The 57,149-nt window shown below is 74.1% G+C and carries 47 protein-coding genes and 2 riboswitches (2 of these 49 running past the window's edge); of the genes, 23 read left to right on the top strand and 24 right to left on the bottom strand.

Annotation, left to right across the window (positions count from 1 at the left end):
* From ACFVVA_RS11730 to ACFVVA_RS11720, 3 genes are all read left to right on the top strand, one after another.
* Positions 1–140, top strand: the end of a protein-coding gene (locus ACFVVA_RS11730) for a MerR family transcriptional regulator (RefSeq protein WP_359915012.1). The gene continues 505 nt to the left of window position 1, outside the view; the window shows 140 of its 645 coding nt (coding positions 506–645); the start codon falls outside the window, past its left edge; its stop codon occupies positions 138–140.
* A 94-nt stretch (positions 141–234) separates the two neighbouring features.
* Complete coding sequence (locus ACFVVA_RS11725; RefSeq protein ID WP_387688279.1) at positions 235–957, top strand: vancomycin high temperature exclusion protein; 723 nt, start codon at positions 235–237, stop codon at positions 955–957.
* A gap of 66 nt (positions 958–1,023) precedes the next feature.
* The gene (locus tag ACFVVA_RS11720; RefSeq protein ID WP_387688277.1) at positions 1,024–2,439 is read left to right on the top strand and encodes a DNA polymerase IV; all 1,416 of its coding nucleotides are present in this window, start codon (positions 1,024–1,026) and stop codon (positions 2,437–2,439) included.
* A 142-nt stretch (positions 2,440–2,581) separates the two neighbouring features.
* Here ACFVVA_RS11720 and ACFVVA_RS11715 read toward each other — a convergent pair whose 3' ends face one another.
* Both ACFVVA_RS11715 and ACFVVA_RS11710 read right to left on the bottom strand, forming a co-directional pair.
* A complete protein-coding gene (locus ACFVVA_RS11715; protein ID WP_387688275.1) occupies positions 2,582–4,078 on the bottom strand; it encodes an MFS transporter in 1,497 nt (498 codons plus the stop codon).
* 190 nt (positions 4,079–4,268) lie between these two features.
* Positions 4,269–5,528: a PRC and DUF2382 domain-containing protein gene (locus ACFVVA_RS11710; RefSeq protein ID WP_387688273.1), complete on the bottom strand. Its 1,260-nt coding sequence runs from the start codon at positions 5,526–5,528 to the stop codon at positions 4,269–4,271.
* Between the two features lie 226 nt (positions 5,529–5,754).
* Positions 5,755–5,858, top strand: a riboswitch (glycine riboswitch).
* Between the two features lie 237 nt (positions 5,859–6,095).
* On the opposite strand from ACFVVA_RS11710, the gene gcvP reads away from it, so the two are divergent.
* Positions 6,096–8,996 carry an aminomethyl-transferring glycine dehydrogenase gene (gene gcvP / locus ACFVVA_RS11705; RefSeq protein ID WP_387688271.1) on the top strand — a complete coding sequence of 967 codons (2,901 nt, stop codon included), beginning with the start codon at positions 6,096–6,098 and terminating at the stop codon, positions 8,994–8,996.
* Positions 8,997–9,116: 120 nt separating this feature from the next.
* Here the strand turns inward: gcvP and ACFVVA_RS11700 are convergent, their stop codons facing one another.
* Together ACFVVA_RS11700 and ACFVVA_RS11695 are read right to left on the bottom strand one after the other, a co-directional pair.
* On the bottom strand, positions 9,117–9,308 hold the full coding sequence (locus tag ACFVVA_RS11700) for a DUF5999 family protein (protein WP_188300053.1): 192 nt from the start codon (positions 9,306–9,308) through the stop codon (positions 9,117–9,119).
* A 456-nt stretch (positions 9,309–9,764) separates the two neighbouring features.
* Positions 9,765–10,337, bottom strand: a complete 573-nt coding sequence (locus tag ACFVVA_RS11695; protein ID WP_387688269.1) for a hypothetical protein — start codon at positions 10,335–10,337, stop codon at positions 9,765–9,767.
* A gap of 379 nt (positions 10,338–10,716) precedes the next feature.
* Between ACFVVA_RS11695 and ACFVVA_RS11690 the strand changes: the two genes are divergently transcribed.
* On the top strand, positions 10,717–12,222 hold the full coding sequence (locus ACFVVA_RS11690) for a glutamate--cysteine ligase (protein WP_359907854.1): 1,506 nt from the start codon (positions 10,717–10,719) through the stop codon (positions 12,220–12,222).
* A gap of 107 nt (positions 12,223–12,329) precedes the next feature.
* The gene (locus tag ACFVVA_RS11685; RefSeq protein ID WP_387688267.1) at positions 12,330–13,118 is read left to right on the top strand and encodes a CPBP family intramembrane glutamic endopeptidase; all 789 of its coding nucleotides are present in this window, start codon (positions 12,330–12,332) and stop codon (positions 13,116–13,118) included.
* Here the strand turns inward: ACFVVA_RS11685 and ACFVVA_RS11680 are convergent.
* The 6 genes from ACFVVA_RS11680 to ACFVVA_RS11655 all read right to left on the bottom strand — a co-directional run bounded on the left by ACFVVA_RS11680 (position 13,096) and on the right by ACFVVA_RS11655 (position 18,856).
* Positions 13,096–13,623 (bottom strand): HAD domain-containing protein, encoded by a 528-nt coding sequence (locus ACFVVA_RS11680; RefSeq protein ID WP_387688265.1) that lies wholly within the window; start codon positions 13,621–13,623, stop codon positions 13,096–13,098. The two genes, ACFVVA_RS11685 and ACFVVA_RS11680, sit on opposite strands and share 23 nt — an antisense overlap.
* Before the next feature lie 100 nt (positions 13,624–13,723).
* Complete coding sequence (locus ACFVVA_RS11675; RefSeq protein ID WP_387688263.1) at positions 13,724–14,992, bottom strand: MFS transporter; 1,269 nt, start codon at positions 14,990–14,992, stop codon at positions 13,724–13,726.
* A gap of 139 nt (positions 14,993–15,131) precedes the next feature.
* Positions 15,132–15,833, bottom strand: coding sequence for a dienelactone hydrolase family protein (locus ACFVVA_RS11670; RefSeq protein WP_387688261.1), 702 nt, complete (start codon positions 15,831–15,833; stop codon positions 15,132–15,134).
* A gap of 57 nt (positions 15,834–15,890) precedes the next feature.
* Positions 15,891–17,303: a sugar porter family MFS transporter gene (locus tag ACFVVA_RS11665; protein ID WP_387688259.1), complete on the bottom strand. Its 1,413-nt coding sequence runs from the start codon at positions 17,301–17,303 to the stop codon at positions 15,891–15,893.
* Between the two features lie 117 nt (positions 17,304–17,420).
* Positions 17,421–18,170 (bottom strand): FMN-binding negative transcriptional regulator, encoded by a 750-nt coding sequence (locus ACFVVA_RS11660; RefSeq protein ID WP_387688257.1) that lies wholly within the window; start codon positions 18,168–18,170, stop codon positions 17,421–17,423.
* 14 nt (positions 18,171–18,184) lie between these two features.
* Positions 18,185–18,856 (bottom strand): pyridoxamine 5'-phosphate oxidase family protein, encoded by a 672-nt coding sequence (locus ACFVVA_RS11655; RefSeq protein ID WP_387688255.1) that lies wholly within the window; start codon positions 18,854–18,856, stop codon positions 18,185–18,187.
* 34 nt (positions 18,857–18,890) lie between these two features.
* On the opposite strand from ACFVVA_RS11655, the gene ACFVVA_RS11650 reads away from it, so the two are divergent.
* Together ACFVVA_RS11650 and ACFVVA_RS11645 are read left to right on the top strand one after the other, a co-directional pair.
* Positions 18,891–20,228 (top strand): aminotransferase class I/II-fold pyridoxal phosphate-dependent enzyme, encoded by a 1,338-nt coding sequence (locus ACFVVA_RS11650; RefSeq protein ID WP_387688253.1) that lies wholly within the window; start codon positions 18,891–18,893, stop codon positions 20,226–20,228.
* A 303-nt stretch (positions 20,229–20,531) separates the two neighbouring features.
* Positions 20,532–21,722: a GDSL-type esterase/lipase family protein gene (locus ACFVVA_RS11645; protein ID WP_387688251.1), complete on the top strand. Its 1,191-nt coding sequence runs from the start codon at positions 20,532–20,534 to the stop codon at positions 21,720–21,722.
* Positions 21,723–21,801: 79 nt separating this feature from the next.
* Here ACFVVA_RS11645 and ACFVVA_RS11640 read toward each other — a convergent pair whose 3' ends face one another.
* The gene (locus ACFVVA_RS11640; protein WP_387688249.1) at positions 21,802–23,160 is read right to left on the bottom strand and encodes an NAD(P)/FAD-dependent oxidoreductase; all 1,359 of its coding nucleotides are present in this window, start codon (positions 23,158–23,160) and stop codon (positions 21,802–21,804) included.
* 179 nt (positions 23,161–23,339) lie between these two features.
* On the opposite strand from ACFVVA_RS11640, the gene ACFVVA_RS11635 reads away from it, so the two are divergent.
* The 3 genes from ACFVVA_RS11635 to ACFVVA_RS11625 all read left to right on the top strand — a co-directional run bounded on the left by ACFVVA_RS11635 (position 23,340) and on the right by ACFVVA_RS11625 (position 25,045).
* Positions 23,340–24,095: a HipA family kinase gene (locus tag ACFVVA_RS11635; protein WP_387688247.1), complete on the top strand. Its 756-nt coding sequence runs from the start codon at positions 23,340–23,342 to the stop codon at positions 24,093–24,095.
* Positions 24,092–24,508 carry a DUF3037 domain-containing protein gene (locus tag ACFVVA_RS11630; RefSeq protein ID WP_359907821.1) on the top strand — a complete coding sequence of 139 codons (417 nt, stop codon included), beginning with the start codon at positions 24,092–24,094 and terminating at the stop codon, positions 24,506–24,508. Before ACFVVA_RS11635 ends, ACFVVA_RS11630 begins: the two co-directional genes overlap by 4 nt.
* 81 nt (positions 24,509–24,589) lie before the next feature.
* On the top strand, positions 24,590–25,045 hold the full coding sequence (locus ACFVVA_RS11625) for a MarR family transcriptional regulator (protein ID WP_359907818.1): 456 nt from the start codon (positions 24,590–24,592) through the stop codon (positions 25,043–25,045).
* Positions 25,046–25,085: 40 nt separating this feature from the next.
* On the opposite strand, the gene ACFVVA_RS11620 is transcribed toward ACFVVA_RS11625, so the two are convergent.
* Positions 25,086–27,227 (bottom strand): HelD family protein, encoded by a 2,142-nt coding sequence (locus tag ACFVVA_RS11620; RefSeq protein ID WP_387688244.1) that lies wholly within the window; start codon positions 27,225–27,227, stop codon positions 25,086–25,088.
* Between the two features lie 109 nt (positions 27,228–27,336).
* Between ACFVVA_RS11620 and purB the strand changes: the two genes are divergently transcribed.
* Complete coding sequence (gene purB / locus ACFVVA_RS11615) at positions 27,337–28,776, top strand: adenylosuccinate lyase (protein ID WP_359907812.1); 1,440 nt, start codon at positions 27,337–27,339, stop codon at positions 28,774–28,776.
* A 7-nt stretch (positions 28,777–28,783) separates the two neighbouring features.
* Here purB and ACFVVA_RS11610 read toward each other — a convergent pair whose 3' ends face one another.
* The gene (locus ACFVVA_RS11610; RefSeq protein ID WP_387688242.1) at positions 28,784–30,325 is read right to left on the bottom strand and encodes an MFS transporter; all 1,542 of its coding nucleotides are present in this window, start codon (positions 30,323–30,325) and stop codon (positions 28,784–28,786) included.
* A gap of 290 nt (positions 30,326–30,615) precedes the next feature.
* A riboswitch (cyclic di-AMP (ydaO/yuaA leader) is annotated at positions 30,616–30,816 on the top strand.
* Positions 30,817–30,818: 2 nt separating this feature from the next.
* Between ACFVVA_RS11610 and ACFVVA_RS11605 the strand changes: the two genes are divergently transcribed.
* On the top strand, positions 30,819–31,811 hold the full coding sequence (locus tag ACFVVA_RS11605; protein WP_387688240.1) for a peptidoglycan DD-metalloendopeptidase family protein: 993 nt from the start codon (positions 30,819–30,821) through the stop codon (positions 31,809–31,811).
* Between the two features lie 394 nt (positions 31,812–32,205).
* Positions 32,206–33,756 carry an APC family permease gene (locus ACFVVA_RS11600; protein WP_387688238.1) on the top strand — a complete coding sequence of 517 codons (1,551 nt, stop codon included), beginning with the start codon at positions 32,206–32,208 and terminating at the stop codon, positions 33,754–33,756.
* A gap of 64 nt (positions 33,757–33,820) precedes the next feature.
* Here the strand turns inward: ACFVVA_RS11600 and ACFVVA_RS11595 are convergent, their stop codons facing one another.
* The 4 genes from ACFVVA_RS11595 to ACFVVA_RS11580 all read right to left on the bottom strand — a co-directional run bounded on the left by ACFVVA_RS11595 (position 33,821) and on the right by ACFVVA_RS11580 (position 37,060).
* Positions 33,821–34,540, bottom strand: a complete 720-nt coding sequence (locus ACFVVA_RS11595) for a DUF2470 domain-containing protein (RefSeq protein ID WP_387688236.1) — start codon at positions 34,538–34,540, stop codon at positions 33,821–33,823.
* Positions 34,541–34,676: 136 nt separating this feature from the next.
* Positions 34,677–35,105 (bottom strand): RidA family protein, encoded by a 429-nt coding sequence (locus tag ACFVVA_RS11590; RefSeq protein WP_387688234.1) that lies wholly within the window; start codon positions 35,103–35,105, stop codon positions 34,677–34,679.
* Between the two features lie 34 nt (positions 35,106–35,139).
* A complete protein-coding gene (locus ACFVVA_RS11585; protein ID WP_359907796.1) occupies positions 35,140–35,889 on the bottom strand; it encodes an IclR family transcriptional regulator in 750 nt (249 codons plus the stop codon).
* 31 nt (positions 35,890–35,920) lie between these two features.
* Positions 35,921–37,060, bottom strand: coding sequence for a sugar kinase (locus ACFVVA_RS11580; protein WP_387688232.1), 1,140 nt, complete (start codon positions 37,058–37,060; stop codon positions 35,921–35,923).
* Positions 37,061–37,290: 230 nt separating this feature from the next.
* Here ACFVVA_RS11580 and ACFVVA_RS11575 point away from each other — a divergent pair, with 230 nt between their 5' ends.
* From ACFVVA_RS11575 to ACFVVA_RS11555, 5 genes are all read left to right on the top strand, one after another.
* Complete coding sequence (locus tag ACFVVA_RS11575; protein ID WP_387688230.1) at positions 37,291–38,592, top strand: amino acid deaminase; 1,302 nt, start codon at positions 37,291–37,293, stop codon at positions 38,590–38,592.
* The gene (locus ACFVVA_RS11570) at positions 38,592–40,238 is read left to right on the top strand and encodes an amidohydrolase family protein (protein WP_387688228.1); all 1,647 of its coding nucleotides are present in this window, start codon (positions 38,592–38,594) and stop codon (positions 40,236–40,238) included. Before ACFVVA_RS11575 ends, ACFVVA_RS11570 begins: the two co-directional genes overlap by 1 nt.
* The gene (locus tag ACFVVA_RS11565) at positions 40,235–41,008 is read left to right on the top strand and encodes a bifunctional 4-hydroxy-2-oxoglutarate aldolase/2-dehydro-3-deoxy-phosphogluconate aldolase (protein ID WP_387688226.1); all 774 of its coding nucleotides are present in this window, start codon (positions 40,235–40,237) and stop codon (positions 41,006–41,008) included. Before ACFVVA_RS11570 ends, ACFVVA_RS11565 begins: the two co-directional genes overlap by 4 nt.
* A 235-nt stretch (positions 41,009–41,243) precedes the next feature.
* Positions 41,244–42,848: an alpha-amylase family glycosyl hydrolase gene (locus ACFVVA_RS11560; RefSeq protein WP_387688224.1), complete on the top strand. Its 1,605-nt coding sequence runs from the start codon at positions 41,244–41,246 to the stop codon at positions 42,846–42,848.
* A 213-nt stretch (positions 42,849–43,061) separates the two neighbouring features.
* The gene (locus ACFVVA_RS11555) at positions 43,062–44,123 is read left to right on the top strand and encodes a hypothetical protein (RefSeq protein ID WP_387688222.1); all 1,062 of its coding nucleotides are present in this window, start codon (positions 43,062–43,064) and stop codon (positions 44,121–44,123) included.
* A 124-nt stretch (positions 44,124–44,247) separates the two neighbouring features.
* Here the strand turns inward: ACFVVA_RS11555 and ACFVVA_RS11550 are convergent, their stop codons facing one another.
* From ACFVVA_RS11550 to ACFVVA_RS11540, 3 genes are read right to left on the bottom strand one after another with little or no spacing between them, the layout of a single operon-like run.
* Positions 44,248–45,438: an acyl-CoA dehydrogenase family protein gene (locus tag ACFVVA_RS11550; RefSeq protein WP_387688220.1), complete on the bottom strand. Its 1,191-nt coding sequence runs from the start codon at positions 45,436–45,438 to the stop codon at positions 44,248–44,250.
* Positions 45,435–46,700, bottom strand: coding sequence for a CoA transferase (locus ACFVVA_RS11545; RefSeq protein WP_387688218.1), 1,266 nt, complete (start codon positions 46,698–46,700; stop codon positions 45,435–45,437). The genes ACFVVA_RS11550 and ACFVVA_RS11545 overlap by 4 nt, the downstream gene beginning before the upstream one ends.
* A complete protein-coding gene (locus ACFVVA_RS11540; protein WP_387688216.1) occupies positions 46,697–48,220 on the bottom strand; it encodes an APC family permease in 1,524 nt (507 codons plus the stop codon). The genes ACFVVA_RS11545 and ACFVVA_RS11540 overlap by 4 nt, the downstream gene beginning before the upstream one ends.
* A 243-nt stretch (positions 48,221–48,463) precedes the next feature.
* On the opposite strand from ACFVVA_RS11540, the gene ACFVVA_RS11535 reads away from it, so the two are divergent.
* The gene (locus ACFVVA_RS11535; RefSeq protein ID WP_359907770.1) at positions 48,464–49,216 is read left to right on the top strand and encodes an FCD domain-containing protein; all 753 of its coding nucleotides are present in this window, start codon (positions 48,464–48,466) and stop codon (positions 49,214–49,216) included.
* Positions 49,217–49,267: 51 nt separating this feature from the next.
* Positions 49,268–50,119 carry a hypothetical protein gene (locus ACFVVA_RS11530; protein WP_387688213.1) on the top strand — a complete coding sequence of 284 codons (852 nt, stop codon included), beginning with the start codon at positions 49,268–49,270 and terminating at the stop codon, positions 50,117–50,119.
* Positions 50,120–50,159: 40 nt separating this feature from the next.
* Here the strand turns inward: ACFVVA_RS11530 and ACFVVA_RS11525 are convergent, their stop codons facing one another.
* Positions 50,160–50,909 (bottom strand): (2Fe-2S)-binding protein, encoded by a 750-nt coding sequence (locus ACFVVA_RS11525; protein ID WP_387688211.1) that lies wholly within the window; start codon positions 50,907–50,909, stop codon positions 50,160–50,162.
* 186 nt (positions 50,910–51,095) lie between these two features.
* On the bottom strand, positions 51,096–51,677 hold the full coding sequence (locus ACFVVA_RS11520; protein WP_387688209.1) for a hypothetical protein: 582 nt from the start codon (positions 51,675–51,677) through the stop codon (positions 51,096–51,098).
* A 279-nt stretch (positions 51,678–51,956) separates the two neighbouring features.
* On the opposite strand from ACFVVA_RS11520, the gene ACFVVA_RS11515 reads away from it, so the two are divergent.
* A complete protein-coding gene (locus ACFVVA_RS11515) occupies positions 51,957–53,219 on the top strand; it encodes a sensor histidine kinase (protein ID WP_387688207.1) in 1,263 nt (420 codons plus the stop codon).
* A 223-nt stretch (positions 53,220–53,442) separates the two neighbouring features.
* Here the strand turns inward: ACFVVA_RS11515 and ACFVVA_RS11510 are convergent, their stop codons facing one another.
* Entirely contained in the window at positions 53,443–55,026 is a 1,584-nt protein-coding gene (locus ACFVVA_RS11510; RefSeq protein ID WP_387688205.1) for a purple acid phosphatase family protein, read from the bottom strand.
* 88 nt (positions 55,027–55,114) lie between these two features.
* Between ACFVVA_RS11510 and ACFVVA_RS11505 the strand changes: the two genes are divergently transcribed.
* Entirely contained in the window at positions 55,115–55,804 is a 690-nt protein-coding gene (locus ACFVVA_RS11505) for a response regulator (RefSeq protein ID WP_387688203.1), read from the top strand.
* Between the two features lie 365 nt (positions 55,805–56,169).
* On the opposite strand, the gene ACFVVA_RS11500 is transcribed toward ACFVVA_RS11505, so the two are convergent.
* Positions 56,170–57,149, bottom strand: partial view of a peptide-N4-asparagine amidase gene (locus ACFVVA_RS11500; RefSeq protein ID WP_387688201.1) — the 3' portion only. It continues 685 nt past the right edge of the window; 980 of the gene's 1,665 nt are visible here — the last part of the coding sequence; its start codon lies off the right edge, out of view; it ends in the stop codon at positions 56,170–56,172.

The following is a 57,149-nucleotide window of genomic DNA, read 5'->3' as shown; positions in this document are numbered from 1 at the left end:
GCATCGCGGTGGGAGCGGTCTGGCGGGAGCTGGAGCTCACCCTCGGCCGGCTGCACGCCGAGCGCACCGACACCGGCGAGACCCTGGTCGGGCACGACCCGGCCGACGAGCTGGCCCAGCGGCGCAACCGGGCGGTCTGAGCAGGCGTTCGACGGGGCCGCGGGCCCGGACGGGGAACCGTTCGGACCCGCGGCCTCGTCGTGTTGCCTGGTTGACGGGATCGAGGGAGGGCACGTGGAGGTCGGCATCGGGATATCGGGGCTGCTGCGGCGCAGGGCCGGGCTGCTGAGGACGCGGCTGCGGCAGCGGCGGACGCAGCGCAGGGTGTTCCAGGTCGGAACGGTGCTCTGCTCGCTCGCGCTGGCGCCGAGCGCCTGGGTGTGGTTCGCCGCCGGGGACCGGGTGGGCACGGTGGAGAGCGCACCTTCCGCGCCGGTCGCCGTGGTCTTCGGCGCCGGGCTGTACCAGGGCAAGCCCTCCGCGTACCTGGAGCACCGGCTGGTCGCGGCGGTGGACCTGTACCGGGAGGGGAAGGTGCAGGCGATCCTGGTGACCGGGGACAACGGGCGGATCGAGTACGACGAGCCCGACGCGATGTACACCTACCTGACCGAGCACGGGGTGCCCGAGGACCGGGTGGTCCGCGACTACGCGGGCTTCGACACCTGGGACTCCTGCACCCGGGCGCGCCGGATCTTCGGAGTGGACCACGCGGTGCTGGTCAGCCAGGACTTCCACGTCCGCCGCGCGCTGGCCCTGTGCGAGGCGGCGGGCATCCGCTCCTACGCCGTCGGCGTGCCGGAACTGCACGACGCGACCTGGCTGTACGGCGGGCTGCGGGAGGTGGCCGGGGCGGGCAAGGCCGCGGCCAACGCCTGGCTGCGGCCGGACCCGCTGTTCCTGGGGCCCCAGGAGGACGGCATCCCGAAGGCGCTGGCGGAGGCGGCGAAGCGGTAGCCCCCGGGCGCGGGCCGTCCGGCCGGGTTCGCACGCACTGTCGGACCCGTACGCGATGATCGGCGGGTGCGATCTCTGCCGAGCATCATCCACCTCGACATGGACGCCTTCTTCGCGGCGGTGGAGCAGGCGGCCAAGCCGAGCCTGCGCGGCAAGCCGGTGGTCGTCGGCGGGCTCGGCGGACGCGGGGTGGTCTCCACGGCCTCGTACGAGGCACGCAGGTTCGGGGTGCATTCGGCGATGCCGATGGCGCAGGCGCGCCGGCTCTGCCCCAACGCCGCCTTCCTGTCGGGGCGGTTCGAGGCCTACCGGCAGAACAGCGAGATCGTGATGGGGCTGCTGCGGCAGCTCTCCCCACTGGTGCAGCCACTCAGCCTGGACGAGGCCTTCGTGGACCTGGAGGCCGGTCCGTACGGACCGGCGCTGCTGGAGGCGGACCACGAGACCGGCGAGCGGCTGGTGCTGGCGCTGGCGGAGGACCTGCGGGCGGACATCCAGCGGCTGACCGGGCTGACCGGATCGGTCGGGGCGGCCGGGTCCAAGCTGATGGCCAAGATCGCCTCCGAGCAGGCCAAACCGGACGGGCTGGTGATGGTCGAGCCCGGGCAGGAGCGGGCCGTGCTCGGCCCGATGCCGGTGCGGGCGCTGCCCGGGATCGGGCCGGCCACCGAGCAGGTGCTGCGCCGGGCCGGGCTGAACACGGTGGCCGACCTCGCGGAGGCGGGGGAGGCGGAGCTGGTGCAGCTGGTCGGGCGGGCGCACGGCGCGGGGATCTTCCAGATGTCCACGGGGCTGGACGAACGGCCGGTGATCGCCGACCAGGACGCCAAGTCCGTGTCGGTGGAGGACACCTACGAGGTGGACCTGGCCGACCGGGAGCGGGTGCTGCGCGAGGTGGAGGCGCTGGCCGGGCGGTGCGTGCGGCGGCTGCGCGCGGCCGGGCGCTCCGGGCGGACGGTGGTGCTCAAGGTCCGGCGGTTCGACTTCTCGACGCTGACCCGCTCGGAGACGCTGGGCGGGCCCACCGACGACGAGACGGTGATCACCGCGACCGCGCGCCGGCTGGCCGAGCAGGTCGACATCACCGGCGGGGTCCGGCTGCTCGGCGTGGGCGTCGCCCAACTCGCCGACTACACCCAGGAGGACCTGTTCGCCCAGGCGCTGCGGGAGGAGGCCGCGGAGCACGCGGAGGCGGCGGCCGAGACCGAGGAGGCCGCGGAGGAGCCGGAGGCCGTCGTGGTGCGGCGCTGGATGCCCGGGCAGGACGTCCGGCACGCGGAGTACGGACCGGGCTGGGTGCAGGGCAGCGGCGTCGGGAGGGTCACCGTACGGTTCGAGACGCCGTGGAGCGAGCGCGGGCGGGTGCGGACCTTCGCGGTGGACGACCCGGCGCTCGAGCCCTCCCGGCCGCTGCCGCTGCGCCGGGACGAGGGGGCGGACGGGGTGCCGGACGAGGGCGGCGGTCCGGCGGAGGGCGCCTGAAACGCGAAGCGGCCCCACCCGGTGGGGGAGTACCGGGTGGGGCCGATCACCGTGCCGGACCCCGTACGTTCGTGATGCCCTCGCGACGTACGGAGGCCGGGGCCCCGCGCCCTGTCCCTGAGCGCGGGGGCCGGACGCCCTGTCAGGCGTCGGTCTTGACCAGCTCGGGGCTGGAGTCCTGCTGGGCCGCGCCGCCGGCGACCGTCGCGGTGGCGGCCGCGGAGCCGCCGCGGATCAGGAACGGGACGATGCCGGCGACGGCGCAGATGACGGCCGCCGTCCAGAACGCGTGCTTGTAGGCGTCCAGGGTGGGCAGGGAGAGCGGGATCTGCGGCGGCAGCTTCATGGTGTCGCCGGTCAGGATGGCGGCCATGACGGCGGTGCCGATCGCGCCACCGACCGTGCGCAGCACGGAGTTCATGCCGTTGGCGATGCCGCTCTGCTCGACCGGGACGGCGCCGTTGATGTAGGCCGGCATCGCGGCGAAGGCGAGGCCGACGCCGAGACCGAAGATCGCCGAGGCGGTGTAGATGTCGCCCTCGTGCCCGTGGCGCACGGCCAGGTAGGCCATCGCGACGGCGCCGAGGACGCCACCGAGGACCAGCGGCAGACGCGGGCCGCGACGGGCGATCAGCAGGGCGCCGACCGGGGCGGCGACCATCGAGCCGATCGCGGACGGCAGCAGCAGCAGGCCGGCGTGCAGCACGCTGGCGGTGAAGCCGTAGTGGGTCAGCTTCTCCGGGGTCTGGGCGAAGTTGCTGATGACCATGAAGGAGCCGTACATGCCGAAGCCGATGAGCAGGCCGGCCACGTTGGTGAAGGCGACGGCCGGACGGGCCATCATCTTCATGTCCACGAGCGGGTGCGCGACCTTGGTCTCGATGATCCCCCAGACCAGGGCGACCACGGCGGCGACGGCGAACAGGCCGAGCGTCTTGTTGGAGGTCCAGCCCCAGTGGTTGCCCTGGCTGACCGCGACCAGCAGCGCGGAGAGCCAGCCGGCCAGGGTGAGGGCGCCGAGCGGGTCGGCGCCGCCCTCCTTGTCGGTGACCGGGTCGGTCGGGACACGGAAGGCGACCAGGGCGATCGCGATCAGGCCGAAGACCAGGCCCATCCAGAAGATCGACTTGTAGTCCCAGTGCTCCAGCAGGAGGCCGGTGGCGACCAGGCCGAGGCCGGAGCCGACGCCCATCGAGGCGCTGATGGCGGCGACACCGCCGGTCACCTTCCGCTTGGGCAGCTCGTCCCGGACGATGCTGATCGCCAGCGGCAGGACGCCACCGCCGGCGCCCTGGAGGACACGGGCGACGACCAGCCAGGTGAAGGAGTGGGTGCTGACCGCCAGCGCCGAACCGGCGACCAGGCCGGCCAGCGAGATCAGCAGCATCGGCTTGCGGCCCCGGAGGTCGCCGAAGCGGCCCAGGAGGGGAGTCAGCACGGCTGCGGAGAGCAGGTTGGCGGTCATCAGCCAGGTGATGCTGGAGGCGGAGACGCTCAGTTCCTTGGCCAGCGAGGGCAGGATCGGGACGACCGCGGTCTGCACCACGCTGAACGACAGCATCGCCAGGATGAGGGCCGGCAGGACCCGGGCGCTGCTCTGCTTCTCGGCCGCGGTGGTGGGCTGTGGTGCCTCACTCACGGTTGCTTCCTCCCGTACATAGTGAATGAACTGAAGTAACCATGCAGGGAGATACTTCAGAGTGTCAAATATCGAGCGGTTAAGCTTTGGCAAAGACGAACGGTCGGGTACGCGACAAGGGCCGTTCGGGCGCGCGACGAGGGCCCCGGACGGTGTCCGGGGCCCTCGTCGCGGGGCGTTGCCCCCGCGGTCAGACGAGCGGCCGCAGGCCGGCCGGGCGGGGCGCCTCGTGGGCCGTGTCACGGGCCGCGTCGGGGGACGCGCTGGAGGGCGGGGCGGAGGAAGGGGAGGGGGTTGCCGAGGCGGTGGGCCGGGCGGCGGTGGCGTCGTGGACCTCGACGTTCTCGCGGCGGAGTTCCTCCCGGACCACCTCCTCGGTCGTGTACCGCTCGACGATCAGGCGGACCCGCTCGACGGGGGCGAGGTACTTGCGCACCACCGCGCGTTCCTCGCGGAGGGTCACCTCCTCGACGGCCTCGGAGATCTCCTTCTCGGTGAGCGTGGCGCGTTCGGCGTCGCTGATCGGCGTCCGCTCGACCCGGACGCGCTCGCGGACCACCGGGATGCGGCGCTCCACCTGTTCGGTCGTCACGTACTTGCGCAGCTTCGCGGTGCCGAGGCTGTGCCACTCGGTGGTGATCTCCAGCCGCTCCTCCCGGCAGGTGATCTCGACCGGGCTGCTGGGGGCGGACGAGGAGGCGTCGGCGGTCGCGGTCGCGGTGACGGTCGCGGTGGTGGTGGCCATCGGGGCGGGCGTGGTGGCGGGCTGCGGCTTCGGCTCCACGACGGGGGCGGCGGAGGCGGTGGTGGCGGCGGGCGCGGCGGGTGCGGCGAAGCCGGGCTCGGCCGGCGGGGGCGCCATGGGGGCCGCGGGGGTGCTGAGGGTCCGCATGTCGGCCTCCGGGGCGGTCCTGGTGGTGTCGGCGGCAACGGGGGCGGCGGCAGCGGGGGTCCTGGCCGGTGCGGGCTCGGGGGAGTGCTCGGGCGACCGTTCGGGTGACCGCTCGGGGGTGTGGAAGGTGAGCGACTTGGCCGGGGCCGCCGCGGTCGTCGTGGCGGCGGCCGCCGCCGTGGTGCCGAAGTCGAGGTCGGGCTGCCTGGGCCGGCTCCCGTTCTCGCCGTTCGGGCGGCTGTCCATCGGGGTGTCGAGCCCGTAGTAGCGGTAGAGCTGGAGCTCCTGGGCGGGGGACAGGTGCTGGCCGACGCCGAAGTCCGGCGACTCCTTCACCAACGACTTGTCGTACGGCACCCGGAGCTCGTCGCCGGCGAACTCGCTCGTGGTCAGCGGGACGAAGGCGTCCCGGCCGAAGATGCCGGTCCGGACCGCGGCCCACTCGGGCCGGCCGGTGGCGTCGTCCAGGTAGACCTCGTCGACCGTGCCGATCTTGTCTCCGTTGCGGTCGACGGCCTTGTGGCCGATGAGGTCCCGGGGGTCGATGTCCGTCTGCACTTCTTTCCTCCCGCGCGCTGAACCTGCGGAACTCCCGCAGGAAGGCGGCCGGAGCACCCGATTCCGTCCGCCACTTCACACCAAAAGCCATGAATCGGACGAGCGCGACCCCGGGTGCGCCGTACGGGGTTGGCACTGGACCGTCCGGGGGACGCGCGTAGACCTCCAGTGACCAGACACACCCGTGATCGGGGGGCCTCCCGCTGGTACCCTGGGCGGCGACCGCAGAGCCCGCTCGGGAGAGTCTCCGATCACGAAAACCGCTGGTCGGAGCGCCGAAGGAGCAACTCCTCCCCGGAATCTCTCAGGCATCCGTACCGTGTGGGGTAGGTCACTCTGGAAAGCAGGGCAGGAGCGTCGGCACGGAAGCCGGCGATCACCACCCTCACCGACGGTGCAAGCCGGCGGAGCGCCCACAGCGCTCCGTGCGGGTGAAGCTCTCAGGTCCCGATGACAGAGGGGGAGGCCTGTTGGGTCCGCGCGCCCAGGCTCGTCCGCTGCCCGCAGCGGTGGGGCCGGCCGGCGTGCGTACCCCCGCCGGTCCGTGACCAGGAGGCCTCGACCACCATGAACGCCCAGCCGAACGCGGGACGCCCCACCGGCGCCTCGACCCTCACCGAGCTTGAGCTGGCCAGCCCCTTCGAGAACCGCCACATTGGCCCCGACGCCGCCGCGCAGGAGAAGATGCTGGCGTCCGTCGGCTACGGCTCGCTGGACGAGCTCGCCGGGACCGCGGTGCCCGAGGCGATCCGCTCCATCACCGCCCTGGACCTGCCCGCGGGCCGGTCCGAGGCCCAGGTCCTCGCCGAACTGCGCGAGCTGGCCGGCCGCAACCAGGTGCTCCAGCCGATGATCGGCCTGGGCTACTACGGCACCTTCACCCCGCCGGTGATCCTGCGCAACGTCATGGAGAACCCGGCCTGGTACACCGCCTACACCCCGTACCAGCCGGAGATCTCGCAGGGGCGCCTGGAGGCGCTGCTGAACTTCCAGACCCTGGTCTCCGACCTGACCGGCCTGCCGACCTCCGGCTCCTCCCTGCTGGACGAGGGCACCGCGGCCGCCGAGGCGATGGCGCTGGCCCGCCGCGTCACCAAGGTCAAGGGCGGCGTCTTCCTGGTCGACGCCGAGACCCTGCCGCAGACCGTCGCGGTGATCAACACCCGCGCCGTGCCGACCGGCGTCGAGGTCGTCGTCGCCGACCTGTCCGAGGGCATCCCGGCCGAGATCGCCGAGCGCGGCGTCTTCGGCGTGCTGCTCCAGTACCCGGGTGCCACCGGCGTGGTCCGCGACCTCACCCCGGTGATCGAGCAGGCGCACGGCCTGGGCGCGATCGTCGCCGTCGCCGCCGACCTGCTCGCGCTGACCTTGCTCAAGTCCCCGGGCTCGCTGGGCGCCGACATCGCCTGCGGCACCTCGCAGCGCTTCGGCGTTCCGATGGGCTTCGGCGGCCCGCACGCCGGCTACCTGTCGGTGCGCGCCGAGTACGCCCGCTCGCTGCCCGGCCGCCTGGTCGGCGTCTCCGTCGACGTCGACGGCAACCGCGCCTACCGCCTGGCGCTGCAGACCCGCGAGCAGCACATCCGCCGCGAGAAGGCCACCAGCAACATCTGCACCGCCCAGGTGCTGCTCGCCGTGATGGCCTCGATGTACGCCGTCTACCACGGCCCCGACGGCCTGGCCGACATCGCCCGCCGCACCCACCGCTACGCCGCCGCCCTCGCCGAGGGCCTGCGGGCCGGCGGCGTCGAGCTGCTGCACGGCGAGTTCTTCGACACCGTCACCGCCGTCGTCCCGGGCCGCGCCGCCGAGATCGCCGCCGCCGCCCGTGCCAACGGCATCAACGTGTTCCAGGACGGCGCGGACCGGATCTCCGTCTCCACCGACGAGACCACCACCCGCGAGCACCTGGCCGGCGTCTGGGCCGCGTTCGGCGTCGAGCCGGTCGAGGTCCCCGAGGCCGCCGACGCGCTGCCCGCCGCGCTGCTGCGCGAGGACGAGTACCTGACCCACCCGGTCTTCCACAGCCACCGCTCGGAGACCGCCATGCTGCGCTACCTGCGCCGCCTGTCGGACCGGGACTACGCGCTGGACCGTGGCATGATCCCGCTGGGCTCCTGCACCATGAAGCTCAACGCGACCACCGAGATGGAGGCGGTGACCTGGCCGGAGTTCGGCCAGCTGCACCCCTTCGCGCCGATCGACCAGGCCCAGGGCTACCTCACCCTGATCCGCCAGCTGGAGCAGCAGCTGGTCGAGGTGACCGGCTACGACGCCGTCTCGATCCAGCCGAACGCCGGCTCGCAGGGCGAGCTGGCCGGCCTGCTGGCCGTCCGCGCCTACCACCACGCCAACGGTGACACCCAGCGTGACGTCTGCCTGATCCCGTCCTCCGCGCACGGCACCAACGCGGCCTCCGCCGTGATGGCCGGCATGCGGGTGGTCGTGGTGAAGACCCTGGTCGACGGCGACGTGGACGTCGAGGACCTGAAGGCCAAGATCGAGCAGCACCGCGACAACCTGTCGGTGCTGATGGTCACCTACCCGTCGACCCACGGCGTGTACGAGACCCAGATCACCGACATCTGCGCCCTGGTGCACGAGGCCGGCGGCCAGGTGTACGTGGACGGCGCCAACCTGAACGCCCTGGTCGGCCTCGCCAAGCCGGGCAAGTTCGGCGCGGACGTCTCCCACCTGAACCTGCACAAGACCTTCTGCATCCCGCACGGCGGCGGCGGCCCGGGCGTCGGCCCGGTCGCGGTGCGCGCCCACCTGGCGCCGTACCTGCCGAACCACCCGCTGCAGGCGGAGGCCGGCCCGGCCACCGGCGTGGGCCCGATCTCGGCCGCGCCGTGGGGCTCGGCGGCCATCCTGCCGATCTCCTGGGCGTACGTCCGGCTGATGGGCGGCGAGGGCCTCAAGCGCGCGACCCAGGTCGCGGTGCTGAACGCCAACTACATCGCCAAGCGCCTGGCGCCGCACTTCCCGGTGCTCTACACCGGCCCGGGCGGGCTGGTCGCGCACGAGTGCATCATCGACCTGCGCCCGCTGACCAAGGAGACGGGCGTGACGGTGGACGACATCGCCAAGCGCCTGATCGACTACGGCTTCCACGCGCCGACGATGTCCTTCCCGGTGGCCGGCACGCTGATGATCGAGCCGACCGAGTCCGAGGACCTGTACGAGATCGACCGGTTCTGCGACGCGATGATCACCATCCGGGCCGAGATCGACAAGGTCGGCTCGGGCGAGTGGGCGGCCGACGACAACCCGCTGCGCAACGCCCCGCACACCGCCGCCACGCTGGCCGGCGACTGGGCGCACGGCTACTCGCGGCAGGAGGCGGTCTTCCCGGCCGGCGTGAACCCGGCGGACAAGTACTGGCCGCCGGTGAGCCGGATCGACGGCGCGTACGGCGACCGCAACCTGGTCTGCTCCTGCCCGCCGCTGGACGAGTACGGCGTCTGACCGGACCGGGCCCTAGGAGGTCCGACCCGCACGACAGGGCCCCGGCGGAGTTTCCGCCGGGGCCCTGCCCGTGTTGCTGTCGAGTCGGCGGCTGCCCCCGCCGTACGGCCGGACGGGTGGTCAGGCCGCGTGGGCGACGGGGCGGCGCGGGGCGATCACCCGGCCGTCGGGCAGCAGCTCTCCGGTGTCCTCGAACAGGACGACGCCGTTGCAGAGCAGGCTCCAGCCCTGCTCCGGATGGCGGGCCACCGACGCGGCCGCCTCGCGGTCCTCGGACTCGGCCGATGGGCACTCAGGACGGTGCTGGCACATACGCGTACCCTCGCTTCGCTCTGCGATCCTCCCCGTGGTGCGGTCGCCGGAGGCCGTGCCGTCCGGAACCGCCGCGGTGGTCGGATCCTGTCCGCACGCCGGCCTAGTGTGGACCGGCGTTCAAGTGGGTAGGACAGGGGGTCCTTCCACGCTGGTTCCCAGTGTCGGCATCCCGGGACCCGCGCGCAGGGATTTCGTGACATGCGCCACAACTCCCGGGTAGAGATCACCCGTTCAGGTGGGGCCGGCGGGAAAAGGCGCACCAGTGGGTCAGTCGTGGCATGGCCCGATGAGGCCATGCCGGATGGCCCGGACGGGTGGTCGCCGTTCGGGTGAGGAGCCGCGGGGGCGGGTGGGCCGGCAGGGCCGGGGACCGCGGGGCGCCGTTCGGGCGCGCGGGTACGGCCTCGGGCTGCCGGGCGGGTGGGCCCGGCGGCCCGAGGGGGCGCCGGCGGGTCAGGAGGAGCCGAGCAGCAGCGGCCTGGCGAGCGGGGCGCGGGCGAGCAGCGGCAGCAGTTCGGCGGCCGGGCGGGCGCGGTGCGCGGTGACGCCGAGCGGGGCCGGGGCCAGCGGGATCAGCAGGTCGGCGGCCGGGTCGCCGTCGGGGCTGTGCAGCCACAGCGCCGTGGCGTACTGGCCGGGAAAGGTCAGCAGCCGGGGCTGCTGGCGGGTCCGGGAGCTCTGGGTGAGCTGCCAGGCCTCGCGCAGCGCCCGGACCGTCGAGTCGAGGTAGGGGCCCGCGGTGAAGTGGGAGAAGGTGTGGCCCTCGGTGCTCTGCACCACCTCGGCGGCGGCGGCCACCTCGGCGCCGTCCTTGATCAGGAAGCGCCAGCCGGTGCGGCGGGCGGCCGGGAGCTCCGGGCGCCCGCCGGTCAGGACGTGCACCGCGAGGGGGTGGGCGGGGAGCAGCGGGCCGGTCGGATGACGCAGTGCTGCGGCGGCGGGCTGGCGCAGCGCGGTCTCCGAGTCGAGCGCGCCCAGGACGGCGCGCAGTGCGCTCGGCGGGGGCTGGGGGGGTTGCAGAGTCATGGCGGGGTCCGCCTCTCCAAGCGAGATCGGCGTGCGAGTGCGGCATACCGGCGTGGCGGGCGACGCGTCTTCGGTGACGGGGGCCCGGCCGTGTCCGGTTGTGCAGGATCGCGGTGCCGGCGCGGTCGCCGCCGTCGACGAGGGCCTTCGGGGCGAGGCGGACCGGCCGGAGCGCTGTACCAATTCGAACAGATGCACAGGGTGATCTGTTTATCACAGGCTGTGGCGCCGGGCAAGTCTACAGTTCTTCTGATTTTCCGTCAGATGCCTTGCAATGCAAGCCAGTACGCGCATTCGGGTATCGATCTTCGAGGTGGGCATGATGCTTGCACGGTCGGTCGACCGGGTGCTCGACGGGGTGGCTCTGGAGGAGGGGACCGTGGGCGAGAAGGTCGTGGCGACTCGCGCGGAACTGGCGGACCGACAGCTGTACCGGCGCAAGCTCCACGCGTGTCTCGAAGCGCTCGGACGGATGCTCCGCGAGGACCGCTTCGACCGGCCGCGGGCGGTGATGGGCCTGGAGATCGAGCTCAACCTGGCCGACGAGCAGGGCCTGCCGGCCATGAACAACGCGCAGGTGCTGAGCGCGATCGGCTCCAGCGACTTCCAGACCGAACTGGGCCGCTTCAACATCGAGGTCAACATCACGCCGCACCGGCTCTGCGGGCACGTCTTCGAGGAACTGCGCGAGGAGATCGACACCGGGCTGCGCTACGCCGACCGGCGGGCGGCCGAGGCGGGCGCCCGGATCGTCATGGTGGGTATCCTGCCGACCCTGGAACACGCCCACACCGGCCTCGACGCGATGAGCCACAACCAGCGGTACAGCCTGCTCAGCGACCAGATCCTGGCCGCCCGGGGCGAGGACATCGCCCTGGACATCGAGGGGGTCGAGCGCCTCCAGCTGGAGTCGATCACCATGGTGGCCGAGGCCGCCGCCACCTCGCTCCAGCTGCACCTCCAGGTGACCCCGGAGCGGTTCTCCTCGGTGTGGAACGCGGCCCAGGCGATCTGCGGGCCGCAGCTCGCGCTCGGCGCCAACTCGCCGTTCCTGTTCGGGCGGGAGCTGTGGCGGGAGACCCGTCCGGTGCTCTTCCAGCAGGCCTGCGACACCCGTACGGCGGAGCTCAAGGCGCAGGGCGTGCGCCCCATCACCTGGTTCGGCGAGCGCTGGGTGGACTCGGCGTACGACCTGTTCGAGGAGAACCTGCGGTACTTCCCCGCGCTGCTGCCGATCTGCGACGACGAGGACCCGCTGAAGGTGCTGGCCTCCGGCGGTGCGCCCAGGCTCGCCGAGATGCGGCTGCACAACGGCACCATCTACCGCTGGAACCGCCCGGTGTACGACATCGCGGGCGGGGTGGCGCACCTGCGGGTGGAGAACCGGGCCCTGCCGGCCGGGCCCACGGTGGCCGACACACTGGCCAACGCCGCCTTCTACTACGGGCTGGTGCGGGTGCTCGCCGAGCAGCCCCGGCCGATCTGGACCCGGCTCCCGTTCGAACGGGCGGACGAGAACTTCCAGCAGGGCGCCCGGTACGGCATCGACGCGGTGTTCCAGTGGCCGCGCTCCGGGCGGGCCGGGCGCGGCGGCGGGCTGCAGACCGTGTCCGCCGTCGACCTGGTGCTGAACGAGCTGCTGCCGATGGCCCACCAGGGCCTCGACGAGTGGGGCGTGGAGCCCGCCGACCGGGACCGCTACCTGGGCATCATCGAGCAGCGCTGCCTGCGCCGCGCCAACGGCGCGTCCTGGCAGGTCGCGACCTTCCACCGGCTGCGCGAGCAGTACGGGATGGACCGTCCGGCCGCGCTCGCCGCGATGACCAGGCGCTACGCCGAACACATGCGCGGCGGGGAGCCGGTGCACACCTGGCCGGTGGGCTGATCCCCCGGAACCCGCCTCCCCGCCGGGGCGTCCCGGCGGTTGTGTCAGGATGATCGCTCCGGCGGTCGGCCGACGGCCGGAGCGACCGCCCCTCCGCTGGAGCCCCCGTGACCACCGTCCCGACCGCGCCGGAGACCGCGAAGCCCACCCGTCGGCTGTTCGGCGCGGAACTGCTGATCGTCCTCGGCCTCTCCCTCGGGGCCAGCGGGATCAGCGCGCTGATCAGCTTCGCCGCCTCGCTCACCGAACCGCTCAAGCTCGGCCAGCAGGTCGCCACGCTGAACGGCTCGCGGGCGCCCGGGCGGCCCTGGCTGGACCTCGTCTGGCAGCTGTACTACATCGGGCGCGGGCTGATGCCGGTGGTGCTGGTCGGCTACCTGCTGGTGCGCGAGGGCGTCACGCTGCGGGTGTTGGGCTTCGACCTCGGGCAGAAGCTGCGCGACCTGGGGCGGGGCGCCGCCGTCGCGGCCGCGATCGGCGGGTCTGGGCTGGCGCTCTACCTGGCCTCGCAGGCGGCCGGGTACAACCTCACGGTGGCGCCGTCCGGGCTGCCGGACGTGTGGTGGCGGGTACCAGTGCTGCTGCTGTCGGCCTGGCAGAACGCCGTCCTGGAGGAGGTCGTCGTCCTCGGCTACCTGCTGCGCCGGGTGCGGCAGTTGGGGTGGTCGTGGCCCGCCGCGGTGGCGGCGAGTTCGGTGCTGCGCGGCTCGTACCACCTGTACCAGGGGGTCGGCGGGCTGATCGGCAACATGGTGATGGGCGTGGTGTTCTGCCTGCTGTACCGGCGCTGGGGGCGGGTGATGCCGCTGGTGGTGGCGCACGCGCTGATCGACACCGTGGCCTTCGTCGGGTACGCCCTGCTGGCCGGGCACGTCAGCTGGCTTCCGACCCCTTGAGCGAGAGCGCCTGGCCGCGCGGCGGACGGGCGAGCAGCCGGTCGACGTGCCGGCGTTCCAGGCCCTGGCCGGGGTCGACGGGCAGCAGCAGGCGGTCCCGGCGCCACTGGGAGCGGCGGACCAGCCGCGGCGGGATGACGTCGTCCACCCAGGCGAACGGCCGGCCGTCGGCGTAGCGCAGCAGCGGGGCCCACTTGGCGGCGGAGAACAGCTCCATCAGCGGGACGCGCGGGTCGCCGGGCTGCGGGACGTAGCCGGTGAAGGTGACCACGGGGAGCGGGTCCAGGCCGATCGCAGGGGCGATGTGGGTGTTGGCGTGCTCCTCCCAGGTGGTGGCCCAGACCAGGTCGTACGTTCCGGCGAGCTCGCGCAGCCAGGTGCCGTGCCGGGCGGACAGCAGGACGGTGTAGCCGAACAGGGTGTGGGCGTCGAACCCGGCGTCCGGGTGCGGGCAGACCGGGTTCAGGACGCCGTCGACGTCCAGGAACAGCAGTGGCTTCGGCACCGGTGGCCCCTCGGATGCGGTGGTGTTTCCTGCCTGTTCGGACGACCCTCGCACACCTCCGGTTGCCCGCGGGCGGGCGCACGCGGGGCGCACGGGGCGCTCACGGGGTGGGCGCGGGCTCGCCGACGGGCACCGGTGCGTCCGACGTGCTCCGACGGCTCAGGCGGCGGACCTGCGGGTCCAGCAGGACGACCGCGCTGAGCACCAGACAGGCGACGGCGCACGCCCAGAGCGCGCCGGACAGGCCGAGCGCCACGGCCGCGGGGCCGGCCAGCGCCGTGCCGACCGGGGCCAGCGAGTAGGAGCCGAGTTCGTCGTAAGCGGACACCCGGGAGAACATCTCCTCGGGTATCTCCTGCTGGAGCGCGACCATCCAGTTGACGCTGAAGACGGTGACGCCGACGCCGGACAGGAACATCGCGACGACCAGCAACGGCAGCGGCACCTCGGCGGCGAGGGCCACGGCGGGCACGCCGAACAGGAAGACCCCCCAGTTGCCGACCAGCAGGATCCGGCGGGGCCGCCAGCGGGTCATCAACACGCCGGCGGCCACCAGGCCGACGCCGTAGGCGGACATCGCCAGGCCCCAGGCGCCCGCGCCGCCGAGCCGCTCCTTGGCGGCGGTCGGCCCGTACACCGACTCCACCGCGTTGACGCAGGCGACCAGCACGGAGAACTGGAGCACGATCACCCAGAGCCAGCGGCGGGAGGCGAACTCCCGCCAGCCCTCGCGCAGATCGCGCAGCATGCTGCTGCCGGTCGACGCGGGGACCTGCTCCGGCTCCAGGAAGAAGCGGAGGACGGCGGCGGCCAGGAAGCACAGCGCGTCCAGGGCGAGCACCCAGCCGGGGCCGACGGCGGCGGTGAGGGCGCCGCCGAGGGCGGCGCCGCCGATCTGGGAGGCGTTGAGGCCCATCCGGAAGACCGCGAAGGCGCGGGCGGCGTGCTCCTGCGGGACGGCCTGCATGATCATGCCGCCGGAGGCGGGGGAGTAGAGGGCGTAGCCGGCCCCGCCGGCCGCGGAGAGCGCCAGCATCTGCCAGAGCCGGACCTCCCCGGTCAGCACCAGGGCGGCCAGGACGGCCTGGGAGACCCCGCTGAACACATTGGCGGCGACCATGATCAGGTGGCGCGGCAGCCGGTCGGCGAGGGTGCCGCCGACCACCATGAGCAGCACGGTGGGCACCAGCCGGGCGGCGGTGACGTAGCCGACCTCGGTGGTGGTGCCGCCGGTGCCGAGCACGGCGAAGGCGGTGGCGATGGGGGCGCCGGCGTTGCCGAGGCCGCTGATCACGGTGGCGGCGGTCTGGACGCGGAAGTTGCGGCTCGCCCAGGCGAAGCGGCGCGGGGACGGGAGTGGGGTCGGCACCCGGAGACTATGCCGTGGGGCCGTACGGGTGTCCATCCGGTTTACCCGCCCGGACGCCCGGAGCACGGGGTTTCGGCCGAGGCCCGATCGGCCGAGGGGGTCCCATCAGCCGGGGGTCCCATCGGCCGAGGTGGCCCCCTCAGCCGAGGTGGCCCCAGAGGAAGGTGAGGGTCCGGCGCCAGGCGATCCGGGCCTGGAGCGGGTCGTGGGTGCCGATCAGGTTCTCGTCGTTCATGAAGGCGTGCCCGGCCGGGTAGAAGTGGATCTCCGGGCGGACGTCGGTGGCCTCGCCGATCCGGATCGCCGCCTCGTCCACCGCGGCCATCGGGATCGAGCCGTCCAACTCGCCGAAGTGGCCGAGCACATGGGCGGTCAGTCCGCGGTAGTCGAAGTCCGGATCGGGCGGCAGGCCGTAGAACGGGACCACGGCGGCCACCTTGTCGCCGGCCCGGGCGGCCAGCAGCAGGGCGAAGCCGCCGCCCATGCAGAAGCCGACCACGCCGACCGCGTCGCCGACCACGCCGTCCAGGGCGAGCAGGTGGTCGACGGCCCCGGCCAGGTCCTCCACCGCCCGGTCGACCGGGAGCTCGCGCTTGAACCGGGCGGCCTCGGCACCGTCGTGGGTGGTGGCGCCGCCGAACAGGTCGGGGGCCAGGACGGTGAACCCCTCGGCGGCGAAGCGGTCGGCCACGTCGGCGATGTGCGAGGTGAGCCCCCACCACTCCTGCACCACCACCAGGCCCGGCCCGACCCCCTGCGGCGGGCGGGCCAGGTAGCCGTGCGCGGTGCGGCCGTTGCTCGGGAAGGTCACGTTCTGCCGGGAGCCGCCCTCGTCAGGCATGGCTTCCTCTCGGTGGGTCGGGCCGCGTGCGGCGGGTGTTCGGCGGGGTGGGCCGGGTCAGCCCATCTCCTCCAGGGCACGGCCCTTGGTCTCCTTGATGCAGAAGACCACGAACGGGATGGAGAGCAGGGCGAAGGCCGCGTAGATGACGTACGTCGCCGAGAGGTTCCAGTCGGCGAGGTCCGGGAAGCTGACGGTGATCGCCCAGTTGGCGATCCACTGCGCCGAGGCGGCGACGGACAGCGCCAGCGCGCGGATCCGGTTGGGGAACATCTCGCCGAGCAGGACCCAGACCACCACGCCCCAGGAGAAGGCGAAGCAGAGCACGAAGACGTGCGCCGCGATCAGGGCGACGGTGGCGTGGGTGTTGTCCAGGGTGGCGGTGGTGCCGGTGCCCTCCCGGTAGGAGAACGCCCAGGCGGCGGTGCCCAGTGCGGCCGCCATGCCGATCGAGCCGGCCAGGGCGAGCGGCTTGCGGCCGATCCGGTCCACCAGGGCCATCGCGATCACCGTGCCGATCACGTTGATGATCGAGGTGGAGAGGCTGATCAGCAGCGAGTTGGACTCGTTGATGCCGACCGACTGCCACAGGAAGGACGAGTAGTAGAAGATCACGTTGATGCCGACGAACTGCTGGAACACCGAGGCGCCGATGCCGACCCAGACGATCGGCAGCAGGCCGAAGCGGCCGCCGAGCAGGTCCTTGAGCCGGGGCTTGTGGGCGGACTCCAGCACCGAGCGGATCTCCGCCACCCGGGCGTCCAGGTCCACGCCCTCGCCCTCGACCTCCGCCAGCACCTTGCGGGCCTGCTCCTCGCGGTGGTCGGCGATCAGGAAGCGCGGCGACTCCGGGATGGCGAGCGCCATCAGCCCGTACACCAGGGCCGGGATGGCCTCGACACCGAGCATCCACTGCCAGGCCTGGATGCCGCCGAGGTGGTTGGTGGACTCGCCGCCGGCGGCCTGGTTGAGCGCCCAGTTGGCGAGCTGGGAGACGGTGATGCCGAGCACGATCGCCATCTGCTGGAAAGAGGCGAGCCGGCCGCGGTAGGCGGTCGGGGCGACCTCGGCGATGTAGGTGGGGGCGATCACCGAGGCGATGCCGATCGCGATTCCGCCGACCACGCGCCAGGCGGCGAGCGTCTCGATGTTCGGCGGGAACATCGAGCCGATACCGCTGGCCGCGAACAGCGCGGCGGCCAGCAGCATCGTGCGGACCCGGCCGAGGTGGTCGGCGAGCCGGCCGGCGAGCACCGCCCCCAGGGCCGAGCCGAGCAGGGCGATGGCCACCACGAAGGCGGTGGTGCCGTGGCCCACCGCGAAGTGCTTCTGGATGCCCGTCACGGCACCGTTGATCACCGCGCTGTCGTAGCCGAACAGGAAGCCGCCCATGGCGGCGGCCGCCGAGATGAACACCACGTGGCCGAGGTGGGCCTCGCCGGCCGCCCGTTGGCTGTTGACTGAGGACACGCGCGCTCCCGGAGGTCGACGGGCCCGCTCCGACGCCGAGTGGGCAGGGCTCGTCTCACATTCGAGCAGCGCGGCGGCCGACCTGCCCGAGTTGGCGGCCGACCGGGTGATCCGGGGTCAGCCGGTGGTGTGCGGCCCGTCGGTGCGCCGTCCGGTGGTGCGCGGGAGGTCGGAGCGCGGGGCGTTGCCCAGGGGGCCGGCGGGGCCCTGCGGTGCGGTGCGCGGCCCGTCGGTGCGCCGCCGGTGACGGCGGAGCAACTGGGCGCGGGCGGCGGCGTACTGGTCCCGGCCGCGCCCCGGGCCGTCGGCACGCTCGGCGAGCCGGTCGGCGATCGCGTACTGTGCCTCGGCCGGCTTCTTGTCGTCGTACTTGAACTTGGCCCGCACCTCGTCGACGGTCAGCCGGAGCGCGCGCAGTCCGGGCAGCTGCCGGGCCAACTCGCCCTCGCCGGGCACCACCCGGACCTCCGGCGTCTCCGGCTGGAAGTGCGCCAGCTGGCGGTTGAGGATCTCCGCCTTGCCGGCCGCGGACTCCACCACCTCGGCGGTGCAGTGGAAGTGGACCGAGGCGTAGTAGCTGGTCGGTGTGCCAGGTGCGCCGCGCCAGTGGCCCGGCGCGAAGGCGTAGCCGTCGGTGACCGCGAGGGTGACCTTCGGATCGGCCCGGACGGCGGCCAGCAGCGGGTTGGGCGCGGCGAGGTGGAGCAGGATCTCGCCGTGTTCGACGTCCAGCAGGAAGTGGGTCGGGACCAGCACCGGGCCCTCGCCGGGGCCGCCGTTGGCGGCGAGCAGGCCGAAGTCGCGGCCCTCGGCGAGCCAGGCCCGCCACTCGGCCTCGTCGCCGCGGTCCCAGGATCTGATCAGCACGGGTGCGCCTCCCGTCAGCGGGGGTAGCCGCGCAGGTGCGCGGGGAGCGGGACGGTGGTGCCGGGGTGCGGCTCGGGGGTGCCGTGCACCGCGGTGACCGGGATCAGGCCGGACCAGTACGGCAGGTCGGCGTCCTCCGGGTCGTCGTCGGCGCCGTCCTCGCGGGTTTTGGCCGAGACCTCGTCCAGCTCCAGCCGGAGGACGGCGGTGGCGGCGAGCTCCTTGGCGTTGGCCGGACGGACCTCGGCGGAGCGCCCCGGAATCGCGTGGTCGACCAGGGCGGCGAGCGCGACGTCCAGCTCCTCGGGGTCGGTGACCTGGTGCGCGGTGCCGTGGGCGACCACCGAGCGGAAGTTCACCGAGTGGTTGAACGCGGACTTGGTCAGCACCAGCGCGTCGACCTGGGTGACGGTGACGCAGACCGGCATGCCCTGCCCGCCGGAGGCGTTGCGCATCGGGCGGCTGCCGGTGGAGCCGTGGACGTAGAGCCGGCCGCCGACCCGGGCGAAGATCGTCGGCAGCACCACGGGGGCGCCGTCGACGACGAAGCCGAGGTGGCAGATGTAGGCACTGTCGAGGATGGCGTGGATCGCCTCCTGCTCCCAGGTGGCCCGGTCCCGGTAGCGGGTGGGGGTGGTCCTGGCGGTGCGGGAGTAGCTGGGCGACCCTTCCGGGGTGGCTGGCATGACATCCTCTATGTACTAGTGCATAATTTGCTTTGTGCTAGGAGACTATCCGCTGAAGGGCCGGCGCGCCAGCGAAATCGCGGCCCACATCGAGCAGGGCGTGAGCAGTGGGCGACTCGCCCCCGGAACCGCCCTGCCCCCGCTGCGCGACCTCGCCGCCGAACTGGGCGTCAACCCCAACACCGTCGCCGCCGCCTACCGGCTGCTGCGCGACCGCGGCGTGATCGAGACCGCCGGCCGCAAGGGCAGCCGCATCCTGCCCAGGCCCGCGCTCACCCCGCGCGACCAGATCCGCGTCCCCGTCCCGCCGCACGCCCGCGACCTGTCCACCGGAAACCCCGACCCGGCCCTGCTGCCCGACCTCGCCCCGGCCCTCGCGGCCGCCGCCGAGGCCGCGCGCACCGACCCGGTGCTGTACGGGCACGCCGACGTCGACCCGCAACTGCTCGCGCTCGCCCGCGCCTCCTTCGAGGCCGACGGCCTGCCCGGCGGCCCGATCGCCGTCGCCTCCGGCTCGCTGGACACCATCGAACGGATCCTCGGCGCCCGGCTGCGCCCCGGCGACGCGGTGGCCGTCGAGGACCCGGGCTGGGGCAGCCTGCTCGACCTGCTGCCCGCGCTGGGCCTGAAGCAGGTGCCCGTCCGGCTGGACGACGAGGGCCCGCTGCCGGAGGCGCTGGCCGCCGCGCTGGCCGAGGGCGTCCGGGCGGTGGTGGTCACCAGCCGGGCGCAGAACCCGACCGGGGCGGCGCTCACCGCGCGGCGGGCCGAGGCGCTGAAGGCCGTACTGGCCGAGCACCCCGGGGTGCTGCTGATCGAGGACGACCACGGGCACGGCATGGTCGACCAGCCGTACCACCCGCTGGTCGGCCCCGGCACCCGGAACTGGGCGGTGGTGCGCTCGGCGGCCAAGGCGTACGGGCCGGACCTGCGGGTCTCGGTGGCGGTCGGCGACGCGGAGACGATCGGGCGGGTGGCCGGCCGGCTGCGGCTGGGCGCCGGCTGGGTCAGCCACCTGCTGCAGCGCACCGTCGCGGAGCTGTGGCGCTGCGACGCCGCGCCGGCGGACCGGGTGGCCGCCGCGTACCGGGCCCGGCGCGACGCGCTGCTGGGCGAACTGGCGGCCCGTGGGATCGCGGCGCACGGGCGGAGCGGGCTGAACGTCTGGGTGCCGGTGCCGGACGAGACCTCGGTGCTGGCGGCCCTGGTGCAGCGCGGCTGGGTCGCGGCTCCCGGCGCGCGGTACCGGATCCAGTCGCCGCCCGGGCTGCGGTTCACCACGGCGCGGCTGGAGGCGGCGCAGGCGCGGGAGCTGGCGGAGGACCTGGCGGCGGTGCTGGGGGCGGGCGGGGGCGGGTCGCGGCTGGTGTGAGCCCGTGGGCCGCTGCGCCGTGAGCCCGTATGCCGTGAGCCGGTGCGCCGCGGGCCGGGTGGGGCAGGTGTGGCGGGTGTGAACCGCGGGCGGCATCCGGTCGTCGCCCGCCCGCCTGGTCTGAACCCGGCGGTAACAAAAGCGGAAACCTCCCGCAGATGCCTAGCGGTGGCGAGCGCGGGCATGTCATCTTTCATCGCGCCACCGGCCGGCGGCCCACCCTCACCCAGGCATCCTCCCGTTCCCCATTCCTCGGGAGGATCGAGCCGCAGGAGTTCCGCAGTGCCCGAGAACTGTTCGAGCATGACCCGCAACACCCGCAGCACCCGTCGTCCCGGCCGTCGGCTGCTGGCCGCAGCCCTCGCCCTCCCGCTCGTCGTCGCGGGCCTGGCCGTCGCCTCGCCGGCCTCCGCCGCACCGGCCGCACCGGCCGCCGTGCCGTCCGGGCCCACCGCCAGCGTCACGCTCGGCGACAGCTACATCTCCGGCGAGGCCGGCCGCTGGAAGGGCAACTCGGCCGGCACCGGCGGCAGCCGCAACGGCACCGACCGGGCGTGGACCGGCAGTGCGTACGACGCCTCGCGGGTCTACGGCGCCACCGCCGCGAGCGGATGCGACCGCTCGGACGTCTCCGAGGTGCTCAGCGCCTCGACCGGGGCCCAGAACGAGATCGACCTGGCCTGCTCCGGAGCCGTCAGCGCGAACGTCTTCCGCGCCTCCAACGGCGGCCAGTCGCTCAAGGGCGAGGCCCCGCAGGCCGACCAACTCGCCACCGTGGCACGGCAGAACAACGTCAAGCTGATCACCCTGTCGATCGGCGGCAACGACCTGGGCTTCTCGGACGTCATCTCCACCTGCGTGAAGGACTACCTGATCTGGTACTCCTACTGCCACTACTCCGCGCAGTCCCAGATCGACGACAGGATGCCCGCCGCGATGGCCGGGGTCGGCAAGGCGGTCGACGAGGTCCGCGCGGTGATGGCCGACGCCGGCTACGCGCAGTCGGACTACCGCCTGGTGCTGCAGTCCTACCCGTCGCCGATCCCGCGCAGCGCCGAGATGCGCTACCCGGAGAGCGGCTGGACCCGCTCCAACACCGGCGGCTGCCCGTTCTGGGACGGGGACGCCGATTGGGCCCGCGACTCCATGGTGCCGCAGATCTCCCGGGCGCTGGCGGGCGTCGCCGCTGCCAAGGGCGCGCAGTTCCTCGACCTGTCGGACATGCTGCAGGGCCGCGAGGTCTGCTCGACGGCCACCAAGCAGCCGACCGCGAGCACCGGCCCGTCCGCGACCACCAGTGAGTGGGCGCGGTTCCTGGACGGCGGGCTCAACTCCACGCAGGGCGTGCTGCAGGAGTCGATGCACCCCAACTACTACGGCCAGCAGGCGGTCGGGCGCTGCCTGACGCTGCTGTGGGCGCGTCCGAGCGGTGACTACGCGTGCCGCAACACGGCCGGGCAGGACGCGGGCGGGATGTACCTCACCGCTCGGTGACCGCGCGCCCGACGGCGCGCCGACCGCGTGACACGGCGCTCCCGCAGCCTCGGCCGCGGGGGCGCCGTACGGCCGCCGCTCAGCCCTTCGCGAGCAGCGACTGGGCGTGCGCGCGGACCTGATCCTTCGTCAAATACGCGTCGGTGTACTCGAAGTCCTGCAGGCGGGCGGGCTGGCGGGCGAGGAAGCCGGTGCGGACGAAGTCGTCGCCGGCGGTCGCGTTGAGCAGCCAGTTGGCGCCCACCCGGAACTTGGCCGCGTTGGTCCGCATCGCCATCAGGTGGTAGCCGCGCGCCACCAGCTGGGCGGGCACCCCGCGCAGCTCCACGCCGAGCGGCTTGGAGACCGCGTCCTTGCCGCCGAGGTCGACGACCAGGCCCAAGTCCTTGTGGTAGTAAGGCTCCAGGGGGCGGCCGTGGAGCGAGGCGATCACGTTGTTCGCGACCGCGCGGCCCTGGCGGGCGGAGTGCTGGGCGGTCGGCGGGCAGACCGCGCCGTCGCCCTTGGCGAGGTCGGGGACGGCGGCGGCGTCGCCGACCGCGAACACGCCCTCGAACTGCGGCACCCGCATCTCCGCCGTCACGGCGAGCCGGCCGCGGACCGTCTCGGCGTCCAGGGTGCCGATCAGCGGGCTCGCGGCCACGCCGGCGGTCCAGATCAGGGTGCGGCAGGGGAGCACCCGGCCGTCGGTGAACTTGACGGTCTCGGCGCCGACCTCGGCCACCGAGACGCCCAGCGACACCTCGATGCCGCGCTCGCGCAGCACCTCCAGGGCGGCCTCGCCGAGCGGGTCGCCCAGCTCCGGCATCAGCTTCGGGGCGATGTCGATCAGGTGCCACTTGATCTGCCGGGCGTCCAGGCGCGGGTAGCGGTGGGCGGCGGCGGTGGTCAGGCGCTGGAGGCAGGCGGCCGTCTCGGTGCCCGCGTAGCCGCCGCCGACGACCACGAACTGGAGCCGGGACTCGCGCTCCCTCTGGTCCAGGGTGGCGGAGGCGAGGTCGAGCTGGGCGATCACGTGGTCGCGGACGTAGGCCGCCTCGGCGAGCGTCTTCATGCCGCGGGCGTAGTCGGTGAGGCCGGGGATGTCGAAGGTGCGGGTGACGCTGCCGGGGGAGAGCACCAGGTAGTCGTACTTCTGTGCGACCACCTCGTCGGTGATCTTGCGGACGACGCACACCTTGGAGGCCGGGTCCACGCCGATGGCCCCGCCGGGGACGATGTGGGTGCGGCGCAGCGAGCGGCGCAGGGAGACGGCCACGGACTGCGGGGTCAGGACGCCGGCCGCGACATGGGGGAGGAGGGGGAGGTAGAGCTGGTAGCTGAACGGCGTGACCAGCGAGATCTCGGCCTCCGACGGTGACAGCTTGTGTTCGAGTCGGCGGGCGCACTCCAGGCCGGCGAAGCCACCGCCCACGATCAGGATCCGAGGTCGTTCCATCGCTCATCCCTTTGCCGTGAAGGTCCCCATTACTGTCCGCCACACTCGCACGGAGCAGCGGGGGCTGCCACCGGGGTGGGGCCGTGGGGGTGGGGAAGCGCCGCGGCGGGTGGGGGAGAGGGGCGGCGCGGCGGTGGGGGCGGAGCGGGCGGGGCGGCGACACCGATAGGCTGTCGGCCGTGCTACCCGAGGTGACGGCGATCCGGTACGTGACGCCACTGCGAGAAGGCGGCTCGATGCCGGGCCTGGTCGAGGCCGACGATCGGCGGCTGTACGCGCTGAAATGGGTCGGTGCGGCGCAGGGCCGCAAGGCGTTGGTCGCGGAGGTGCTGGCCGGGGAACTCGGTCGGCGGCTCGGGCTGCCGGTGCCGGAGCTGGTGACGATCGACCTGGACCCGGTGCTCGCGCGCAGCGAGCCGGACCACCAGGTCCAGGACCAGATGCGGGCCAGCGGCGGGACCAACCTCGGGATGGCCTTCGTCAGCGGCGCGCTCAACTTCGACCCGCTCTGCTTCGAGGTGGAGCCGGAGCTCGCCGGGCAGGTGCTCTGGTTCGACGCGCTGATCGGCAACGTCGACCGCTCCTGGCGCAACCCCAACCTGCTGGTGGCCACCGGTGGGCTGCGGCTGATCGACCACGGCGCGAGCCTGATCTTCCACCACAACTGGCCGGGCGCCGCCTCCTGGGTCCGCCGTCCGTACGACGCCTCCGACCACGCGCTGCTGGGGGCCCGGCCGGACCTGGCGGCGGCCGACAAGGCGCTCGCGCCGCTCGCCGAGGCGGCGATCGAGGGCGCGGTGGCGCAGATCCCCGAGGTCTGGCTGGTGGACGAGTTCGGCTTCGACTCGCCCGACGAGGTGCGCGCTGCGTACCGTGCCCAGCTGACCGAGCGACTGGCCGGTCCGCGCGACTGGCTGCCGGAGGTGCCCGCATGACCGAGCCCGCGCTGTCCGCGCTGCCGGCCACCGTCGAACTGCACGACTACGAGTACGCCGTGATCCGCGCGGTGCCGAGGGTCGAGCGCGGCGAGTGCGTCAACGTCGGGGTGCTGCTGTACTGCCGGCAGAGCTCGCACCTGGCGGCCCGTACCCATCTGGACCAGGCCCGGCTGCTGGCGCTGGACCCGGTGGCGGACGTCCAGGGCGTGCGGCGGGCGCTGCACGGGATCGAGGCGGTCTGCCACGGCGGGCCGCAGGCCGGTCCGGCGGCGGGGGACAGCCCCGGGCAGCGGTTCCGCTGGCTGACCGCGCCGCGCAGTGCGATCGTCCAGCCGGGGCCCGTGCACACCGGGCTGACCGCGGATCCGGAGGCGGAGCTGCGGCGGTTGTTCGACCAGTTGGTGCTCTGACACCGGGGGCCGGGGCGGTTCGTCGACGGTTGCCCTGGTCAAAGCTTGAGATACTGAAGCACCTGGCCGTACGCTGGCCCCATGGGTTCGACAGCGACGACGACCGTACCGACCAACGCCGAGTTGATGGAGGCGTTGGCCGCCGTCGGTGCCGCGTACTTCCAGGACTTCGCGGCGGCCGCCGCCCGGCACGGGCTCTCCTCCTCCCAGGCCAAGGCGCTGGGCGCGGTGCAGGAGCCGGTGCCGATGCGGGCGCTGGCCGGCCGGCTGGGCTGTGACGCGTCGAACGTCACCGGGATCGTGGACCGGCTGGAGTCGCTGGGTCTGGCCAACCGGGAGGCGGCGGCCGGTGACCGCCGGGTGAAGATCGTGGTGATCACGGCCGAGGGCCGGGAGATCCTCAACCGCATCCGCGGCGAGATGGCCCGGACCCACCAGGCCTTCGAGGCGATGGACGACGAGCAGCGGATCGCGCTGCACTCCATCTGCGCGCAGGTGCTGCCGGTACTGGCCGGCCGCACGGGCGGCGCGCAGTAGCGCGCGCAGAAGAGAACGCGCCGCCCGCGCGCCGTCCCGGTCAGAGCAGCCCGACGAGTTCCGGTGGCAGCGGCCGGTGGTGGAGCAGGGTGAGTGAGCGGGTGGTCCGGGTCAGGGCGACGTAGAGGTCGCGCGGGGCGAGTCCGGCCGGCTCGACGACGACCACCGCGTCGAACTCCAGCCCCTTGGTGTCCGCGACGGTGAGCGCGTCCAGCTCCGCCGCCAGGGTGTCCGGGGCGATCACGCCTAGGGTGCCCGGGCCGCCGGGCAGCCGGGTGAGCGCCGCGGCGAAGTCGCCGTCCGGGACGGGGACGGCGCGGGGCCGCTCGGTGCCCGGGCGGATGGACTCGGGCGGCCGGTGGTCGGGCAGGGCGGTGCGCAGCACGGCGGTGGCGAGGGCCATCACGGGCTCCGGCGTGCGGTAGTTGACGGTCAGCCGTTCCTCGCGCCAGCGGCCGGGCAGGTGCGGGTCGAGCATGTCGGCCCAACTGCGGGCGCCGGCGGGCGATCCGGTCTGGGCGAGGTCTCCCACGATGGTGAGCGAGCTGGTCGGGACGCGCCGCAGGACGGCGCGCCAGGCCATCGCGGACAGCTCCTGCGCCTCGTCCACGACGACGTGGCCGTACGCCCAGGTGCGGTCGGCGGCGGCGCGTTCGGCGGTGGAGCGGTACGGGCCGTTGTCACGGAAGCGCTCGGCGAGGGCGGCGGAGTCCAGCAGGGCGTCGTCGGTCTGCCCGGTGATGGTCAGCACGCCCTGGGCGAAGGCGAGTTCGTCCGAGGTGTCGTCGGTCGGGGTGTCGGTCGGGGCGGATTCCCTTGCCGTGCCGAGGAGTTCGGCGGCCTCGTCGAGCAGCGGGACGTCCTCGACCGTCCAGTCCGACCCGGGCGGGCGGAGCAGGGCGGATGCCTGGTCGGGGGCCGTTTCGGTGAGCAACTCCCGGTCGGTGAGAAGCCGTTCGAGCAGTTGCCGGGAGGTGAGCCGGGGCCAGAGCGGGTCGAGCGCGGCGCGGACGTCCGGCCGTTCCCACAGCTCGCGCGGGGCGTAGTGGGCCTCCTCGTCGTCGTACGGGCGGCCGAGGGCGAGTGCCTGGGCGATGGCGAGGGCGTCGAGCAGGGTGCTCAGGTAGAAGCCGCGGGCCCGGTTGTGCGGCAGCCGCAGGCCGCGGGCGGCGTCCCGGGCCTCGGCGCAGGCCCGGGCGGAGACCCGCAGCCCGTCGCCCAGGTCCAGGCCGTCGGCGGGGGCCGTCTGGTGGGCGGCCAGGGCGCGGCGGAGCACCCCGGCCATCCAGGGGCCGCCCTTGGCCAGGGCGGCGGCGGGCGCGTCGGTGCGGGTGGCGGTGACGCCGGGGAGGAGCTCGCCGACGGTGCGCAGCACCACCTCGGTCTCGCCGAGGGCGGGCAGCACCTGGTCGATGTACCGCAGGAAGCCGGGGTTGGGGCCGATCACCAGCACGCCCCGGCGCTCCAGTGCGGCGCGGTGGGTGAACAGCAGGTAGGCGGCGCGGTGCAGGGCGGCCAGCGTCTTGCCGGTGCCGGGGCCGCCCTGGACCACCAGGGCGCCGGGCAGCGGGGAGCGGATCACCCGGTCCTGCTCGGCCTGGATGGTGGCGACGGCGGTGCCCATCCGGCCGGTGCGCTCGCGGCCGAGGGCGGCGAGCAGTGCGGCCTCGCCGACCAGGCCGCGCCGGCCGGACTCGTCCAGCCCGGCGAGGTCGAGCGCCTCGTCGTCCAGCCCGGTGAGGGTGCGGCCCCGGGTGTGCAGGTGACGGCGGCGCACGACCGGGCCCGGACGGGCGGGGGTCGCGGTGTAGAAGGGGCGGGCGGCCGGGGTGCGCCAGTCGAGCAGCAGCGGTTCGTACGCGTCGTCGGTCAGGCCGGTGCGGCCGATGTAGTGGACGGTGCCGTCGCGCTCGTCGAGGCGGCCGAAGCACAGGCCGCGTTCGACCGCGTCCAGCCGGGCCGCGTGGCGGGCGGCCTCGTGGGCGCGCACCTCGCGTTCCAGCCGGGCCTGGTGGGTGCCGCCGGGGGCGGCTCCGTCGTGGGCGCCGTCGGCGGTGCGGCGGGCCCGTTCGCGCACCGTGTCGAGCCGGGAGTAGAGCCGGGTGAGGCGGGCCTGCTCGGTGCGCAGGGCCGTGGCGAGGGCGTCGCCGGGGTCTCCCGCGGCCGCTGGATGTTCGCTCATCGGTGTGGTATCCTTGCGGTGAGAAGGTTCTGGTGCGCCATCTGAAAGGCGCTCAATTGACCCAGCCTACCCCAGCCGCCGACGTTCGGCGTGACCTCGGCTGTTACTCTTGCGAAGCGTGAGCGCGAAGCCCCAGATCCCCAATGTCCTGGCCTCCCGGTACGCCTCGGCGACCCTGGCCCAGCTGTGGTCCCCCGAGCACAAGGTGGTCCTCGAGCGCCACCTGTGGCTCGCCGTCCTGAAGGCCCAGCAGGACCTCGGCGTCGAGGTGCCGGCCACCGCCGTCGCCGACTACGAGCGGGTGATCGACCAGGTCGACCTCGGCTCGATCGCCGCCCGTGAGCGGGTCACCCGCCACGACGTCAAGGCCCGGATCGAGGAGTTCAGCGACCTCGCCGGGCACGAGCAGATCCACAAGGGAATGACCTCCCGGGACCTGACCGAGAACGTCGAGCAGCTCCAGATCCGCCAGTCCCTGGAGCACGTGCGCGACCGCACGGTGGCCGTCCTGGTGCGTCTGGCCAAGCTGTCCGCCCAGCACTCCGAGCTGGTCATGGCCGGCCGCTCGCACAACGTGGCCGCGCAGGCCACCACCCTGGGCAAGCGGTTCGCGTCGATCACCGACGAGCTGCTGGTCGCCTTCCGTCGCCTGGAGGAGCTGATCGCCCGCTACCCGCTGCGCGGGATCAAGGGCCCGGTCGGCACCGCCCAGGACATGCTGGACCTGCTCGGCGGCGACACCGACAAGCTGGCCGAGCTGGAGCGCCGGGTCGCCGGGCACCTCGGCTTCGAGAACGTGCTGACCAGCGTCGGCCAGGTCTACCCGCGCTCGCTGGACTTCGAGGTGCTCACCGCCCTCGTCCAGCTGGCCGCCGCGCCGTCCAGCCTGGCCAAGACCATCCGCCTGATGGCCGGCCACGAGCTGGTCACGGAGGGCTTCAAGGAGGGCCAGGTCGGCTCCTCCGCGATGCCGCACAAGATGAACACCCGCTCCTGCGAGCGCGTCAACGGCCTGGCCGTCATCCTGCGCGGCTACGCCTCGATGACCGGCGAGCTGGCCGGCGACCAGTGGAACGAGGGCGACGTCTCCTGCTCGGTGGTGCGCCGGGTCGCGCTGCCGGACGCGTTCTTCGCCTTCGACGGCCTGCTGGAGACCTTCCTGACCGTCCTCGACGAGTTCGGCGCCTTCCCCGCCGTGATCGAGGCCGAGCTGGACCGCTACCTGCCGTTCCTCGCCACCACGAAGGTGCTGATGGGCGCGGTGCGCGCGGGCGTCGGCCGGGAGACCGGGCACGAGGTCATCAAGGAGCACGCCGTCGCCTCCGCGCTGGCGATGCGCGCGGGCGCCCGGGAGAACGAGCTGCTGGACCGGCTGGCCGCCGACGAGCGGATCCCGCTGGACCGGGCCGCGCTGGACGCGCTGCTGGCCGACCGGCTGTCCTTCACCGGCGCGGCCGGTGCCCAGGTCGCCGAGGTCGTCCGCCAGGTGGAGGCCGTCGCGGCCGCCTACCCGGAGGCCGCCAAGTACGCGCCGGCCGACATCCTCTGACGTTCGGTCAGTTCAGAGCCGAGGGCCCTGCCGCCGGACCGGTGGCGGGGCCCTCGCGCGTCGTGGGGACGTGGCCGGGGTCGAGCGGCGGGGCGGTCGGTCCGCACGGCCAGTCGCAGTTCGGCTCGGCCACCGGCTGCTCCTCGGGGGCGAGCACATTGCCGCGTACGGTCGCGGCGGCGATCAGCCCGCCGGCCACCAGGAGGCCCGCGCAGATCAGCATCGCGGTGTGGAAGGCGGAGTCGACCGCGGAGGGCACCCGGTAGGCGTCGCCGCTCAGCCCGGCCAGCGCCGGCAGGGCGGCCACCGCGAGCAGGCCGGCCGCGCGGGCGGCGGCGTTGTTGACCCCGCTGGCGATGCCGGCGTGCCGGACCTCGACGGCGGCCAGCACGGTCGCCGTCAGCGGCGCGACCAGCAGCGTCATCCCGCAGCCCATCACCGTGACGGCGGGCAGCACGTCCACCCAGTACGAGGCGTCGGGGCCGATGCGCAGCATCAGCAGCACCCCGGCGGCGCACAGCAGGGGGCCGACGGTCAGCGGGACGCGCGGGCCGATCCGTTTGCCGAGGCGCCCGGCGCGCGCGGACAGTGCCAGCATCAGCACGGTGATCGGCACCAGGGCGAAGCCCGAGACCAGCGGCGAGAACCCGGACACGATCTGGAGCTGCACCACCAGCAGGAAGAAGACGCCGCTGAACGCCGCGTACACGCACAGGGTGACCAGGTTCACCGCGGTGAACAGCCGTGAGGAGAACAGCCCGAGCGGCAGCATCGGTTCGGGCGCGCGGCGTTCGACGGCCACGAAGGCGACGCCGAGCACCACCCCGATCACCCCGCTGACCCAGACCGCCGGGGACAGGCCCTCGCCGGCCGCGGTCAGCGCGTAGGTGATCGCGCCGAGCGCGAGGGCGGCGAGCACGGCGCCGAGCACGTCGAAGCGGCCGGTGGCGGCCTCGTCCCGGGTCTCCGGCACCGACCGGGTGGTCACCGCGATCACGGCGGCGGCGAGCGGCAGGTTCAACAGGAAGATCCAGCGCCAGCCGGGGCCGTCCACCAGCCAGCCGCCGAGGAAGGGGCCGATCGCGGCCGACACCCCGCCGAGGCCGGACCAGAGCCCGACCGCGGCCGAGCGGTCGTCGGGGTGGAAGACGGCCTGGAGCATGGCGAGCGAGCCGGGGGTGAGCAGCGCCCCGCCGATGCCCTGGACGGCGCGGGCGGCGATCAGCACGTGGATGTTCGGCGCCGCGGCGCAGGCCGCGGAGGCGATGGCGAACCAGACCACGCCGATCAGGAAGACCTTGCGCCGCCCGTACCGGTCGCCGAGCGCGCCGCCGAGCAGGATCAGGCCCGCCAGGGTGAGCAGATAGGCGTTCAGGGTCCATTGCAGGGACGCCAGGGAGGCGCCGAGGTCGGCGCCGATCCGGGGCAGGGCGACGTTCACCACGGTGCCGTCGAGCATCGCCATGCTGGAGCCGAGCACGGTCGCCAGTAGTACCCAGCGACCCTGCGCGGTGCCCAGGCGCAGGGTGCCGGCCTCGGAGGTGGCCACGGGCGAATCCTGCGCTGCCGGGGCGCACGTGACAAGGGTCACCGGTGGGTGTGTTGACGGTCGGCGGTGCGTGAACGGGTGGCTGCGGTCCGTCGCCGATCTCGGCGCAGGGTCGTGGATCAGTGGCGGGGGGTGAATGGGTTGTGTACGCACCGTGGGGTCCGGTCTGCGGAGGGTCACCGGAACGGGGGAGATGGTTGCCCTTTCAAAGATCGACATTGCTTCACCCGAACGGATGGGTTTTAGTTCAGCGACCGCCCGGCCAGTCCGGACGGATCCCCCGGGTGGAACGCCGAGTCCTGCCGCTGCCCGGTGGTTCGAAACGAACTCTGTACGGCAGGAGCGGGGGACCCACAGGTAAGTCGCCGGACCGGAGTTCGCGCCTCAGGGCGCGGGCGTCCAGGACCGGCTAGGGGTGAAGCCGCGCATGCGGCCGGGCAACTCCAGCCCGAACCCGACAGCTCACCTCGCAGGCGTCGGAGAGGAAAATTCCATGCCTGCTCAGGCTCGTCGTATCGCCCTGCCCCGCGCCGCCCGTATCGGCATCGCGACCGCCGTCACCGGTGTCTCCTTCGCCCTCCCGCTCGTCACCGCGGTGAGCGCCCAGGCCCACACCGTTCCGGCCGCCCCGGCCGCGCAGGCCCCCGCCTCCACGGACGCCAAGTCGGCCGCGCCGGCCGCTGCCCCGGCCGCCCCGGCCGCGCAGGAGAGCTACCGCGTCGTCAGCGGCGACACCCTGTCCAAGATCGCCGACGCCAAGAACGTCGAGGGCGGCTGGCACGCGCTGTACGAGCAGAACCGCTCGGTCGTCGGCGCCAACCCGAACCTGATCTTCCCGGGCCAGCAGCTCGCGCTGTCGGGCCACGCCGCCGCGCCGGCCGCCGACGCCGCCCCGGCCCAGCCGGCCGCCCCGGCGAAGCCCGCCCAGCCGGCCGCTCCGGCGACCCAGGCCGCCAAGCCGCAGGCCCAGGTCCAGGTGAAGACCGAGGCCGCCAAGCCCTCCGCCCAGCTCCAGACCCAGCTGCAGGTCGCCGCTCCGGCCCCGGTCGTGACCGCCACTCCGGTCGCCGCCGCCACCTCCGGCTTCGTCGCCCCGCTGGCCAACGCGAAGCTCGGCACCGCCTACGGCGTGGCCGGCTCGATGTGGGCCTCCGGCCACCACACCGGCCAGGACTTCGTCGCCTCCACCGGCACCCCGCTGCGCGCCGTCGCCAACGGCGTCGTGGTCAAGGCCGGCAACGGCGGCGCCTACGGCAACGAGGTCGAGATCAAGCTCGCCGACGGCCACTACGCCGAGTACGCGCACCTCTCCTCGATCGGCGTGAGGATCGGTCAGACCGTCACCGTCGGCCAGCAGATCGGCCTCTCCGGCGCCACCGGCAACGTGACCGGCCCGCACCTGCACTTCGAGATCCGCAACGGCTCGGAGTACGGCTCGGACATCAACCCGGTCGCCTACCTGCGCGCGCACGGCGTCGCGCTCTGACCCGGGGCCGCTGAGCCCCGAGGGTTTCTGAACCACCGCTGCTGCGGGGCGAATCGATCCTCCGGGATGGTCATGTCGGGTGACCGCTCGACCGGGTGATCGCCGCACGGCGGACATGGGCGCGGGACACGCCCAGGCCGGCCCGGCCGCACGAGGACCTCCTCGTACGGCCGGGCCGGCCGCTGCCGTTCCGGACCCGCCCGGTCGTGCCCGGTCGTGCCCCGCCCGTCCGGCGGTTCCGGGGCGCCGTTCGACCGGTCGAACGCGGCGTCAACCCGACCGCTCCGGCGGGCCGTCGGCCCGCTCGCGGGGCCGCTCCGGCGCGCCATGCTGTCGGACGGTCAGCGTCCGGCCGGTCCGGCGGTCGGGCGGGTCCGGGAGGCGAGGAGGCCGGATGGCGGTCCGGAGCGGGGACGTGGCGGGGGAGAGGGCCGGGCGGGAGCGGCCGGGGACGGGCGGCGTCGACCGGCTGAAGGCGGACTCGGTCGGCCTGGTCGGCGTGGTGTTCATGGCACTCGCCACCGCGGCCCCGATCACCGCGATGACGGGCAACCTGCCGATCATCGTCGGGCAGGGCAACGGCGCCGGCGCGCCCGCCGCGTACATCGTGGCGACCGTGGTGCTGACGGTGTTCTCGGTCGGCTACGTGGCGATGGCCCGGCACATCACCGCGGCCGGCGCGTTCTACGGCTACGTCTCGCACGGGCTGGGCCGGGTGGTCGGGATGGCCTCGGGGCTGCTCGCGGTGCTGGCGTACGTCGTCACCGAGGCCTCGGCCCTCGGCTTCTTCGCCTACTCGCTGCGCGGACTGGTCCGTTCGCAGCTGGGGGTGGACCTGGGCTGGGGTTGGTACGCGCTGTTCGGGGCGACGGTGATCGGGGTGACGGCCTGGTTCGACCTGCACCTGACGGCCAAGGTGCTCGGGGTGGCGCTGGTGCTGGAGATCGGGGTGCTGGGGGCGGTCTCGTTCGCGGTGCTGTTCTCCGGCGGCGGCCCGGACGGGATCGTGGTCGAGGCCGTGAACCCGCTGAACGCGCTGAGGGGGGTGGGGAGTTCGGGCGCGGCGGCGGCCGGGCTCGGCCTGTTCTTCGCGTTCTGGTCCTGGGTGGGATTCGAGTCCACCGCGATGTACGGCGAGGAGTCCCGCGACCCCAAGCGGGTGGTGCCGCGGGCGACCCTGGTGTCGGTGATCGGTGTCGGACTGCTCTACGTCTTCGTGTCCTGGATGATCGTGTCCGGCAACGGGGTCGGGCACGCGGTCGCGGTGGCGAGCGGCGCCGTGCCGGGCAAGGACGGCAACAGCCTGTTCTTCGACCCGCTCGGCGCGCACCTGGGGGCCTGGGCGGTGAAGGTGTTCCAATGGCTGGTCGTCACCGGCTCGTTCGCCTGCGCGATGGCCTTCCACCAGTGCGCGGCCCGGTACCTGTACGCGATCGGCCGGGAGGGGCTGCTGCACCCGGCGCTCGGCCGCACCCATGCGCGGCACGGTTCGCCGCACGTCGCCTCGGTGGTGCAGTCGGTGATCGCGGTGGGGCTGGTGGCGGGGTTCCTGGCGGCCGGGATGGACCCGTACGCGCACCTGTACACGCTGCTGGCGCTGCTCGGGACGATGGCGATCCTGGTCGTGCAGACGCTCTGCTCCTTCGCCGTGGTCGGGTACTTCCACGTGCGGGGGCGGCACCCGGAGACCGCGCACTGGTTCCGGACGCTGGTCGCACCGCTGGTGGGCGGGGTGGCGATGGCCGGGGTGGTGGTGCTGCTGGTGCTCAACAAGGACGCCGCGGCCGGGGCGGCGGCGCACACGCTGCTGTTCCGGCTGATCCCGTACCTGGTGATCGGGGTGTTCGCGGGCGGGGTCGGGCTGGCGCTGGCGGTGCGCCGTTGGCGGCCCGAGCTGTACGCGCGGATCGGGCGGGTGGTGCTGGAGGACGCGGTCGAGCGGTGACCGGGCGGGTGGTGCTGGGGGTGCGGTCGAGCGGTGACCGGCCGGCGCTCGCGGTGCGCCGGGTTCAGCGCCGGTGGACCGGCAGGCCGTACTGGGCGGCGGCCAGCAGCGCGTGCATCCGGTGGCCGAAGTCCTCGGTGTCCCGGGCCGGTTCGGGGAAGACCAGGCGGACATCGCGGTGGCCGTGCGGGTGGTCCAGGCGCAGCACCAGGCCGTAGCGGTCCAGGGCGAGCGGGCGGACCTCGGGGTCGTGGGTGAGCACGGCCGGGTCGAGCAGCCGGGTGAGGACGTCGAGCGCCTCGGCGTGGTCGTCGGCGAAGTGGGTGAGCAGCGCGGCCTCGTGCCGGGCCAGCGGGTCGGGGCCGGCGAGCGCGAGGTCGGCGGCGGTGATCGCGCCGGTGCCGTACGGGGTGGCGAGGACGGCGTGGGCGACGTCCACCCGCAGGTGCACGCCGAGGCCGTCGTCGGCGAGGTGGGCCAGGTGGAGCCGGCCGGCCAGGGTGAGGCGGGCGCGGACCCGGTCGCGGACGGCGACGGGGGCGATGTCGGTGACGTCGAGGACGACGGCGAGACCGTCGGCGGCGCCGATGGCGGCGGTGGTGAGCGGGTCGTCCAGGGCGGTGCGCAGGCGCAGCCGGGAGCCGTGCACGGAGACCGGGGTGTTCAGGTGGTGGTGCTCGCCGAGGGCGCGGACGGTGAGCGAGGAGGTCGTGCCGAGCAGGCTGTGGATCCGTTCGGCGGTGGTGGGCTCGGGGACCTCGGTGTCGCCGGTGGGCAGGCTCATGGACGGACCTCCAGTTAGTTAGGTGAGCCTAACCTAATGTGCGGGTGGGGGTGTGGCAAGCAGGCCGCCGGACGGGCGAGGGGCCCGGACGCGACTGCGGCGTCCGGGCCCCTCGGTGCGGCGGTGCGGCGGTGCGTCAGCCGATGACGGCCTGGGCGTCGATCTCGACCAGCATCGGCTCCTGCGGCAGCTCGACGAAGATGGTGGTGCGGCACGGCTTCACGCCGCCGGGCTTGATGTTCTCGTCGATGAACTCGGCGTAGACCTCGTTCATCAGCGGGAAGTCGGCGCGCTTGGTCAGGTAGACGCGGAACATCACCACATCCTCGACGGTGGCGCCGCCGGCCTCGACGATGGCCTTGACGTTCTCCAGGGTGCGGCGGGTCTGCGCCTTCACGTCGCCGTGGTGCAGGTACTCGCCGGTGGCGGGGTCCTGCGGGCCCTGGCCGGAGACCTGGAGGATCGGACCCTTGCGGACGCCCTGGGAGAACATCCAGGCGGGAGCGGGGGCGCCGTCGGTGCGGATCTCGGTCTTCTCGCCGTTCCGGAGGTGCTCGGAGGTCATGGGATTCGGATTCCTTAACTGTGTCGACGGTTCGTCAGTTGTGGTCGGGGCGGCCGCAGTCGGCCGAGACGGCGCGGGTGGTGGCGAGCAGCTGCGGGAGCAGGTCCAGCACCTGCTCGTACGGCAGGACGACGTCCGGGACGGAGATCGAGGCGGCGGCCACCACCCGGCCGCTGGCGTCCCGGACGGGCGCGGCCACGCAGTTGATGAAGGCCTCGTGCTCGGCGTGGTCCTGCGCCCAGCCCTGGGCGGCGACCTTCTCCAGCTCGGCGAGCAGCGCCTCGGGGGTGGTCAGGGTGCGCGCGGTGTGCGGGGTGAAGTCGATCCCGGCCACCACCCGGCGCCGCTCGGGCAGCGGCAGGTCGGCGAGCAGCACCTTGGAGACGGCGGCGCTGTGCAGGGCGGCGCGCAGGCCGATCCGGGAGTACATCCGCACCGGGTGGCGGGAGTCGAACTTGTCGATGTAGACCACTTCGCCGCCCTCGTAGGCGGCCAGGTGCACGGTCTGGCCGGTGGCGGCGTTCAGCTCGGCCAGGTGCGGGGCGGCGATCCGGCGCACGCCGCGCTGCTCCAGGGCCAGGCCGGAGAGTGCGAAGAGGCCGGCGCCCAGGTGGTAGCGGTAGCTCGCGTCGCGATAGACGAATCGTTCCTCTTCGAGACTCTGGAGCAGTCGGAGGACGGTCGTCTTGTGGACGCCGAGCACCTCGGCGAGCTGGTCGAGGGAACGCTCGCCCTCGCCGAGCTCGGCGAGGATGCGCAGGGCGCGGGTGACGGTCTGACTCATCGTGCTCCGCTTCGAGGGCCGGGGTTCCCGCTCATTGTGCCCGGGTCCGGTCGGCGGACGGTGGCGGTCCGGCGGACGGTGTGCGGTCGGCTGGACGCGCGCCGCCGGTGGGCAGGGCCGGGCCGGTGATGCCCTCCGCGGTGACCCGGGTGGCGGCCCACTGGGCGGGCGAGGCGTCGAGCAGCGCGGCCACCACGGCGGCGTCCGGCAGCTCGGCCTGGTCGCCGTGGGCGGTCAGCGCGCAGGCGGCGCTCAGGTGGCCGAGCCGCAGGCGGCGCCGCTGGTCCAGGCCCCGGACGGTGCCGGCCAGGTAGCCGGCCGCGAAGGCGTCGCCCGCGCCGGTCGCCTCGACCACCTCGACCGCGAGGGCCGGCTCGGTGACCGCCGTGCCGTCCCGTTCCAGGGCGGTCACCTGGCGGGCGGCGTCCTTGACCACGAGGGTGGCCGGGGCGGGGAAGCGGCGGCGCAGGGCGGCCGGGTCGCCGGTGCCGAAGGCGGCCTCGGCCTCGTCGGCGCCGAGCAGCAGCAGGTCGGCGGCGTCCAGCAGCGGCGGCAGCACGGCCGGGTCGCGCTCGCGCCAGAGCGAGGGGCGCCAGTTGAGGTCGAAGCTGACCAGGCGGTGCGGGCGGCGGTCGGCGAGCAGGGCGCGCAGCAGGGCGAGGCAGTCGTCGGAGAGCGCGGCGGTGATCCCGGACAGGTGCAGCAGCCGGGCGCCGGCCAGCAGGGCGGCGGCGGCCGGGTCGGCGAGCAGGTCGGGGGAGAGCGCGGCGGCCGCGGAGCCGCGCCGGTGGTAGTGCAGCCGGCTGCGGCCGGGCCCGAGGTCGTGGTGGTCGCCGGTGCTTCCGCCGACCTCCTTGAGGTAGAGGCCGGTCGGGCGGTGCGGGTCGACCGCGACCGCCGAGACGTCCACGCCGCGGGCGGCCACCTCGGCGAGCAGCCGGCGGCCGAAGCCGTCGTCGCCGACCCGGCTGATCCAGGCGGTCGGCACGCCGTGGGCGGCCAGCGCGCCCGCCACGTTGGACTCCGCTCCGCCGACCGAGAGCCGGAAGCTCTCCACCGACTCCAGCGGGCCCGGGCGGTCCGGCAGCAGGACGGCCATCGACTCGCCCACGCACACGGCCGTCGGGGGAGGGCCGGGGCGGGTCGGGCCCTGGGTGTCCTGTCGCGGCATGTGCGGGGCTCCTCGTCTGCGGCCGTTCCGTCGAGAGCGGGCCCACCGGGTCGACTCCGCTGCGTGTGAGCGTGTGAGTGCCGCCTCGTCCGAGAGCGCTCACGCGAGTTGACCCCGTTGACCGGGAGTCGGGTCCGTTGACCTTGATCCGGCGCCGATGCTAGAACCGTGTTGCCAGCATATGCAACCCTCGTTGCGCATGTTGCAACCTGTGCGGATGGAGGAACACGGTGGAGCAGACCTTCGCAAGCAGTGTCACCGGACCGGGCATCGCCCGTGGCGCGGTGGCCGCCCTGGCCGACGAACCGCTCGACTGGCGGTTCAAAGCCGCTCCACCGCAGTCGTGGGGCCGCAGCACCCGGGAATGGCTCGCCACCGGCCCCACCCTCTCCTCGCTCGGCACCCCGATGCTCACCCTCGACGGCGCCGCCGTCGACCACAACGTCCGCACCATGGCCGACTGGTGCTCCAAGGCGGGCGTCGCGCTCGCCCCGCACGGCAAGACCACCATGGCGCCCGCCCTCTGGCAGGCGCAGCTCGACGCCGGCAGCCACGGCATCACCCTCGCCAACCTGCCCCAGGTGCGGGTCGCCCGGGCCTTCGGGGTGCAGCGCATCCTGCTCGCCAACGCCCTGCTCGACCCGGCCGGCCTCGCCTGGCTCGCCGACGAACTCACCGCCGACCCGGACTTCGCCTTCCTGGCCTGGGTCGACTCCACCGAGAGCGTCCGGCTGATGGACGAGGCGCTGCGCGCCGCCGGCGCCGAGCGGCCGGTCGAGGTGCTGGTCGAGCTCGGCGGCCCCGGCGGACGGACCGGCGCCCGCGGCGTGGACGCCGCCGTCGAGGTCGCCGCCGCCGTGCTGCGCGCCCCCACCCTGCGCCTGGCGGGCGTCGGCGGGTACGAGGGCGCGATCGCGCACGACGCCTCGGCGGAGGGGCTGGCCGCCGTCCGCCGCTACCTGCGGGAGCTGGGCGACCTGCACGGCCGGTTGGCGAGCGCCTACCCGGACGGCACCCGGCCGGTGGTCTCGGCCGGCGGCAGCGCCTACTTCGACCTGGTGGTCGAGGAGCTGGCGGACCTGCCGGAGGCGTTCACGGTGCTGCGCTCGGGCGCGTACATCGCCCACGACGACGGCTTCTACCGCGGCATCTCGCCGCTCGCCCGGGACGGTGGGCGGACGCCGTTCCGCGGCGCGCTGCACGGCTGGGCCCGGGTGGTGTCCCGGCCCGAGCCGCAGCTCGCGCTGCTGGACGCCGGCAAGCGCGACCTGCCCTTCGACGAGGGCCTGCCCGAGCCGCAACGAGTGCGCGGCGGTGCGGAGTTGACCGGAACGGCGGCGCGGATCACCGCGCTCAACGACCAGCACGCCTTCCTGCGCGACGCGGGCGACCTCGCGCCGATCGGCGCGGTGCTGCGGCTGGGCGTCTCGCACCCGTGCACGGCCTTCGACAAGTGGACGGCGATCCCGGTGCTGGACTCCGCGGACGCGGCCGAGCCGAAGGTCACCGGCCTGGTCAGGACGTTCTTCTGATGCCCGGGGAGAGAACGGCCTCCGGGCGTGGGCGGGACGGCGGCGGCGCGACGGTCTTCCGGGGCGCCACCGTGGTGGACGGCACCGGCGCGGAGCGCTACCGGGCCGACGTCCGGATCGCCGACGGTCTGATCACCGAGATCGGCGAGGGCCTCGACGCGCCCGACCGGGTGGACGCCGACGGCCTGGTGCTGGCCCCCGGCTTCATCGACATGCACGCCCACTCCGACCTCGCCCTGCTGCTCGAACCCGAGCACCCGGCCAAGGTCACCCAGGGCGTCACCTGCGAGGTCCTCGGCCAGGACGGCCTGTCCTACGCCCCGGTGGACGACGTCACGCTGCCCGCGCTGCGCCGCCAGATAGCTGGCTGGAACGGCGATCCGGACGGCTTCGAATGGGACTGGCGGGACGTCGCCGGCTACCTGGACCGGATCGACCGCACCGGTACGGCCGTCAACGCCTGCTACCTCGTCCCGCACGGAACGCTGCGGATGCTCGCCATGGGCTGGGCCGACCGTCCGCCCACCCCGGGCGAACTCGACCGGATGCGGCAGGTGCTGGCGAAGAGCCTGCTGGACGGCGCGGTCGGCATGTCCAGCGGCCTCAGCTACACCCCCGGGATGTACGCCGACACCGCCGAGCTGATCGAGCTGTGCACCGTCGTCGCGGCCTACGGCGGCTTCCACGCCCCGCACCAACGCTCGTACGGCGCCGGGGCGTTGGAGGGCTACGCGGAGATGGTGGAGATCGCCCGGCGGAGCGGCTGCGCGCTGCACCTGACCCACGCCACGATGAACTTCGGGGTCAACCGGGGCCGGGCCGGCGAGCTGCTGGAGCTTCTCGACCGGGCGCTCGCCGACGGCGTCGACCTCACCCTGGACAGCTACCCCTACCTGCCCGGATCCACCACCCTGGCCGCGCTGCTGCCGAGTTGGGCCACCGAGGGCGGCCCGGCCGCGACGCTGGCGCGGCTCGCCGACCCCGCGCAGTGCGCGAGGATCCGGTACGAGGTGGAGGAGAAGGGCAGCGACGGCTGCCACGGCGTGGTCACCGACTGGACGACGATCCAGATCTCCGGCGTCCGCTCGGCCGCGCTCGACGGCGCGGTCGGCCGCACCGTCGCCGAACTGGCCGAGGAGGAGGAACGGACCGGCACCGAGGTGTTCCTGGACCTGCTGCGCCGGGACGAACTGTCCACCACGATCCTCCAGCACGTCGGGCACGAGGAGAACGTCCGGGCCATCATGCGCCACCCCGCGCACACCGTCGGCAGCGACGGACTGCTGGTCGGGGCCCGGCCGCACCCGCGGGCCTGGGGCACTTTCCCCCGCTACCTCGGCCACTACAGCCGGGAGTTGGGCGTGCTGACGCTGGAGGAGACGATCGCCCGGATGACCGGCCGCCCGGCCGCCCGGCTGGGGCTGGACCGGCGCGGCCGGATCGCCCCCGGCCACCACGCCGACCTGGTGCTCCTCGACCCCGGGAAGGTCCGGGACGCCGCCACCTTCGAGCGCCCCCGGCTGCCCGCCGAGGGCATCGAGTACGTGTACGTCAACGGCACCGCCGTCGTCCGGCAGGGTCGCACCACCGGCGCCCGGCCCGGGCGCGCCCTGCGCCGCACCGATCGAGGAACCCTGGCCATATGACCGAGCTCTCCGCCCCGACCGATCTCCCGGCTCCGGCCGGTCCGTCCGCGACGGGTCCGTCCGCGACCGGTCCGTTTGCGACCGGTCCGTTTGCGACCGATCCGTGCGCGACCGCCGATCTTTCCGCGACCGGTTCCGCCGCCGCTACCGGCTGCTCCTTCCTGCGCGACGACCCGGTGATCGCGGTGGTCCGCGCACCCTGGATCCCGGACGCCGCCGCGCTCTGCGCCGCCCTCGCCGAGGGAGGCATCAACCTCACCGAATTCACCTGCACCACACCGAATGTGACGGACCATCTGCTGAAGGCCTCGAAGGCCGGCTGGCGGGTCGGCCTCGGGACGGTGCTGACCGCGGAGCAGGCCCGGCGCGGAGTCGAGGCGGGGGCGGCCTTCCTGGTCACCCCCGGCTGCCGGCCCGAGGTCGCCGAGGCGGCGGCCGCCGCCGGCGTGCCGGTGGTGCTCGGGGCGCTCACCCCGACCGAGGTCGCGCACGCGGTGGACCTCGGCGCCGCCGCCGTCAAGATCTTCCCGGCCCGGGCGTTCGGCCCCGGCTACTTCAAGGACCTGCGCGGCCCCTACCCCGACGTGCCGCTGGTGGCCTCCGGCGGGGTGAACGCGGGCAACGCCGCCGAGTTCCTGGCGCACGGCGCGCTCGCGGTCTGCGCGGGGACGGACGTGGTGCCGCCGGACGTGGTCGCGGCGGGGGACTGGGCGGAGATCACCCGGCGGGCCCGGGCGTTCACGGCGGCCTGCGCGGCGGCGGCCTCGTAGGGGGCGCCGTCGCCGCGGGTCCCGTGAAGAACGCAGTGCGGGTGCGGGTCCCGTGAAGAAGGCAGCGCGGGTGCGGGCCCCGTGACGAAGGCGGTGACGGGGCGAGGCGGGCTGTCGGGACGGCCGGGATTGGACGAGAATCGGGGGCACCCGGCTCGGCCCCGGCCGAGCCCGCCCCGGCTCAGCCCCGCCCGGCCAGCCCCGGGCCCCCGGACCCCGGCAGGAGGAACCACCCATGACCTCGACCCGCCCCGGCCCCGACTGGCTCGCCGACGCCGTGCTGTACCAGATCTACCCGCAGAGCTTCGCCGACTCCGACGGCGACGGCATCGGCGACTTCGCCGGCATCGCCGGGCACCTGGACCACCTCGCCTGGCTCGGCATCGACACCGTCTGGCTCAACCCCTGCTTCGCCTCGCCGTTCCGCGACGCCGGGTACGACGTCACCGACTACCTCGCCCCCGCCCCGCGCTACGGCGGCACCGATGACCTGGTGGCCCTGGTCGAGGCCGCCCGCCGCAGGGGGATCCGGGTCCTGCTGGACCTGGTGGCCGGGCACACCTCCGACCGCCACCCCTGGTTCCTGGCCTCCGCCGAGGACCCGTCCGACCACCGCTACATCTGGTCCGACCGCCCGGTGGACGGCTTCGTGGCCTCGCCCGGCAGCCGCCCCGGCTGGTACCGGCCGAACTTCTTCGACTGTCAGCCGGCGCTCAACTTCGGCTACGCGCGCAGCAGTTCGGAGGAGCCCTGGCGGCAGGCGGTGGACGCGGACGGCCCGCGCGCCAACCGGGCGGCGCTGCGCGCGATCATGACGCACTGGCTCGGCCTCGGGGTGTCCGGCTTCCGGGTGGACATGGCGTACTCGCTGGTCAAGGACGACCCGGGCAAGGCGGAGACCGCCAAGCTCTGGACCGAGCTGCGCGACTGGCTGGACCGCGGCCACCCCGAGGCCGCTCTGCTCGCCGAGTGGGGCGACCCGGCCGCCGCCGTCGCGGCGGGCTTCCACGCGGACTTCTTCCTGCACTTCGGCGGGGAGGACCACGGGCTGCCGCTGCGCTCGCTCTGGAACAACAACGGCGGGACGGTCGAGGAGTTCTGGCACCAGGAGGCCTGCTACTTCGAGGCCGAGGGCCGCGGCACCCCGCAGCCCTTCCTGGACGCCTGGCGCTCGGCGGCCGAACTCACCGAGGGCGGCGGGCACATCGTGCTGCCCACCGCCAACCACGACTTCTCCCGCCTGGCCACAGGCCCGCGCGGCGCGGAGCAACTCGCCCCGGCCTTCGCCTTCCTGCTCACCTGGCCCACCCTCCCGGCCGTCTACTACGGCGACGAGATCGGTATGCGCTACCTGCCGGGCCTGCCCGACACCGAGGGCAGCGTGCTCGGCCCGCGGTTCAACCGGGCCGGCTCGCGGACCCCGATGCAGTGGACGCCCGGCCCGACCGCGGGCTTCTCCAGCGCCCCGCCCGAGCGGCTGTACCTGCCGGTGGACCCGGACCCGCACCGCCCGGACGTGCTCTCCCAGCGCGCCGACCCGACCTCGCTGCTGCACACGGTGCGGCGGCTGATCGCACTGCGCCGGGCGCACCCCGGGCTGGGCGCGGCCGGCGGGCTGGAGGTCCGCCACGCCGGCTACCCGCTGGTGTACACCCGGGCCGGGCGGTACCTGGTGGCGGTCAACCCGGGCCGGGAGCCGGCGTCCGTACGGCTGCCGGGCCTGCCGGAGGGTGACCGGTGGGCGCGGGGCGTCCGGCCGCTGGAGGTGCAGGGCGTGCGGCTGGTGGACGGGGAGCTGCGGGCGGACGGGTTCTCGTACGGGGTGTTCGAGCTGGGCTGACGGTCGCCCCGGGCAGGGCCTGGCCGCCGGTCGGTCGGTGGCCGGTCGGCGGCCCGTCGCCGGTTGGTCGGTGGCCGGTCGGCGGTCAGGCTTCCGAATGATGTCGGATAGTTGTAAACTACATCGATAGATGGTTGCATTTACCACCTGCATTGGTTGCATTTCCCACCTTCTCGTCACCGAGAGACACCACCGGAGGACGGTACGAACGCCATGAGCACACCCCGGAACCCCGCCGCAGCGCCCACCCTGGGGCACTCGCTCAAGCACCTGGCCACCCACCTGATCACCCCGCTGCTGATGTGCCTGGGCATGGCGCTCGCCTACCAGGGCGCCTTCCACCAGCCCGAGCCGCACCACCTCAAGGTGGCCGTGGTCGGCACCACGCCGCAGGCGCAGGGCCTGGCGCAGGCGATCCAGGGCAAGGCCGGGGACGCGCTCGACGTCCGCACCGTGGACGACCGGGCCGCCGCCGAGCAGCAGCTGCGCGACCGGGACCTGGTGGGCGCCTTCGTCCCGGACGCCAAGAGCCCCGAACTGATCGTCGCCAAGGGCAACTCGGACACCTCCGTGGTGGCCGCCACCGCGGTGTTCACCAACGTCACCGACAGGCAGGGCGTGCCGCTGCACGTGACCGACCTGACCACCCCGGCCAAGGGCGACCCGACCGGACAGGGCCTGTTCTTCCTGCTGGTCGCGCTGAGCATCGGCTCCTACGCCAGCGTCGCGGCGATCGGCGCGGCCGGCGCGGGGCTGAGCGTGAAGATCCGGGCGCTGGTCGGAGTGGCCGTCTCGCTGGTGGTCAGCGTGATCGGGATCGTCACCGCCGGGCCGGTCTTCCACGTGGTCGACCACGACTGTGCGGCGATCTGGGCGCTCGGCTGGCTCTACTCGGCGGGCATCGTGCTGATCGGCATCGGCCTGCACAGCTTCCTGAAGAAGTGGACCACGCTGGCCCTGATGGTGCTGTTCGTGATGCTGAACTTCACCTCCTCCGGCGGCATCTACCGGCCCGAACTGCAGAACGGGTTCTTCGGTGGCCTGCACGGCTTCTGGACGGGCGCGGGCTTCCTGGAGGGAGCGCGCAGCATCATGTACTTCGACGGCGGCGCGGGCCTCGGCGGGCACGTCGTGACCCTGCTCGTCTGGCTGCTGCTCGGCGGGGCCGCCCTGGTGGCCGCGGCCATGTACGAGGGGCGAGGGCGCCGTCCGGTGGAGGCGCCGCAGGAGGCCGAGGAGGCCGAGGAGGAGATGGAGGAGACGGTCGCGGTCTGACCGGACTCCCCGGAGGGACTCCACCCGGCGCCACGGGCATCGGCACCGGGTGGGAACGGGGCGGCCCGCGCCCGGCTCTGGACAAGCCGGACGCGGGCCTCGGCGCGCCCCGGGGCGGGGAACGCTAGTGGTAGGCCGCCTGCCCGGTGAGCGCCCGGCCGACCACCAGTGTGTGGATCTCGCTGGTGCCCTCGTAGGTCAGCACCGACTCCAGGTTGTTGGCGTGCCGGATCGGCGAGTACTCCAGCGAGATGCCGTTGGCCCCGAGGACCGTGCGGCACTCGCGGGCGATCGCCAGCGCCTCCCGCACGTTGTTGAGCTTGCCGACGCTGACCTGCTCGGGACGCAGCCGCCCGCCGTCCTTGAGCCGGCCGAGGTGGACGGCCAGCAGCGCGGAGTTGCCGAGCGCGAGCGCCATGTCGGCGAACTTGCGCTGGGTCAGCTGGAAACCGCTGATCGGCCGGTCGAACTGGACCCGCGAGTCCGCGTACCGCAGCGCCGCCTGGAGCGAGTCCCGGCCCGCGCCGACCGCGCCGAACAGGATGCCGAACCGCGCCTCGTTCAGGCAGGACAGCGGGCCGCGCAGCCCCTTCGCGCCCGGCAGTCGGGCTTCGTTGGGCAGTCGGACGCCGTCCAGGTGCAGCTCGGAGGTGACCGAGGCGCGCAGCGACAGCTTCCGCCCGATGTCGCGGGTGGTGAAGCCGGGCGTGCCGCGCGGCACCAGGAAGCCTCGCACGCCGTCCTCGGTGTTCGCCCAGACGGTGGCGACGTCCGCGATGCCGCCGTTGGTGATCCACGTCTTGGTGCCGTCGAGGATCCAGTCCGAGCCGTCGCGCACCGCGCGGGTGCGCATTCCGGCCGGGTTGCTGCCGAAGTCCGGCTCGGTGAGGCCGAAGCAGCCGATCGCGGTGCCGGCGGCGAGCCCGGGCAGCCACTCCTGCTTCTGCTCCTCCGAGCCCCACCGGTGGATCGAGTACATCGAGAGCGAGCCCTGGACCGAGACGAAGCTGCGCAGGCCGGAGTCGGCCGCCTCCAGTTCGAGGCAGGCCAGGCCGTAGGAGACGGCGTTGGTGCCGACGCAGCCGTAGCCCTCCAGGTGCATGCCGAGCAGGCCCAACGCGCCGATTTCGGGGGCGAGTTCGCGGGTGAAGTGGGCGTTGTCGAACCACTCCGGCAGGTGCGGGCGGACCCGGTCGGCGAGGAACCGGGCGACGGTGGCCTGGATCTCGCGCTCCTCCTCGGTGAGGAGGGTGGCGAAGTCGATCAGGTCGAGCGGGTCGGACATGGCGGTGCCGGTGCCGTGCGCGGTGCTCATGGGCGGTCCTCGAAGTCCTGGTCGTGCGGGGGAGGGTTGTGCGGCGGTCGGTCGTGCGGAGGCTGCTCGTGCGGAGGCTGCTCGTAGGGAGACGCGCCGTGCGGCGGCCGGTCGTGCGGGGTGTCCAGCCAGGCGGTGAGTTCGGCGGTGTGCTCGCCGAGCCGGGGCGGGGGCAGCTGGTAGCGGGGCGGGGTGCGGGAGAGGCCGATCGGGTTGGCGACCAGGTCCAGCGGGCGGCCGTCCGGGCCGGGCAGCGGCGCCCGGGGCCGCAGGCCGAGCGAGTCGGCGAGGTCGAAGGCCTCGGCCAGGTCGTTGACCGGGCCGCAGGGCACGCCGAGCGGGGTGAGCACCGCGAACCACTCGGCGGCGGTGCGGCGTTCGAGCCAGGCGGTGAGCTCGCGGGCCAGCACGGTGACGTGCGCGACCCGGTCGGAGTTGGTGGCGAAGCGGGGGTCGGCGGCCAGCTCGGGGGCGCCCACGCCCCGGCAGAGCGCGGCGAACTGCCGGTCGTTGCCGACCGCGACGACCAGCGGGCGGTCGGCGGCGGTGAACACCTCGTAGGGGGCGATGGACGGGTGGCGGTTGCCGAGGATGCCCGGCACCGCGCCGGCCAGGGTGTAGCCGGCGGACTGGTTGACCAGGCCGGAGAGCAGCGTGGAGAGCAGGTTCAGCTCCACCAGCTGGCCCCGGCCGGTGGTCTCGCGCTCGCGCAGTGCGGCCAGCACGCCGACCGCCGCGTGCAGCCCGGTCAGCACGTCCACCAGCGCGACGCCGGTCTTCACCGGTTCGCCGGGGGCCGGGCCGGTCACCGACATCAGACCGCCGACGGCCTGCACCAGCAGGTCGTAGCCGGGCAGTTCGGCGCCCTTGCCGGGGCCGAAGCCGGTGATCGAGCAGTAGACGAGCCGCGGGTTGAGGGCCTGGGCGCGGTCCGGTCCGAGGCCGTGGCGGGCCATCGTGCCGGGGCGGAAGTTCTCCACCAGCACGTCGGCGCGGCGGACGAGTTCGACGGCGCGGGCATGGTCGGCCGGTTCGCGCAGGTCGAGGGTGAGGGAGCGCTTGTTGCGGTTGACGGAGAGGAAGTAGGTGGCCTCGCCCTGGGCGTGCGGCGGGCCCCAGGCACGGGTGTCGTCACCGGTGCCGGGCTGCTCGACCTTGATCACGTCGGCCCCGAGGTCGGCCAGCAGCATGGTCAGGTAGGGCGCGGCGAGCACCCGGCCGAAGTCGGCGACCAGGACGCCGTCCAGCGGGAGCCCGGTCATGCCCGCCCCCGGGCCGGTTCGGCGGAGGTGGCCCCGGGCGCGGCCGTCGCGTCGCCCGAGGGGGCGTCGCCGCGCAGGTGCGGGCGGGCGAGCAGGAGGTAGAGGCCGCCGGCCGCGAGTACGACCACCGCCGAGAGCAGCACGAGGTAGTTGTCGTACCAGGCGGCGTCCGGGGTGCGGCCCCAGCAGATGTTGACGATCGCGGCGAGGCCGTAGACCAGCGCGCCGATGTTCACCGCCAGGCCCCAGCGGCCGAGCCGGAAGTCCCCGCTCGGGCGCCAGCCGCGAAGCCGGGCCCGCAGGGCGGCCAGCACCACCATCTGGAAGGCCAGGTAGATGCCGATGCTGGAGAAGGAGATGATCTTCGTGAGGGCACCCTCGGAGAGCGCCGAGGCACCCACGATGATCACACCGGGCAGCGCCGCGGCGAGCAGCAGCGCGTACGGCGGCACCCGCAGCCGGTCCGAGACGGTGGCCAGCAGCCGGCTGCCCACGATCATCCGGTCCCGGGCGAAGGAGTAGGCGAGCCGGCTCGCCGCCGCCTGGAGGCTGAGCACGCAGGACAGGAAGGAGATCAGGACCACGCCGATCACCACCCGGGCGCCGACCGCGCCGAAGGCGTCGTGCAGCACCTTGGCGACCGGATCCTTGTCGTCGCCGGAGACCACCGCGCCGATGTCCTGGATCGACATCACCAGGGCCAGGCTGACCCCGATCGCCGCGGCGCCGCCCACGTAGATGGTGCGCCGCATCGACTTGGGGATCTGTCGACCCGGGTCCGGCACCTCCTCGGCGACGTCGCCGCAGGCCTCGAAGCCGAAGAACAGGAAGACCGCGATCAGCCCGGCGGCCAGGAAGGCGTCGGCGTAGTCGCCGTCGCCGCCCGCGCCGAAGCGGTCGAGGACCACGCCGAGGCCGTGGTAGCGGTGCGTCAGCAGCAGCCAGGCGCCGACCGCCAGGGCGCCGAGCAACTCGGCGGCGAAGCCGAACACGGCCGCCGCCGACAGCACCCGGGTGCCGCCGAGGTTGATCACGGTGGCGAGCGCCAGCAGGCCCAGTGCGCACCAGACGGTCGTCGCGGTGCTCGGCTCGACGCCCAGCAGGGCGGCCACGTACGGGCCGGCGCCGTAGGAGACGGCCGCGATGGTGGACATCAGTGCCAGCAGGTAGGTCCAGCCGGTCAGCCAGCCCCAGGTGCGGCCCCAGAGTCGGCGCGCCCAGGGGTACACCCCGCCGGCCACCGGGAACTGGGCGACCACCTCGCTGAACACCAGGGCCACCAGCAGCTGGCCGACGCCCGCGATCAGGAAGCTCCAGACCATCGGCGGCCCGGCGGTCTGAAGTGAGGTGGCGAAGAGTGTGTACACGCCAACGACTGGGGAGAGATAGGTGAAGCCGAGCGAGAAGTTCGCCCAGAGGCTCATGTCCCGCTTGAACTCGGAGGTGTAGCCGAGGGCGGCCAGCCGTTCGGCGTCCGGGTCGGGGGAGTGGACGGTGGCACGTGCACTGGCATCGGTCATGACCTGCTCCTGGGAACGTGTCGTGATGCGTGGGGGAGCGCTGCGGGGTGCGGCTCGGGCCGAGGTTGCGGGAAAACATACGAGATTGAGTTTCTACGGGCAAGAGTGCGCGTCGGACCTGGAGGTACCCTGCGGGAAACATCCGGTCGGGCAGTGATCGGGCGAGGATCCGGCGGCGATCGGGCAGTGATCGGGCGGCGATCCGGCGAGGATCCGGCGACGGCGATCGGGGAGGGGAACGGCGTGACGACCATCGGCAGTGCGACCCCGCTGCTCAGTGCCGTCCTCGCGCCGCTCGCCGACCTCGGCCGCGCCGACGCGGTGGCCCGCCGGATCACCGAGGCGATCGCCCTCGGACTGGTCGCCGACGGGGACCAGCTGCCCAGCGAGAACGACCTGGCCGACCAGCTCGGCGTCGCCAACGGCACCGTCCGCGAGGCCCTCGCCCTGCTCCGCGAGGCCGGACTGATCGAGACCCGGCGCGGCCGCAACGGCGGCAGCTTCGTCCGCACCCCCGCCGAGGGCTCCGAACACCTCCAGCTCGCCCGGCTGCGCGACCTCGCCACCGTCGACCTGCGCGACCTCGGCGACGAGGAACTGGCCGTCTTCGGCACCGCCGCCCGGCTCGCCGCCGAGCGCGCCCCGGCCGACCTCGGCCCCCGGCTCACCCGACTGGTGCACGACCTGCGCGACGCCGCCGGGCCCGCCGAGCAGCGCCGCGCCGACGCCCGCTTCCACATCGAACTCGCCGTCGCCGCCCAGTCGGTGCGGCTCACCCAGCTCGCCGTCCGGCTCCAGGCCGAACTGGGCCCGCTGCTCTGGCTGCCCGCCCCGCACGGGCCGGACCAGGAGCGCTTCGCCGAGCAGCACCGGGAGATCCTGGTCGCTGTGCTGGCCGGCGACGCGGCCGGCGCCCGGGCCGCCGCCGAGACGCACGCCGTGGCCTGCGTGCACCATCTGGTCCGGCGGCACCTGGAGTTGGCGGACGACGGCTGAGTCGGGGCCGCGCCACCGTTCCCGGATCCCTCCCTCGCCGCCGGAGCCGTCATGACCAGCGCGTTCAGCACCACCCTGCCCGTGGCCCGATCCGCCGGTGCGCCGGTTGCCGGTGAGTCCGCCACCGGTGAGTCCGCCGCCGTCGGGCCCGTCCTGGGCGAGCCCGCCGCCGGTGAATCTGCCGCCGGTGACTCCGCCGCCGTCGAGCGGTGCGCCCGGCAGATCGCCGCCGCCGTCGACGCGGTGCTCGCCGAACTGGACGGCCTGCGGGCGGCCGCGGCGGGCTGTTGGGCCCGGGCGGCCGCCGAGGGGCGCCGGCCCGCCGCGGCCGAACTCGCCGTGGTGCACGGGGTGGTGAGCGAGCTGCTGGCGCGGCCCGGCTCGCGCTGGTTCGGCTGCGGAACGGTCGTGGCACCCGGCGTGCTCGCCGACGCCGACCTGCACGTGGAGTGGTGGTACCGCGGTGCGCGCGGGGCGGGGGAGCGGCGGTTGCGGCTCGCGCTCGACCCGGCGGACGCCGAGTTCTACGACTACCGGGTGCTGCCCTGGTTCGCCCGGCCCCGGGACGAGGGGCGGGCCGCGGTGGCCGGGCCGCAGGTCGACCTGCTCTGCGCCGACCGATACGTGCTGTGCTGCGCCCGGCCGGTGGTCGTCCCGGGCGCGGGCTTCGTCGGGGTGGTGGCCGGGGACGTCCCGCTGGCCGCGCTGGAGCGGCTGCTGGTGCCCCCGCTGCGGGCGCTGTCCGGCGACGCGGCGCTGCTCGACGGCGAGGGCAGGGTGCTGGCCGCCACCACCCCGGCCCTGCCGGTGGGTTCGCTGGCGCGCGGACTGCTCGCGGACCCGGCGGCCGGGCGGGCCGGGGTGCCGTCCGCGGCGGTGGACTGGGCGGTGGTGCGCGGCTGACGGCGGCCGGAGATCTGTATGACCTTCATTTGTGAATGTATTACTCGTTCCGCTCCCTGCCGCTGGGCTCCCCGCGGCCGGGCGGCGTGCTGAAGCAGCAGTCTCCGCAGAGCCCGACACCCGGACCCACCCGGTAGTAGAGGCAGCAGCTGTTCCGTCGGAACGCCGTGCCACCCGGCCCGGCGCGCAGGATGCCCGACCCGGCCAGCGGCGGACGGTCCAGCAGCTCCGCGGCCAACGCCCGTGCGGCGTCCGGCGCGTGGGCGTCCAGCACCCGCAGCGTCCCGGCCAGTGCGGAGGCGGCGTTGCCGAGCAGCAGACGGCGGGAGAGCGGGGCGGCGGCCCGGACGGCCTCCGCCAGTGGCGTCAACTGTCCCAGCAGGACCGCCTCGTGGAGCTGGTCGGCGAGCGATCCGGCGTCCGGACGGGCGGGCTCCGGCGGTGCCCACAGGTCGAGCGGGCCCTGGTCCGGGATCCGCACCCAGGCGTGTTCCAAGGTCGGGACCGTCCCCAGCAGGACCGCCGAGCCCAGCCCCACCGACCAGAAACGGGCGGCCAGCCCCAGGTGCAGGATCGAGGCGGCGACCCGGGGCTCCCCGGTGCCGAGCCGCTGCGCCACCACCCGCAGCCGCGCCGCCAACGGCGCGTCCGGTCCGGTGCCGTACAGCTCGGTCAGCGGCCGGAAGCCCTCCGGCGGCCGGCCGGCTGGCGAGGTGTCCAGCGCGAAGTACGGCCCGACGGCGGCGAGCCGGGTGTAGTCGGGCGAATGCCGGTCGGGCGCGGTGTTCAACGGCCCTCCCCTGTCAGGTCGTTGAACACCGCGCCGGCCGGTGGCGGAGCGGTCGGGCGGTCGAGGGACACGGGGCCTCCAGGTCTGCGGGTGCTCGGGTGGCGGTGCGCAGCCCCGGTCGTCGCCCGGTCGGCCCGGGAGGCCCGGGAGGCTCCGACCGGTCCTGTCGGCCCGGTCGGCCGGGTGTCAGCTGCGCACGGAGAAGTCACCACCGGTCGTGCGAATGAACGGTACCGTGCCCTGGCAGTCCGACACCGGCTGGCCGAGCGCGCCCCAGACCCAGCCCATCCGGTCCCCGCGCCGCCCGTCGTCCTCCACCGAGAGCGAGACCTTCTGGCCGATCAGCTCCAGGCCCGGGAACCACGGCGCCTCGCCCTTGGTGACCACCCCGGTGGCGATCGCCTCCCGGCCGCCGACGGCCAGACAGGTGATGTCGCCCTCGAAGTCGGCGACCAGCCGGCCGTCGGTGTGCATGTGACGGACGTGGAAGTGGCCCGTGGTGCCGCGCGGATCGGTGTTGGTGGTGGCGCGGGCGTCCACCGAGATCCGCACCGGGTCGCCCTCGAAGCCCTGGAACCCGGCGGTGAGGACGGTGTTGCCGGTGCCGCGTACGCCGACCGTCCCGAAGTCGCCTGCCGGGGCGGCCGGTTCCGGGGCGGCGACCGGTGCGGCGGGGGTCGGTTCCGCGACGGCGGCCGGTGCGGCGGTGGCGGCGGTCGCGGTCAGCAGGAGGAGCGAGAGTGCGGCGGTGGCGAGGCGGCGGTTCATGGCGGTTCGGGTCTCCTTCGGCGCGGGTGTTCCCGGGTGACTGTTCCCGTGCGGGTGCCCGGCACGAGCGTCCGGTTCGGGTGTCTCTTGCGGGCGTCCGGTGCGGGCGTCCGGTGCGGGCGTTCGGTGCGGGTGTCCTCTGCGGGTGTTCCGATGCCACCGATCATGCTCCCGCCCGGTCGCGCAGAACTCCCGCTGCGGAGGGGAGTTGACGGCGGACCGCTCCCTCCCGAGGAGGACCGCGCCTCCCCCGGGAGAGCTGCCCGTAGGCTCGGCCGGGTGCCCACCGACTCTCCCTTCGTTCACCCCGATCCCGCACGGCCGCGACCGGCCCGGATCCGTCGGCCCCTCGCCGCCGTCTCCGCGTTCGCCCTGCTGGCGCCCGTCCTGCTGGCGCAACCGGACGCCCGGGGAGCGGCCGCGCTGCTCGCCCTGACGGCGGTGCTCGCCGCGGTGGCGGCGCTGCTGCCCTGGCCCGCCGGTCGGATCACGCTCGGTGCGGCCGCCGGCGCGGTGGCCGGGGCATCCCTGCTGGTCGACGCGGTCTACCCGGGGCCGTACCGGCTGCCCGCGCTCTGGCTGCCGTTCGAGTGGCTCGCCCTGCTCGGACTGCTCTTCCGGGCCGTCCGGCGACTGCCCGACCGGTCGGCCGGTCCGGTCGGCGGGCTGGTGGGGCTGGCGGCGGTGCTGCTGCCGCTGCGGTTCGCCCTGCGGACGCCGCAGGGCGGTGCGGCCGGGCCGGTGGTCGGGGTGCTGCTCTCGCTGCTGCCACTGCTCGGTGTCGCGGGGGCGGCCCTCTACCTGCGCGTCCTGGACGCCCGCCGGGAGCGGGCGGTGGCCCGGGCGCGGCGCGAACAGCGGCTGGAGGTGGCCCGGGGACTGCACGACTTCGTCGCCCACGAGATCACCGGCATCGTGCTGGAGGCCCAGGCCGGCCAACTCCCGGGCCAGGAGCCGGAGGAGACGACCGCACTGCTGCGCCGTCTGGAGGAGGCCGGGCTGCGGGCACTGGACTCGATGGACGAGATGGTCGGCGCGCTGCGCGAGCCGAGCGGCCGGGAGGTCCGGGACGGCAAGAGCGACAGCTCCGACGGGTCGGACCGGGAGGGCCGGGCGGGCGGAGCGACCACGCGTCGGCTGGGCCTGGCCGACCTCCCCGAGCTGGTCGCCCGCTTCGGCACCACCGGCGCCCTGCGCGCCACCGTCGAGCTGGCGCCCGGCACCGCCGGCCGGCTCTCCGCCGAGGCCGAGGCGACCGCGTACGCCGTGGTCCTGGAGGCGCTGACCAATATCCGCCGGCACGCCCCGCAGGCCACCGAGGTCACCGTCCGGGTGGCCCCCGGTGAGCGCGGCGCCGTCGAGCTGGCCGTCACCGACGACGGTGGCCCCGCCCGCAAGCCGCTGCTGCGCCGCCGCCCGGGCGCCGGTGGCACCGGCCTGGCCGGACTCACCGCCCGGGCCGCCGCCCATGGGGGCTCGCTGACCGCCGGCCCGAGCACGCCCGCGGGCTGGCGGGTCGGCTGCTCCCTGCCGGGGCGCTGAGGCGCTCCCCGCGGCGCCGACCCGACCGAGTCGGCGCCGTGTCCGGGCGCCGTGTGCGTGCGTGCGCGGCTGAGGGGCTGAGGGGCTGAGGGGCTGAGGGGCTGAGCGGCGGAGGGGCTACCGGGTGGGGCGTACGGGCGTGGACGTCTCCGCCGGCCCGACGGCCTGCCGCCGAGTACGCCCGGTGGCCCCGCCCCAGTGACCCCGACCTTGTGACCCCGCCCTAGTGACCCCGGCCGCCGCCGCGGGTGCCGCGCGGGCGGGTCAGGGTGAAGCGGTCGACCGGGACGAGGTCCCCGTACGGGCCGCTGACGGAGTAGTAGGTGACGCCGATGGTGGTCTGCCCGTTGCGGCCGCCCGGGTCGACGTCGAAGGAGGCGAAGCCGTACGGGTTGTCGGCGTCCCGGAAGGCGGACCAGGGGGCGTCCTCGATCACGTACACCGGCGGGCGCTTGCCGGTGGCCGGGTCGACGGCGCCGACGCCGGTGATCACCCGCGCCTTGGCGGGGCTGAAGAAGAGCTGGTTGGACGGGGCGGAGGTGCCGCCGCCGCCGATGACCATGTGGACGGTGCCCTTGGTGGTGTCGATGGTCTCGGTGCCGGTGGAGACCGGGATCGGCGTGCGGGTGTCGGTCGGCTGCTGGCCGCGGATCGGGTGCGAGCGCTCGTAGTGGTGCTCGTGGCCGCAGACCACCAGGTCCACGCCGTACTTGTCGAACAGCGGCACCCAGGCCTCGCGGACGCCGAGGTCGGCGCCGTTGAACCGGTCGGCGGTGGAGATCACCACCTGGTGCATGCAGACCACGATCCAGTCGATCCCCGGGTCCGCGTTGGCCGCGATCAACTCCCGCTCCAGCCAGCGCTGCTGGGCGCCGCCGGAGTAGCCGTGGACGTAACTGTTGCCGCCGTCCTGGTAGGCCACGTCGTCGTTGTTGAGGCTGATCACGCGTACCGAGCCGGCCGTGAACGAGTACCACAGGCCGTGGGTCTCCGCGTCGGAGCGGGCGTCCGGCAGCTCGAAGTACGCCTGGTAGGCGCCGTAGCCGATCGGGCCGTTGCCCTTCTCGTTCTCGTGGTTGCCGGCCGCGGGCATCCAGGGGCGGTGGCGGGCCGAGCGGCTGTTGTTCTCGAACCAGTCGGACCAGGTGCGGACCCGGTCGGTGGCGATGTTCGCGTAGCACAGGTCGCCGTTGAGCAGGTGGAACAGCGGGGCGATCCGCTCGACCCCGGCGGTGGTGTCGCCGGCGGCGGGGCTGCCGAGGTTGTCGTTCACGTAGCCGTTGGCGGTCTTCCTGCCGAGGGTGGGGGTGCCCTGGTCGCCGAAGCTGGTGAAGGTGAAGGCGGACCGGCCGCGCGGGGCGGTGCGGACGGTGCCGAGCTCGGGGGTGGCGCCGTCGTGGAGGGCGGCGTAGACGTAGTCCGTGTCGGCGTGCAGGCCGGTCAGCCGGGCGTGGTGCGCCTGGACCTCGGTGCCGGAGGCGGCGTCCCGGTAGGTGCGGGTCGAGGCCTGGACCGTCCGGCCGAAGCCGTTGTTAGAAGTCCCGTACATCACACGCGGGTTGCCGACGGACCTGGTGGTGTGCCAGGAGACCACCACCTCGCGCGAGGCGTCCGAGCCGAACTGGAGGTGCAGGCCGGCCACGCGGGGCGCGCCGGAGCGGTCCGGGCGCTGCCAGAGCACCGGGGAGGCGGCGGCGGGGGTGGCCTGGACGCCGGCGAGGGACACGGCACCGCCGAGGCCGACGCCGGTGGCGCCGGCCAGGAGCCCGCGCCTGCTGACGGAGGGACGTCCACTGGAATCGTTCATGGCGGCCAGCTCACCGGACGAAGGTGAACCGGGCCGGTTCCACCGCGTGAACTTTCCCGTCCGCCACCCGTGCGCCACACTGCTGGGCGTGACGAGTGCGAACGGTGGGGGCCGGCGGGTGATCCGCACCCTGATCGCCGACGACCAGGAGGCCGTCCGGCGCAGTGTCCGGCGGATCCTGACGGCCCAGCCGGACATCGAGGTGGTGGGCGAGGCGGCGGACGGGCTGTCCGCGCTGGAGCTGGCGGCCGAACTGCGGCCGGACGTCGCGCTGGTGGACATCCGGATGCCGCGGATGGACGGACTGGAGCTGACCCGGCGGCTGGCCGGGCCGGACGTGGCGGAGCCGGTGCGGGTGGTGGTGCTGACCACCTTCGACCTGGACGAGTACGTGTACCCGGCCCTGCAGCACGGGGCGTCGGGCTTCCTGCTGAAGCGCTCCGGCCCGTCCCTGCTGGCCGAGGCGGTACGGGCGGCGGCGGACGGGGAGAGCCTGATCAGCCCGTCGGTCACGGTCCGGCTGCTGCGGCACGTGACGCAGCCGCGCCGCCCGGAGCGCCGGCGGGCGGCGCCGGTGGTGCCGCTGACCGAGCGGGAGGTGGAGATCGCCGGGCACGTCGCCGCGGGCCGCACCAACGCGGACATCGCCGGGGAGCTGTTCATCTCGCCGGGAACGGTGAAGACCCACGTCGCCAGCATCCAGCGCAAGCTCGGGGTGGCGAACCGGGTCGGGATCGCGGTGCACGCCTGGGAGATGGGCTGGGCGGGCGAGCGGTAGCCGCGGCGCGGGGACAGGACGTGGGAGCCGCGGCGCGCGGGAAAAGGTGCGCGTCCACGGGCCGAGGGGATGCTCCGTGGACGCGCGGAACCTACGAGGTGGGGGTGGCCTCCGGACGTCACGTCCTCCGGCCGGTAGTTCGATCGTCGACCGAGGTAGTCCCAGCGGCAGACCCTGATCCGTCTCGATCCGTCGCCACTGCCTCCTGCGGTCGAACTTCCTTCAGCTACCTCGCAGGTCCACCTCCCATCATGCGCCTCCTACGGGCCGTGCACCAGGGGTGAACGGTATGAATCCGACCAATTTCGCAACTCGGGCGTCGACGTGCCGCGGAGGGGCGTCGACGTGCCGGCGAGGGCCGGCCGTCAGGGCCGCGGCCAGCCGTCCACGAAGCTCAGCGTCCGACGGTACGGCCCCTCGGGCCCGGTGCTCCGGTACTCCTCGGCGCTGCTGCCGGTCCGGACGGTGCGGTCCCCGTCGTGCCGCGTGGCGGTGGGGCGCAGGGTGTGGTCGACGGTGGAGCGCTCGGTGACGTGGCCGCCGGTCGCCGCGGTGGTGTCGCGGTGGTAGCCGAGGTCCATGGCGGTGGTCTGGTCGGTGTTGCCGGCCGCGTCGCGGCTCACCCGGTAGCTGACGTCCAGCGGTTCGCCCTCGTGGACGGTGGTGGTGCGGTGCGGGCCGCCGCCCCAGGTGGCGGTGGTGCGGGTGAGGTCGGTGCCGTTGTGCAGCGTCACGTCGTTGCCGGCGTCGCGCAGTCGCTGGGTGGAGCGGAAGGCGAGTTCGTCGCGGACCTCGGTGGTGATCCGGCCGTGCGAGGTCTGCACCCAGCCCCGGGCGAGGTCGTTCCGGGCGGCGGTGACCGTCCAGTCGCCGCTGCCGCCGCCGTGGTCGGCGAGGTCGGTCGCGACGGTGGCCTCCGGGGCGACCCGGTGGTCGGTGAGCTGTCCGGTGGTGCGGGCGGCGCCGTGGTCGGTCTCGGCGAAGAGGTTGACCTGGCCGGTCCAGATGTCGTTGCTCTGCGCCTCGGCGGTGTTCAGGGTGACGCCCACGGCGTGCGGCCGGCCGTCCAGCAGCAGCCCGACGTACGGGGTGAGGTCGAGCCGGTAGGCGGGCAGGTCGAAGGCGAAGACGCCGGGTACGGGTCGCCAGAGCAGCGGGTCCCAGCCACCGGTGTAGATCACCGGGTAGGGCCAGACCGCGCCGGCCACCCGGCCGTCCACGGTCAGTCGCAGCTCGCGGAACGGGCCCTTGCCGCAGATGCCGCTGCCCGGGTTGGCGGCGGCGAAGGCGTCCGGGGCGGAGGCGTACGCGAACTCCTCGCAGGCGCCGCCGCCCCGGGCGTAGA

The organism is Kitasatospora sp. NPDC058048, assembly GCF_042885555.1.
Classification (GTDB): Bacteria; Actinomycetota; Actinomycetes; order Streptomycetales; family Streptomycetaceae; genus Kitasatospora; species Kitasatospora lactacystinica.
Note: the sequence above shows the minus strand (reverse complement) of the source record. Positions and strands in the feature narration are given on the sequence as shown.

Coding starts and splice junctions, on each gene's coding strand:
- gcvP (WP_387688271.1), top strand. CDS start 6,096: ATGAACGCCCAGCCGAACGCGGGACGCCCCACCGGCGCCTCGACCCTC.
- ACFVVA_RS11700 (WP_188300053.1), bottom strand. CDS start 9,308: ATGTGCCAGCACCGTCCTGAGTGCCCATCGGCCGAGTCCGAGGACCGC.
- ACFVVA_RS11695 (WP_387688269.1), bottom strand. CDS start 10,337: ATGACTCTGCAACCCCCCCAGCCCCCGCCGAGCGCACTGCGCGCCGTC.
- ACFVVA_RS11670 (WP_387688261.1), bottom strand. CDS start 15,833: ATGCCTGACGAGGGCGGCTCCCGGCAGAACGTGACCTTCCCGAGCAAC.
- ACFVVA_RS11655 (WP_387688255.1), bottom strand. CDS start 18,856: ATGCCAGCCACCCCGGAAGGGTCGCCCAGCTACTCCCGCACCGCCAGG.
- ACFVVA_RS11645 (WP_387688251.1), top strand. CDS start 20,532: ATGACCCGCAACACCCGCAGCACCCGTCGTCCCGGCCGTCGGCTGCTG.
- ACFVVA_RS11640 (WP_387688249.1), bottom strand. CDS start 23,160: ATGGAACGACCTCGGATCCTGATCGTGGGCGGTGGCTTCGCCGGCCTG.
- ACFVVA_RS11630 (WP_359907821.1), top strand. CDS start 24,092: ATGACCGAGCCCGCGCTGTCCGCGCTGCCGGCCACCGTCGAACTGCAC.
- ACFVVA_RS11625 (WP_359907818.1), top strand. CDS start 24,590: ATGGGTTCGACAGCGACGACGACCGTACCGACCAACGCCGAGTTGATG.
- ACFVVA_RS11620 (WP_387688244.1), bottom strand. CDS start 27,227: ATGAGCGAACATCCAGCGGCCGCGGGAGACCCCGGCGACGCCCTCGCC.
- ACFVVA_RS11605 (WP_387688240.1), top strand. CDS start 30,819: ATGCCTGCTCAGGCTCGTCGTATCGCCCTGCCCCGCGCCGCCCGTATC.
- ACFVVA_RS11600 (WP_387688238.1), top strand. CDS start 32,206: ATGGCGGTCCGGAGCGGGGACGTGGCGGGGGAGAGGGCCGGGCGGGAG.
- ACFVVA_RS11595 (WP_387688236.1), bottom strand. CDS start 34,540: ATGAGCCTGCCCACCGGCGACACCGAGGTCCCCGAGCCCACCACCGCC.
- ACFVVA_RS11590 (WP_387688234.1), bottom strand. CDS start 35,105: ATGACCTCCGAGCACCTCCGGAACGGCGAGAAGACCGAGATCCGCACC.
- ACFVVA_RS11585 (WP_359907796.1), bottom strand. CDS start 35,889: ATGAGTCAGACCGTCACCCGCGCCCTGCGCATCCTCGCCGAGCTCGGC.
- ACFVVA_RS11580 (WP_387688232.1), bottom strand. CDS start 37,060: ATGCCGCGACAGGACACCCAGGGCCCGACCCGCCCCGGCCCTCCCCCG.
- ACFVVA_RS11570 (WP_387688228.1), top strand. CDS start 38,592: ATGCCCGGGGAGAGAACGGCCTCCGGGCGTGGGCGGGACGGCGGCGGC.
- ACFVVA_RS11565 (WP_387688226.1), top strand. CDS start 40,235: ATGACCGAGCTCTCCGCCCCGACCGATCTCCCGGCTCCGGCCGGTCCG.
- ACFVVA_RS11560 (WP_387688224.1), top strand. CDS start 41,244: ATGACCTCGACCCGCCCCGGCCCCGACTGGCTCGCCGACGCCGTGCTG.
- ACFVVA_RS11555 (WP_387688222.1), top strand. CDS start 43,062: ATGAGCACACCCCGGAACCCCGCCGCAGCGCCCACCCTGGGGCACTCG.
- ACFVVA_RS11550 (WP_387688220.1), bottom strand. CDS start 45,438: ATGAGCACCGCGCACGGCACCGGCACCGCCATGTCCGACCCGCTCGAC.
- ACFVVA_RS11545 (WP_387688218.1), bottom strand. CDS start 46,700: ATGACCGGGCTCCCGCTGGACGGCGTCCTGGTCGCCGACTTCGGCCGG.
- ACFVVA_RS11540 (WP_387688216.1), bottom strand. CDS start 48,220: ATGACCGATGCCAGTGCACGTGCCACCGTCCACTCCCCCGACCCGGAC.
- ACFVVA_RS11530 (WP_387688213.1), top strand. CDS start 49,268: ATGACCAGCGCGTTCAGCACCACCCTGCCCGTGGCCCGATCCGCCGGT.
- ACFVVA_RS11520 (WP_387688209.1), bottom strand. CDS start 51,677: ATGAACCGCCGCCTCGCCACCGCCGCACTCTCGCTCCTCCTGCTGACC.
- ACFVVA_RS11510 (WP_387688205.1), bottom strand. CDS start 55,026: ATGAACGATTCCAGTGGACGTCCCTCCGTCAGCAGGCGCGGGCTCCTG.